The following is a 56,260-nucleotide window of genomic DNA, read 5'->3' on the forward strand; positions in this document are numbered from 1 at the left end:
ACGCGGACGGCGTCCCACCAGCGCCCGCACGGCAAGGTCCGCACGCCCTGCTCCGCCGTGGGCAGCCAGTGCGGTACAGCCATGCTCCGTGTCATCGCGGTCACCCCCGAAACGCCCGGACGCGGGCACCGGAGGCAGAACGGGGCTTCCCGAGCATGCGGTAGCCGTCGGGAATCAGGACGGGGACGGGCGGGGGTACTGCGCGCGCGGTAGTCGCCATGATCGGGCTCTCCAGTGAGCTGTCGTGCACTGACAGTCACCCAGCGTGCCGAGCTGCCCGGGCGGCGAGTTGCACGGAAGTGTGCAACTCCCGATTGTCCGCATGTGTTACCGCGACTGGGCTACGCGACGCCAACCCACGCGGCGAACCGCGCGAGCGGCCCGCCGCGCGACCGCTCCTGGCGTCGCAGCTGAACAACCGTCTCCCGGGTCGTCGGGTGGTACTTCGTCTGCAGGGGGGCTGCGCGCCGGGCCCGCTCAAGGCACTTCAGTGCTTCTGTGCGGCTTCCGGCCCACGCATGAATCCTGGCGACATCCATCCAGTGGTGCCCTGCCCGTGAACGGGACCATCCGCGCGGGATCTTGACGTCCTTCGCCAACCGGATCGCCTCGTCGTACTCCTCCAGCTCCGAGACGATCGCGACGGCGTGGACGCCCACGTTCGGCAGGCCCCAGGTGAGCCCGTAGTCGGGGAGTTCGCCGGTCACTTCAGCGAGGCTCCTGGCTTCTTCCAGGTGGCCGTCGGCCCGACCGCGGTCCTTGGCGCGCCCGGCGATCACGGCAGCGCGGAGATGCAGACTGCCGCGCAGGGCGTCGAGTCCTCGCGGGCGGCGAGAGCCCTGCCCATCGAGGTCCCGCAGCGCGCGATCGACGACGCGCAGCCCGATGTCGTAGCGGCCGTGCGCCAGCACGGTCTGTGCGCGGAGGTACGACTGGACGGCGAGCAGGCCCGGCTCGTCCGCGTGCGGGGCGGCCAGAGCGATGCGGTCCAGGGCCACGGTGGCAAGGTCCAGATAACCGAAGTTCCACGCCACGGTGAAGACGCAACGGAAGGCGCCGGCCAGGCATTCGTAGGCGAACCGCCGGTCCTCACCGGTTGAGGTGTGGACCGCGTGCACGCACTCGTCGATCACGCCGGGAAGGTCGCGGAGCATGGGCGTGTAGTCGGCATGGCGTCGCTGGAGGAGGAGCCGCTGGACATCCTGGCTGATCAGCGAGGGATGCCGAGGGGGCGTCGTCCAGTCGTGCGGCACGTCCCAGTTCTCCATGCCCACGCGGATGGGCTGGATCAGGACGTCCAGACGGTCACGCCGCAGCTCCTCGGAGTACGGCTGGCCGAGCAGCTCCGACACGGGAAGGCCGAGGCCGCGAGCACACGCGGCGATGAAGGCGGACGACGCGGGCCGTTGACCGCACTCGACTTTGGACAGCAGCGACTTGGAGACATTGGCGCGCATGGCGAGTCCGGTCTGCGTCAGGCCGCGCTGGGTGCGCAGCTCCGCGATGCGCACGCCGATGTGCGTGTCAGTGCTATCGGGCATGCGGACTCCCGTTGTTTGCTCAGCTCGACACCTGAACGGTAGCTCCCGGCATTGCCCGGCGAACAGCGAACGGCCCCGCCCGAGTGAGGGCGGGGCCGTTGCGTCGGAAGGCGCAAGGGTCCATCGCCATGGGCATCGAGTGGGCGAACTGAGCCAACGCTGGCGCGGCTACCGCGAGCGCCGTGGCTGCGATCGCGGTGACCACTGCGGCGTTCAGCGAGAACTCGACCGCCGGGAAGCTGGCCACCGCCGAAAACGGCCGTCGGCACAACGAATTGTTTTCTGAGTTCACCGTCGCTGCGCACAAGCGTGGGCCCGCAGTCAAGCGGACGGTCCTGCAGGTCACCCTCGACAGCCGAACGTGCTTCAGCGTCTCGACTCGGTGACTCTGGCGGTCCGCGACCTCTGCTGGGCGCGTGGCAGCTAGGCTGCAGCACCACGGCGAGAACAACTGAACAAAACCGGCCGACCGACCGGACAAAGCAGCAGGTGAACAAGCGTGGTCCCCGCGAGCGCGGGGATGGTCCGTGCGGCTTGGTGCCGAGGTAGAACCTCACGCCGTGGTCCCCGCGAGCGCGGGGATGGTCCGTCCCTGTCCATCACCGACCGGGCCCGTATCGGGTGGTCCCCGCGAGCGCGGGGATGGTCCGGCGCTGGACTCCCGGCGTGGCAAGGCAACCAGGTGGTCCCCGCGAGCGCGGGGATGGTCCGCTGGTCGAGGCCAAGGACGCGGCGGTCCGCGTGTGGTCCCCGCGAGCGCGGGGATGGTCCGCCCCGGGCTGGCCGGAGCCGGGTACCTACGCCGTGGTCCCCGCGAGCGCGGGGATGGTCCTCCACACCCGGTACCGGATGCCAGGTACCGTCCGCCGACCACAGCCGGTGGAGCGTTCGTAGACGGTCTTTCGAAATCCGAGCCAATCCGGCAGGTCACGCCAGTGCGCACCGGTCCGCACCCGGTGCAGAATCCCGTCGATCACCTGACGATGGTCACGCCACCGCCCACACCCACCATTGCTCACCGGCAGGAACGGCCGCAGCCGCTCCCATTCGGCATCCGGCAACGCACCCCGCCGGTCCCCGCCCTTACCCAGAACAAGGACCCAATGGACAGCAAGTCACATGATCGGCCGGACAGCTGCTAGCCGCGAATGATCGCGGGGAAGGGCGCCGTCGTGTCGACGTAGTACTTGCGGACCAGCGGGCCGAATCCGTCCTGCGAGTTGCCGAGGATCATGGCCTTGATGACCTGGGTGCACTTCGCGTCAGTGAACGCCGACACCTTCGCAACGGTGCCGCTGCCGCCGAGGGCGAACGGGATCCACGTATTCCGGGACTCCGTCGTGGCGCTGACGTCCGGATCGAAACCCAGGAAGAAGTGGCGTCCGCCGTGCTCCTGCCCGGTGGCCAGGAGCACGATCACGTGGAAACCGGTGCCGTCCGTGTTGTTGAACGTGCTCTTGGCTCCGCCCACGTGCCCTGTCGGACCCTTGATGGTCACGGCGCGGTCGCTGTGCAAGATGTCGCTGATCCCTGTCCACTTGGCCGCGATGTCCAACGCCGCCGACAGATCCGCGGGGTTGTACAGTCCCCCTGTGCCGGGGCTCAATCGGTCGCCCACGTTCTTGGCGCGCTCCTCGCAGAGCTTGTCCAGCATTCCTGTGAAGAAGGTGGAATCAGTCGGCATCTGCAACCAGACCTTGAGGCGGTCGAGAACGGTGGCCGCCACCGTGTTGTCTATCGCCTGCGAGATCCGGGCCCGCAGTGTCGCGATCGCCGGGGTGGTCACGTCCCCGGCTTGAATGTACGCCTGCTCGATCATGAAAGCTCCCCCCAGTCAACTCCCTTGTCCTCACTATGGCGTACGGAACCCGCCGCCGGTGGTGCAACCAAGGAAAAGAGCAATCCCGCACGCCCTGCTCACGCTCCCCGCCTCGATGAGGGTGCCAGAGCCGGCGCCACCGCGTCGCGCCCGTCGACGCCGCAGGGCGGGATGCCCGGGCGACGACGACCAGTCATGGTCTGTATCCGGGACCACGGTCAGACACCGGGCCGTACCCGGCGGAACGTCGTGCTTCCGCACGAAGCCCAGCACGTCGGTGCAGAAGCGCAGGGCTTTGTCCCTGGTCGTCGACGAAGACGCCGGTGAGGTGGATCTTCATGGGTGTACTCCGGGGTCCGGTGCTCAGGCAGTGGCACTTGTGGTGGCCCTCGCGCCGTGAAACGACCAGACCCGCCGATTCCCGTACGGCCAGATGCCGGCTGTTCGCCTGGCGGGACACAGCCCCAGGCCGTGCTTGGCCACCAGCCGTGCGCAGATTTCGAACAGACTGCGGCCCCTCGTTCCGCCCTCTCATCAAGGATGCGCCGACGAGTGGGGTCAGCCAAGGCTCAGAAGACATCCTCCGCCACCACGACCGGCTCCTCCGAGGTTTCGCTTCCCCGCCGGACTTGTTGGAACTGGAAGCACGCCCGGTTGCGAAGAAGGCAGAAGGGCGTATCGGGTAGCGGGAGAGAGGTCAGGCGGGCGTGGTGTGCGCCGTGGTGCGGGGCGTTGCCCGCATCCGTAGTTCCCGGGGCCTCAGGACCGTGCCCGCGGTGGGGCGGCTCTGGTGGCCGGGCTGGTGTTCCAGGCACCAGCGGGCGGTGATGGTCGCGAGGGCGAGGGTGGCCTCGGTTATCGCGAAGGTGTCACCGATGCACTTGCGGGCACCCGCCGCGAAGGGGATGACCGCATGGCGGGGCGGTTGGGGGCGCTTGGGGTCCCAGCGGTCGGGGTCGAAGATCTCGGGATCGTCGTAGAGGTCGGGCCGATGATGGATGAGGTAGGGGCTGTAGACGACCGCGGTCCCGGCCGGCAGCGGGTGCTCACCCAGGGGGTTTTCGGCGGTGACCGTGCGGGTGATGAACCAGCCGGGAGGGTACAGCCGGAGGGTTTCCGTGATGACGCGTCCGGCCAGTTCGAGATGGGGCAGGTCGGCGTGGGTGGCCGGGCCGCCGTCCAGGACGGTGTCGACCTCGGCGTGGAGCCGCCTCTCGATCTCCGGATGCCGGGCCAGCAGGTCCAGCGTCCAGGCCAGGGCACTGGCGGTGGTCTCGGTCCCGGCCAGGAAGAAGGTGACGACCGTGTCGGTGATTTCCTCGTCGGTCATGCGACGGCCGCCGTCTTCGGGGTCGCGGGCGGTGATCAGGGCCGAGAGGAGGTCGCCGTGGTCGGTGCCGTCGGCGCGGCGCTGGGCGATGATCCGGTTGCAGGTGTCTCGCATGCGGCTGCTGGCACGCTCATAGGCGCGGTTGCCCGGGGTGGGGAGCCGGTCCAGCGGCGGGACGAGAAACATGCGCCGGTAGACGCCCTTGAAGACGGTGGTGATGTCATCGAGGATCTGTCCGAGCTCGGCGGGGGGCAGCGTGCCGGAGAACAGGGTGGCGGCCAGGACCCCGGAGGTGATCGTCATCATCTCGGTGGGCACGTCCAGGACTTGGCCGGGCTGCCAGGAGCCGGTCGCCTCGTCGACGGAGGCGGTCATGGCCTGCGCGTAGCCGGGGAGCCGGGCGGGGTGGAAGGCGGGTTGGGACAGCCGTCGCAGGCGGCGATGGTCGCTGTGCGGGCAGGTGCCGATGCCGTTGCCCATCACTTCCCGCATGCGGTCGAAGATCGGGCCGCCTTTGTCGAAGACGCGGTCGTCGACCAGGGCTTGCCGGGTCAGCTCCGGATCGCAGATCACCACCATGCTGAGGGGACCCAACCGGATGCGGACCAAGTCCCCATGAGCGGGTAGAGAGTTCATGAACGCCAGGGGGTCCCGCAACAGCGGCACCAGATGACCGATCAGGGGCAGTGCGTCGGGGGCGATCGGGATGGAACGCAGGTCCTTCATCGTTGCTCCGAGGCTGTCCGTTGATCTCGGCGGCGGAGTCGGCCAGGTGAGCGGCGCACCTTGTGCGGTTGTGCTGGATACTGCCCGGTGGGGCCGTGCGACACGGGTACGTTCCAGGACAACTTCCCACGCTGGGGCGCCGCTGCCCGACAGCCCCTTCCTGTGGCCGGTGCGGCCCGTGGGTCCTGGCAGGCGTGAACGATGCACAAAAGACGGGCACGTCACAGTGAACGTGCCCCAAATCCCATGGCCGATTCGGCGCCGCGTCTGCGCGCCGACGCCGCGGACGCCGGGTCGCCGCCGACCCGGCGCTGTGAGCCGGAGTGCCCGTCCGCCGGTCGCGGGCGGGGCCGCCCCGGGTCAGGCGGGTCGGCGGAACTCCGCGTCGGTGATCTCCCTGACCGCCGCGCCCTCCCGGGCCAGGGCGTCGGTGTTGAAGTACACGCTCATCCGGTGCCGGGCGTCGCGCGTGGAGACCGAGAGGACCTCGATCCCGTAGCCGCCGCCGCGCTGCCCCCACAGCTCCAGCCCGCAGGAGGTGGTGATACGGGTGAGGCCGAGGCCGTGGTCGTCGGTGCCGTCGGACACGGTGGTCATCATCGTCCGCAGCTGTGCCTCGGGCAGCAGCCGCCCGCCGAGCAGGGCGCCGTAGAAGCGGTTGAGGTCGTCGGCCGTGCTGATGAGTTCGCCGCCGGCGCGCAGCGCCGAGGGGTTGAACTCCGTGACGTCGACGCCCGGTGGGGGCAGTTCGGCTTGCTCGGTGGAGTAGGCCCGGCCGGACGGCTGCGGCAGCGTCTTCCGGGTGCCGGGGGAGACGGTGCCCCGCAGCCGCAGCGGCTCGATGATGCGGCGGTGCAGCCCGTGCTCGTAGGAGGTGCCGGTGATCCGCTCCACGATCAGCGCGGCCAGCAGGTAGTTGGTGTTGGAGTACACATACCTCTCGCCGGGGGCGGCGGGAGGCGGCTGCGACATCGCGACGGCCAGCAGCTCCTTCGGCCTCCAGGTTCTGTGCCGGTGCATCAGCCAGGCCGGGCCGTACTGGTGGAGGGCGGGGTCGTTGAGGTAGTTGTACACGCCGCTGGTGTGGTTGAGCAGTTGCCGGATCGTGATGCGGCGGCCGTCGTGGCCGTTGCCGCGGACCACGCCCGGCAGCCATTGCTCCACGGTGTCGTCGATGCTGAGCCGCCCCTCGGCCTCCAGTCGCAGAACGAGGGTGGCCGTGAACGTCTTGGTGATGCTGCCCACCCGGAAGTGGTCCGCCGGACGTGGCGGGCGGTTCGTCCTCCGGTCCGCGACGCCCGCCGTCGCCACCCAGCGGTCCTCGCCGTCGACAACGCTGACGAGCACCCCGGGCGCACCGCGCCGCACGGCCTCCTCCATCGCCGCGCGCGTCTCCGCCCGCGGCCGCGCGTTCTCGCCGCCGCCCCGCGCGGCGGAGGCCGACGGGACGGACAGGAGCGCGGTCAGGAGCGCGGCGCCCGCGGCGGTGAGGGCGGCGCGGGCCCTTCCAGTGACCATGCGCATCGGCCGGGCTCACCTTCGACGACGGGGGATCCTGCCCCTCAGCCGATCAGATCCGCCCCCGCCCCGCGCGCGGACACCGGGACGCCGGGGTGGGCGGGCGGGGCGGCGGGGACGGCCGTATCCGGCTGCCCGGCCTGCGGATGCGCGCCGGCGCGCGGCGGGCCAGGCTCGGCCCGCCGGGCCTTGTGTCACACGTTCGGCCGCCACCCGGCCGGAGCAGCGACGGCCCTCGGCCGCGGCCGAGGCGGCACGGCGGGCGCGGTGCGGCCAGCACCGGCCTGGGCCCTTCGCCGGAGCCGCGAAGGGTGAACCGCAGTGAGGCGGCCATCCGGTCGGCCAGTTGCGCCATCCCCGGGCCGACGGAGTCGGTGACCCAGGTGGCGTTGAGCAGGAGAATCTGTATCCGGGTACTCGTCGGCGAGCACGTAGTGGCGGACGGAATCCACCCCCCGTTGCTCGCCGCGGTAGCCGGTGTCCGAGAGAGTGGACTCGAAGATCCGGCAGGCCGGACCAGCCGGCAGCTCCACGGTCGTGATCTCCGGCCCCCGTGTGTAGGTCAGCCCCGGGATCGGCTGAGGCTTGGACATGTTCTCCACGAGCGTGTCTTGGCCGGTGGGCGCAGGGGGATGCGGAACCACTCCGTGGGCGTGATCAGGTGGTAGCGCGATGGTCGGCGTAACTCCCGCTTGCCCGCCGCCCTGTCCGTTGTCTGCTGTTCCGGTTGGCTCACGCGGTGGTTCCCTGCTGAACCGAAGGCCTGACAGTGCCGATGGTGCTGGTGAAGGGCGCGACACCCCGGGGTCGCAGGGACAGAGACTGGTCACACAATAGCGTGATCCCACTACGCTGTGGTGCTGCCGTCGGCCGACTCCCGCGTGCCGTGTGGCGATTCGGGCTCACTCGAACGGGTTAGCCCCTATGATCGCGCCGTGCGAAGCGACCTCTTCAAAACCGAGTACCAGGCCCAGGCGCCCACCGCGTCCGGGATGTCCCTCCAGCACTCCAAGGCCATCCGGTACGTCGTCAACGGCGAGTGCCACGCCCGGCAGGGCTCGATGGTGGCCTACCGCGGCAATCTGCAGTTCGAGGTGAAGTCCCAGGGGGTGGGGAACTTCCTCAAGCGGGCCGTCACCGGTGAGGGGCTGTCCCTGATGGCGGTGCGCGGGCAGGGTGAGGTGTGGTTCGCGCACAACGCCCAGAGCTGCTTCGTCATCGAGCTGGAGCCGCAGGACGCCCTCACCATCAACGGGCGCAACGTGCTGTGCTTCGACCCGACGCTCAGCTACGACATCAAGATGGTGAGCGGCGCCGGGATGGCGGGCGGGGGCCTGTTCAACTGCCAGTTCTCCGGCAGCGGCCGGATCGGTCTCATCTCCGATGGCGACCCGATCGTGATACCGGTCACCTCCCAGGCTCCCGTCTACGTCGACACCGACGCCGTGGTCGGCTGGACGAGCCACCTGCGGACCTCCCTCCACCGCGGCCAGAGCATCAAGTCGATGCTGCGCGGCGGCTCCGGGGAGGCGTTCCAGCTCATGCTCCAGGGCGACGGTTTCGTCGTGGTCCAGCCGAGCGAGGTGCAGCCGCCCCCGGAGAAGTGAGTTTTCCGGCCGTCCGCCGCGGTCACCGTCTGGGAGAGGGCGGAACGCTCCGCCCCGGACCTCCGGGAGGCTCCGTGAAACTCGACCCCGACGCACAGGCCGCGGCCGACCTGCTCGCCCGCCTCCTGCCGCGCCCGCTGCACCAGCTCGGTGTCGCGGGCGCGCGCGAGTGGACCCGGCGGCACCTGTCCCGCAACCCGCCGCCGCCCGTCCACGAGGTGACCGACCATCTCGTCCCCGGCGCGGACCCGGGTGTGGAGATCCCGGTGCGGGTCTACCGTCCTGGCCCCGGCAGCGGGCTGCCGGTGCTGCTCTACCTCCACGGCGGCGGCTGGACCCTCGGCGGCGTCGACCGGGTCGACCCGCTGTGCCGGACCCTGGCGAACCGGACCGGCTGCCTGGTGGCGTCGGTGGAGTACCGCCTCGCCCCGGAGCACAAGTTCCCCGCGCCGCTTCAGGACTGCCACGCCGCCCTGGCCTGGGTCACCGCCCACGCGGCCCGCCTGGGCGCCGACCCCGCCCGCACGGCGATAGGCGGCGACAGCGCCGGCGCCAACCTCGCCACCGCCGTCTGCCTCCTCGCCCGCGACCGGGGCGAACCGCTCCCCGTCTTCCAGCTGCTCGTCTACCCGGCCATGGAGTACGCCGAGCCGCGCCCCTCCTGGATCGAGTACGCCGACGGCCCGCTGCTCACCGTGGGCGACGTCCTCTGGTTCTGGGACCTGTATCTGCGGGACGAGGCCGACCGCGCGAATCCGCTCGCCGTGCCCGCCACCGCGCCCAGCCTGCGCGGGCTGCCGCCCGCGTTCGTCGTCACCGCCGAGTGCGACCCGATCCGCGACGACGGCGAGCACTTCGCGCGACGGCTGCGCGACGACGGTGTCGAGGCGGCCGTCAAGCGCTACCCGGGTGTCTTCCACGGCTTCTTCCCGCAGGTCGGCGTCTACGCGCGGACGGCGGAGGCGATCGACGACGCCGCCCGCCACCTGGTCCGCGCCTTCGCCGCGGTGCGGGCGGGGACCTGACCGGCCGACAGCCGCCCGCCGCCCGCCGCCGGCCGTCACCCGTCCGCCAGGAAGTCGAAGCGGCGCACGATGGTGAGGGCGGCCTCGGTCACCTGGCGGGCCTCGGTCTCGTCGTCGCTGGTGGCGACCTCCCACATGGCCTCGCCGATCAGCCCGCTCATCACGGTGACGGTGAGGCGGCTGAGGGGGTCGTCGCCCGCGCCGAGCAGCGCGGCGTTCTGCCGGACCCAGCCGCGCGCGCGGGCGCGGCGGGTCAGCTCGAAGCCGGGCGGGGTGTCGCCGTGCAGGAACAGCCGCACCAGGTCGCGCTGGCGCCAGGCGTTCTCCAGGAAGGTGCGCGAGCCCACGGCGAACAGCTCCAGCGGGTCGGTGACCCCGGCCGCCCTGGCCTCCGCGACGCTGGCGGCGGCGGCCTCCTCCTGCGCGTCCTGGAAGCTCTCCCACACCGCGATGAACAGCTCGGTCTTGCCCCCGAAGTGGTGGTAGAGGCTGCCGACGCTGGACCCGGCCCGCTCGATGACCTGCGAGATGCTGGCCTCCGCGAAGCCGTGCTCGGTGAACACCTCCCGGGCGGCCCGGAGCATGGTCTGCCGGGTCTGCGCGGTGCGGCTCCACTCCCAGGAACCGCGCCGTCCGGCCGGCGGTTTGCGTGCCATCGCGCTCCCTCCTTCCCGACGGCTCCCCGGCCGTCCGGCCCTCCCGGGCCCTCCTGCCCTCCCGGGCCGTCCCGGCCGTCCCGGAGGGATCCTAGCCCCAGCAATTCCAGAAATGTGTTCCAGAAGTGTCCCCGCTTCTCTTGACACGCGGTGCGGCCCGGCGGAAGCTGACCGCAATTACTGGAAACCTGTTCTAGAAACCTGATCCGGAAGGCAGGCCCTGGACATGGACTTCTCGCTCTCCCCGGAGGAGCGGCAGATCCGCGACACCGTGCGGTCCTTCATCGAGAAGGAGGTCATGCCACTGGAGCCCGAGGTGCTGCGCAACGAGCGCGAGGGCCGCCCCGGCCTCGACCCCGAGGTGCTGCGGGACCTGCGCGCCAAGGGCCGGCGCAGTGGCCTGTGGGGGATCAACACCCCCGAGGAGTACGGCGGCGCCGCCCTCGGCGCCGTGATGAACGCGATCGTGGCGATGGAACTGGGCCGCACCTTCGTGCCGTTCCGCTTCGGCGGCTCGGCCGACAACATCCTCTTCGCCGCCGACGAGGAGCAGAAGCGGCGCTACCTGATCCCCACCATCGAGGGCGAGCGGCAGTCCTGCTTCGCCATCACCGAGCCCGGCGCCGGCTCCGACGCCCGCAACATCCGCACCCGGGCGGTCCGGGACGGCGGCGACTGGATCATCAACGGCGAGAAGACGTTCATCACCAACGGCAACGACGCCGACTTCGTCATGGTCTTCGCCGTCACCGACCCCGACAAGGGCGCGGACGGCGGCGTCACCTGCTTCCTCGTCGACCGCGCCATGGGCTGGACGTCCGAGCCCATCGCGACCATGGGGGAGTGGGGCCCGGCCGCGCTCGTCTTCCAGGACGTCCGCGTGCCGCACGAGAACGTCCTCGGCGAGGTCGGCGGCGGCTTCGCGCTCGCCATGCAGTGGATCGGGCAGGGCCGCTTCATGATCCCCGCCCGGGCCGTCGGCTCCGCCGAGCGGCTGCTCCAGATGGCCATCGACTACGCCGGGATCCGGCAGTCCATGGGCCGCCCCATCGCGGACTACCAGGCGATCCAGTGGATGATCGCGGACTCCGCCATCGAGATCGAGTCCGCCAAGTGGCTCACCCTGCACGCCGCCTGGCGCGTCCAGCAGGGCAAGGACGCCCGCCACGCCTCGTCCATCGCGAAGATCCACGGCGCGCTCATGGCCAACGAGGTGGTCGACCGGGTCCTGCAGATCCACGGCGGCATGGGCTACACCAAGGAACTGCCCATCGAGCGCTGGTACCGCGAACTGCGCCTGCTGCGCATCTACGAGGGCACCGACGAGATCCAGCGCCGCACCATCGCGCGCAACCTCCTCAAGGGCCACGCGCGTCTGGGCACCATCGGGGAGTGACCCGGCGCGGCCCGCGGGCCGCATCCCGGGCCCCTGACCCGCTCCCGCGCCCCGCCGGGCCCGGAAGAGCCCGGGGGGCGGGCGGCGTTCAGCGCGCGTCCGCGGCTCCCACCGGGACGGACTCCCATATCCGCCGCGACGCGGCCACCGGGTCGGACACCACCGACACCGGCAGGTCCCAGACGCGGGCGAGCGCCTCGCCCTCCCGGTACTCGGGCCAGCCCGGGTCGCCCGTGGTGGCGAACGCGACCCACGCCTTGCGGATCTCCTTCGACAGCGTCTCCGCCTCGGCCGGGACCGGGTCGCCCAGCAGCAGCTCGCCCAGCGGCCGGCCGGCCGGGTTGCCGAAGACCAGCGGTACGTCGAGGGCGTGGCACGCCCGCAGGATCCCGCCCAGCGCCGGTGTCGCCCAGGCCAGCTCGTAGCACCAGGCCCGGCCCGGGTGGTTCCGCGCGCTCCACAGCGTCGGGACGCGGAAGACGCCGTCCGACATGATCAGCACGTACAGGTCCCGGTCGGACAGCCCCGGGTGGGCCGCCCGGTACTCCGCGAGCGCGGACTCCGGCAGCGCCATCGCCTTCGCGGCGGACGCCGGGGTCTGCCGCTCCGGCGGCTCCAGCAGCGCGAACAGCTCGTACTCGTCGCGGTTGAACCCGGCGATCAGGTCCACCTCGGCCCGCAGCCGGTTCCACGGCAGGTCGGGCACCAGGTCGTCGCCGCCGACGAGCGGGCCGTACGGGGTGATCTGACCGCGAGCGGCCTGCACCGCGTGGATCGCCTCCGAGGGGAGCCGGCCGAAGTCCGCCACCGTCGCGGGCACTCCGAGGGCGCCGGCGATCCGCTCGGCCGTCCGCCGGGCCCGCGCCTCGGTCTGGAAGCCGTTCGCGATGCTCTGCCCGATCGCCCGCCGGAACAGCCCCCGCCCGGCGTCGGCCGCGGTCAGCGCGGCGACGGAGGCGGCGCCGGCCGACTCACCGAAGATCGTCACATTGTCCGGGTCCCCGCCGAACGCCGCGATGTTCTCCCGCACCCAGCGCAGCGCGGCGAGCTGGTCCAGGAAGGCGCGGTTCCGCGGCGCGTCCGGCAGCCAGCCGAACCCCTCGAAGCCCACCCGGTAGTTGAGCGTGACCACGACCACGCCGCCGCGGGCGAGGGTGGCCCCGTCGTAGTCCGAGGCACGGGAGGAGCCCAGGATGTACGCGCCGCCGTAGATCCAGACCATCACCGGCAGCCCGCCGGCGCCCGGGTCGGGCGTCCAGACGTTGACGCTCAGGCAGTCCGGGGAGTCGCCGGGGCTCCACGAGGAGGCCCCGTCCGGGAAGAGGCTCACCTGCGGGACGTCGGCGGTGAAGCGATCCGCCTCCCTGACCCCGTCCCACCGCTCGGGCTCGGCCGGTGCCTCGAACCGCGCGGGCCCGGCCAGCGGCGCCGCGTAGGGAATGCCTTTGAAGGACACGACACCGTCGCCGGCCCTGCCGCGCACCGCTCCGTGCGCCGTCTGTGCTAGGGGATCCACGACCCATGCCTACCACAGCTATATGCCGCTCCGGACCGGGGCGGTGACGAGGGACCGGTCACACGGGCGGCGGGAGAACCGCCGGGGCGCGGGTGGCACGCGGCTCCGGACCGGCGCCCCGAGGAAGTCGGGCTCACGTGACCCAGGGCATTGCTTTTTTCTTACCAAACGGTAAGCCTACTGAGCAGTCGGGTCGGGCCGCCGCCAGCAAGGGAGCTGACATGTACGCTCGGGTACTCAGGGACATGCGGGAAGCCAAGAAGCGCGAGGACCTGGCCGTCCGTGTCAGACCCGAGGTGATCCGGGAGAACGGGGTGGTCCGCGAGGTGCGGGTGCCGCCGCTGGTGGCTCCGCCGACGTCGGGCAGTATCGCCGACATCCCGTTCACCAACGCGGCGGAGGCGCCGGGCGCGGTGGTGATCCGGCGCAAGGTGGGTGACCGGTATGTGCCGGTGACGGCCTCGGCGTTCGCCCGTGAGGTGACGGACGTGGCCAAGGGCCTGATCGCGGCCGGGCTGGTGCCCGGCGGGCGGGTGGCCGTGATGGCGCGGACCTGTTACGAGTGGGCGGTGCTGGACTTCGCGATCTGGGCGGCGGGCGGTCAGACCGTGCCGATCTACGCGACGTCCTCGGCCGAGCAGATCGAGTGGATCCTGCGCGACTCGGGCACGGCGTTCATCGTGGTCGAGACCGCCGACCACGCCGCCACCGCCGACGCCGCACTCGCCGCCCTCCCGGCGGACCTGCCCCGGCCCCGGCTCTGGCAGCTCGACGACGGCGCGCTGGCGCGGCTCACCGCGCTGGGCCGGGACGTGGCCGACACGGAGGTGACCGAACGGCGCACCGGGCTCAGCCCGGAGACCATCGCCACCCTCGTCTACACCTCCGGCACGACCGGCCGTCCCAAGGGCTGCGTCCTCACCCACGCCAACCTCCACGCCGGAGCTGTCAACGTCGTCGAGCTGCTGAAGCCCGTCTTCGAAGAGGTCACCCGGCAGACGCCCTCGACGCTGCTGTTCCTGCCGCTGGCGCACATCCTGGGCCGGACCATCCAGATCGCCTGCCTGTCCGGGCGGATCGAGATCGGCCACTGCCCCAGCATCAAGCCGGACGAACTCCGCCCCGAACTCGCCGCGTTCAAGCCCACCTTCCTCGTCGGCGTCCCCTACCTCTTCGAGAAGATCCACGACACCGGGCGGGCCACGGCCGAGAAGATCGGCCGCGGCTCGTCGTTCGAACGCGCCGACCGCATCGCCGTCAAGTACGGCGAGGCCGCCCTGGCCAAGTACCTCGGCACCGGCCCCGGCCCCGGCCTCGGGCTCTCCGCCGCCAGGCTCCTGTACGACCTGCTCGTCTACCGCCGCATCCGCGCGGCCCTCGGCGGCCGGATGAGCTACGCCATCAGCGGCGGCTCCCCGCTCGACACCCGCCTGAATCTGTTCTTCTACGCCTGCGGCATCATCATCTACGAGGGCTACGGCCTGACGGAGACGACCGCGGCCGTCACCCTCATCCCCCCGCTCACCCCGCGCCCCGGCACGGTCGGCCAGCCGGTCCCGGGCGCGTCGATCCGCATCGCGGACGACGGCGAGGTCCTGGTCAAGGGCGGCACGGTCTTCGGCGCCTACTGGAACAACCCGGCCGCCACGGCGGAGACGCTGAGGGGCGAGTGGTTCGCCACGGGCGACCTGGGCACCCTGGACGACGACGGCTACCTGAAGATCACCGGCCGGAAGAAGGACATCATCATCACCAACGGGGGCAAGAACGTCTCCCCCGCCGTGCTGGAGGACCGGCTGCGCAGCCGCCCCCCGATCGGGCAGTGCGTCGTCGTCGGGGACCAGCGCCCCTACATCGGCGCCCTCATCACCCTCGAACCGGACGCGCTGGAGCACTGGCTGAGCGTCCGCAAGCGGCCCCGGGACACCCCGTTCGCGGAGCTGAAGCACGACAAGGACCTGCTGGCCGACGTGCAGCGGGCGGTGGACTACGCCAACGAGGCCGTCTCGCGCGCCGAGTCCATCCGCAAGTTCATCCTCGTGGAAGGCGACTTCACCGAGGAGAACGGCCTGCTGACCCCGTCGCTGAAGGTCAAGCGCAAAGCGGTGACCGAGGCGTACGCCAAGGAGATCGAGGAGCTGTACGGCGGCTGAACGCGGCACGCCCGCCGTCCGGATGACGGCGGGCGCGGGGCCGGTCCCGCCCGGGGTCAGGAGCCGGGGCAGGAGCCGCGGTACCCGGGGATCACGCTGCGGGGCGCGGGCCTCGGCTCAGCCGAGGTGGTCGGCGAGGAAGCCGAGGGCGAGGGGAAGGCCGTCGATCCAGTACTGCCACTCGTGGATGCCCTCGCGGGCCATGAACCGGTGGGGCACGTTCTTGCGGGTGAGGGCGAGGTGGAGGTCCGCGTTGGCCTCGAAGAATTCGTCGTAGGAGCCGCAGTCGAGGTACCAGGCGGTGCGGGTGAGGTCGGCGGTCGCGGCCCGGTCGAGGGTGTCGCTGAGGTTCCAGTAGCGGTAGCGCTCGTTGAGCCGTGCCTCACCGGCGAGGTCGAAGCCGTAGGAGCGGCCGAAGCGCCAGTTGTATCCGGCCATGTCCAGGGCGACGTGCTGCGCGTCGGTGCGGTGTCCGGCGCTGAGGCCGAAGGCGGCGGCGAACGTGCCGGGGTGGCGCAGGGCGAAGGACATGGCGCCGAAGCCGCCCATGGACAGGCCGCCGATGCCGCGGCGGGTGGCCGCGCCGCCGGCGCGGTGTTCGGCCTCCACGGCGGGGACGAACTCCTGGGTGAACATGTCGGCCCAGCGGAAGGTGCCGTCGGCGGAGTTCATGTAGTAGCCCAGGGGCTGTTCGATGGAGGGCTTGGTGATGTCGGGGCGGGCGTCGGGCATGACGACGACCAGGGGCGGGATGCGGCGGCGGGCGATGGCCAGGTCGAGGATCTGCTGGGCGTTGCCGGTGTCCAGCCATTCGGTGTTCTGGCCGGTGGCGCCGTGCAGGAGGTAGAGCACGGGGTGGGTGCGGGTGCCGGTCCGGCTGTAGCCGGGGGGCAGGTAGAGGGAGTAGAGGGTGTCGGTGCCCAGGACGCGGCTGGCCATCCGCACGTTCCTCCGCACCCGGCCGCCGGGGCCGGTGGCCCGGACGGAGCCGGTGGCGGTGGCGGTGAGGGCGGTGGCCGAGGCGGCGGTGCCCGCCGTCAGCAGGGTGCGGCGCTTCATGGGGAGATCTCCGTTGATGTCCGTTGACGAGGGGGTGCTGAGGTGTCGGAGAAGGGGAGGAGGGCAGGAGCCCCGGTCGCGTGTCCCGACGCCGGGGAGCAGCGTGGGCTCCCCGCTCGCGCGGTCCCGGATTCCGGGCCGCGTTCGGCCCGGCCCGCCAGGACCAGGTGCTCCGGGTGACGGCGGGCGGTGATACGGGCCGGCCCCGGTGGCGGTGACGCCGCGGCGGTCCGCCTCCCGCAGGACCCGGGAGGCCGCGGCCATGGCTCAACGACCAGCCTCCTCGACGCGTCACGGCCGATCAGGCAGGAGCTCGTCATCGGCCCCCGCGGCCCCGGCACGGGCGGACTCGCCGCCGCCACCGCGCTGCTCCGAACGGGAGGGGTGACCGTCGACGCGTACCAACAGGCGCCCGCGCCCCGCGAGTCGGACGTCGGCATGCACCGCGGCCCCAACGGCGCCCGCTTCCTGCGCCGCTGGGGCCTGGAGCCGAGGGTGCGCCGGACGGCGGGCCGCCCGGAGGCCCTGGAGGTTCGCGGCAGCCGGGACGGCACCGCTGCGCCCGCACCCCGATGGGCGACGGGTGGGAGGGGGAGTACGGCGCGCCCCGCCCGACCGTGGAAGGCGCCGGCCTGCACGCCGTGCTCGCCGCCGAGGTCCCGCGCGGCCGGATCACCCACGGGGCCCGGCTCGTGCCCTTCGACGAGACGCCGGCGGGGTTCGGATGGCGTCGCCACCGGCCGGCCGAGTCGTTCGGCCGGTTCGGGAAAGGGGTGCGCCGAACGCGCTCAACGGCCGGCCGCCGCCCGGCTACCCGCACCACACGGTCCGCGAACCGGCCACCACCCGGCCGGGGAAGGACATCACGAGCCTCGACGCCCACTTCCCGTGCGGGCGCACGGTCCAGTCGGTGGCGGGCGACGGCCGGGCCGTGGGCCGGGGTGGGGCATCCGTCAGTCCGCTGCCGGTGTCCGGCCCACGTGGAGCGTGCCGCCGTCCTCGGTCTCGGGAGTCAGCTCGACCTGGATGCGGTGCGTGGCGTCCCGCGATATGCCGCCGCCGGCGTCCGCGGTGAGCACGCCGATGCGCAGGCCGGCCCGGGCGTCGCCGCCCCGGTGCACCTGGACGGCGAACTCCAGCTGCACGCGTTCCACGGAGAAACGGACGGTCTCGCCGTGACCGTCCCGCCAAGCCTCCGTCAGTTCCCGCCGCACCTGCCCGATCACCTCGGCCAGCCCGGCGAAGTCCTCGCCCGCCCCGTACATTCCGGCTCCCTCCCGTCCCCGCAGGCCCACTGCCCTGATATGCGCGAAAGTCTACGGTCCGTCAGATTCCGCGAGTATGCTGCGGAGGCATGGGGGCCGAGGCGGCGGGGGATTGGCTGGTCCGTATCCGGCGGGTGTCGCGGGGGCCGGTGCTCGGAGCAGGGGTGCTGCTCGACACGGAACACGTGCTGACGTGCGCGCACGTGCTGCCGGGCGCGGAGGTGCCGGTGGCCGTCGAGCCGGCGCGGGCCGGGCCCGTGGGCGCACGGGTGGCCGTGGACGGCTGGGTGCCGGAGCGGGACGACGGCGCCTGGGGGCCGGTCGGCGACCTGGCCCTGCTGCGGCTGGACCGCCCGCAGCCCGCCGAGCACTGCGCCCGCCTGCACCGTCTGTCCCCGTCCCTGCGCCGCCCGGTCCGGATGTACGGCTTCCCGCACGGTGCGGACCAGGGGATCGTGCTCTTCGGCCGGCTCGACGACAGGATCGCGGACGGCCGCGTGCAGATATCCGCCGACCCGGGCAGCGCGGCGGTCGTGCCCGGGTTCAGCGGCGGCGGAGTGGTGGACGAGCGAACCGGCCACGTCATCGGCATCGTGGTCAGCGCCTACCAGCGGGGCCGCATCAGCCTGTCGTTCATGATCCCCACCGAGACCGTCGTCCAGCACCTGCCCCAGGTCCGCCAGTGGTCGGTGGGCCCCTCCGCCGTCGACCTCAGCCTGGTCCCGCGGAGCGATGAGCCGTCCGAGGACGTCGAGGACGCGGAGTTCGCGACCTGGCTGGCCGGCTGGCTCGGCGGCGGAGCGTCCGCGGCCCCGGTCGCGTCGGTGCTCGTCGCCCCCGGCGACCGGGCCCGCGCGCCAGCGCTGTGGCGGGCCATGTCCCTCGCCGACCGGGAGCTGTCCGCGACGGACCGCGCGGAGCGGCGGGCGAGTGCCCCGCCCGGCGCCGTTCCGCCGGTCGGCTCCCTTGACCTGGCCCTCGACGTCACCGGTCAGAGCCCGGAACAGGTCGCCGAACGGGTGTGCCGGCGGATGGGCATCGGCGCCGCCGCCGGGCGGACGTTCACCGCGCGGCTGCGGTCCGCGCGGCTGCCGCTGACCGTCGTGGTCGACGGGATCGACCGGGCCCCCGACCCCGACGGCCTGATGGACGTGCTCGGCGCCGTCGCCGAGCAGGGCGGCCGGGTGCTGCTGATCTTCCACGAGGCCGGTGACGCGGTGCGGGACGCGGCGACGGCCGCCCTGACGTTCCGTTCCCGGCGGGGGGCCGTGGACCGGGAGCTGCGGGAGTGCGCCGAGACGGGCCGACGCGAGCTGGACGCGCGGCGGCGCGTCGTGCGGGCGAACGCCGAGCCCGCCAGGTCCGCCGTCGACCGCGCCAGATCGGTGCTGGTGAGAATCCCGGCGCAGCGCCGTCGGCTCGCCCTGCTCGACGCGCACGGCGCGATCGGGCCGGACCGTCCGGACCAGGCGCTGGCCGAGTCCGCGCGCCTCGCCGCCGCGGCGCGGGAGCGGGTCGCGGAGGCGGTCGCCCGGCTCGACACGCTGATCGGCCACCGTGACGAACTGCGGGGGCGGCTGCTGGCGACGGCTCTGCTGGCGGGGGATCTCGACTCGGGGACGGCGGCCGATGTGGCCCTGGCCGATCTCTACCGGACTGCCCGCTTCCTGCTGTCGCGCGGGCCGTGCGACGTGCCGGCCGCAGATGCGGCGGTGACGCGGTTCATGGACGCGGTGCGCGGACGGCTGAACGGCAGAGCCCACGGGGCCGGCGCGGACAGCGGCGGCTGACGGCGGCGCGGAGCGAGCGCGGAGGGAAGGGAAGTGGAGGGACGTGGAGAGAAGTGGTCACGGTATGACGTCCTGCAACCGGGCCCCCTGCCAGGGGACTGTGGCACGCACCGGATACTGCGACACCTGCGGCAGGCGCCCGCTGCCCTCCCCGCGCGCCGCTCCCCCGTCGCGACCGGCGGCGCCGGGCGCGGTGGCCGGGGCGCCCGCCGCGCCGCAGGCGGGGGAGCGGGAGTCCGCGGCGCCGCCGCCCGCGCCGCCGGCCTCCTCCTCCAGTTCGGGCGACGGGGAGATGGTCCTGCCGCCCGTCTCCGTCCCCGACCCGTCCGGGCTGGTCATCGAAGACCCGCGCCCGCCCACGGGCGGGCGCCGCTGCGCCAAGGACGGCTGCCCGGAGGTGGTCGGCGCCCGCCGCGGCGGCCGGCCCCCCGTGCCCACCGGCCACTGCCCGCGGTGCGGCCACCCGTACTCCCTCGAACCGCAACTGCACCCGGGCGACCTCCTCAACGGCCAGTACGAGGTGGTCGGGTGCATCGCCAGTGGCGGCCTCGGCTGGGTCTACCTGGCCCGGGACCGCAATCTGGAGGGCAAGCCCGTCGCCCTCAAGGGCGTGATCAACGCCAACGACGCCACCGCGCTGCGCGTCGCCGAGGCCGAGCGGCGCTACCTGATCGCCCTCGGCCACGCCTCCATCGTCCGCATCATCAACTTCGTGAGCCGGCACGACACCGGCTACATCGTCATGGAGTTCGTCAGCGGGCACCCGCTCAGCGAGCTGCTGACCCGCGAGGGCCAGCAGCGGGTGCTCGGCGGGCCTCTGCGCCTGGAGCACGTGGCGGTCTACGGCTACCGGATCCTGGAGGCGCTGGAGTACCTGCACGACCGCGGGCTGCTCTACTGCGACATGAAGCCGGACAACGTCATCCACCACGGACACCGGATCACGGTCATCGACCTGGGCGGCGTTCGCCGGATCGACGACCACACCTCGCCCGTGATCCACACTCCGCGGTACCTGCCGGAGGAGGAGCTGTTCACCGGGCCGCCCGGCGGCGACGGGCCGGCGACCGGCGGAACGGGCCGGAACCGGAGACGGGCGCCCCGCGCCACCAGGCTGACCGACCTGTTCACCGTGGCGCGGACCCTGCGCGACCTGGTGACCGCCGCCGCCTGGACGCCCGGCGGCGCCAAGGACTCCTTCGACGCGCTGATCAGCCGGGCCACATCCCCGCACCGCGCCGCGCGGTTCGCCACGGCCACCGAGATGGCAGAGCAGCTCCGGGGTGTATGGCGCGAGTTGCGTGCCGAGGCGGGGGAGCAGCAGCCCGCGCAGTCCACCGTGTTCGCGCCCGGCACCGGCCTGCTGGACGGCGGGCTGGGCGCGCCGCCGCCGCTCGCGCACTGGCTGCGGCGGCCCCCCGTGCTCGGCCCGGCGCCCCCCGTTCCCGGCGCGCCGCCGCCGCGGGCCGCCACGGCCGCCCTGCCCGTGCCGGTGCCCCATCCCGCATCGCCCGAGGCGGCCCGGGAGTTGGCGGAGTGCGGCGCCGCCCTGGCGGCCGGCGAGCACGCCCGCGCCCGCGCCGCGCTGGCTGCCGCCTGGCAGGCTCTCCCCCCGGCCGCGGCGCCGCACGACTGGCGCCTGGCCTGGTACCGCGGCCTTCTGCTGCTGGCCGACGGCGGCCCGGCGGCCCCCGGTGAGCCGGACAGCACGCACGGCCCGGCCGGCCCGCCCCGCGCCCCCGTGTTTCCCGCCGAGTGGGACAGCGCCGCGTCCTGCTTCGACCACGTCCGCCGCGCCCTGCCGGGCGAGCCCGCGCCCAAGCTGGCCCTGGGCTACTGCGCCGAGCTCGGCGCGCGAACCGGGGAGGCCGAGGCGTTCTACCGCGCGGTGTGGTGGCGCGACCACGCGGACGCCGCCGCCACGTTCGGCCTGGCCCGCGTGCGCCTCGCCCGCGGCGAACGGGCCGCCGCCGTCGACGTGCTGGACCAGGTCCCGGCCCACGCGCCGCATCACCGGGCGGCCCGCGTCGCCGCGGTCCGCGCGCTCGGCGCCTGGCTCGGCGACGCGCCGCCCGCCGCCCACGACTGGGGCGAGGCACAGCGTCGGGAGGCGGAGCTGGAGCTGGACGCCGACGAACGTCTCCGCCTGGGCGTCGAGTTGCGCGAGTCGGCACTCCGCTGGACGACGGGCGGCGGGGCCCCGCCGCCCGGCGGGCGGGTGTTCGGCGACCCGTCCGGCGAGAAGGCCCTGCGGGAGCTGCTGGAGGACTCCCTCAAGGAGCTGGCGCGGCGGGCGAGCAGCACCCCCGACGAGCACGGCACGCTCGTCGACCTGGCCAATCACCTCCGCCCGAAAACCCTGCTGTGAGACCGTGCCCGGCTTGAGGGCCCGCACGAGGCGATGCGAAGGAGCGCGCCATGACCGACAGAAGGCACCAGGACCCCGCCCCCGCCGCCCCCGCCATCACGCTGGTGGCCAGCCCGGTGCAGGAGCTGGCCGTGGACGCGGTGGGCGACGGCGTGCACGTCCTCCTCGACGTCCGCACCCGGGGCGTCGACCGGGCCGCGCTCGGCGCCGGACCGGCCGTCGCGGAGGTGATCATCGTGGACTGCTCCGGCTCCATGGGGCTGCCCGGCACCAAGATCGCCGCCGCCCAGGACGCCGCGGACGCCGCGGTCGACGCGCTGCGCGAGGGCACCGCGTTCGCCGTCGTCCAGGGAACGCACCGCGCCGAGATGATCTACCCGGCGGAGGAGCGGCTGGCGACCGCCGACCACGACACCCGCGCCCAGGCCAAGTCCAGGATCAGGCACCTGTTCCCGGGCGGCGGCACCACCATCGGCACCTGGCTCGCCCTCGCCCGCCGCCTCCTCACGGACACCGACGCCGATGTCCGGCACGCCGTGCTGCTCACCGACGGGCGGAACGTGGCCGATGCCGAGCTACTGGAGGCCGAACTCGACGCCTGCGAGGGCCTTTTCATGTGTGACACGCGCGGCGTCGGCGAGGACTGGGACGCCAGGGAGCTGAAGCAGATCGCTGACCGGCTGCACGGCACCGCGTCCGCCGTGCTCGACGACTCCGACCTGCCCGCCGCGTTCGAGGCCATGGTCCGCCGATCGATGGCGCGGACGCTGGCCGGGCTCGTGCTGCGGATCACGCTGGTGCCCGGCAGCCGTATCCGCTACTTCAAGCAGGTGCACCCGGTGCAGCGGGATCTCACCGGCGAGGCACGGCCGGCGGGCGGGCGGTCCGTGGAGTTCCCGACGCCGGCCTGGGCGGGCGACGAGGTCCGCCAGTACCACCTGTGCCTGGACACCGACCCGCCGGAGGGCGAAGTGCCGGGGGAGGAGGTCCAGCTCGCCTACGCGGAGGTGGTCCCGGGTACCGCCCGGGTGCCCGCGCCCCCTCCGGTGCCGGTCCTCGTGGTCTGGCGCCCCGGCGACCGGCCACCGACCGAACCGAACCCGGTCAGCACGTGGTCCCTGCGCTACGACGACCTGGCCGAGGCCCTCGCCGAGGCGTACGAGGCGTTCCGGACGGGCGATCCGGTCGCCGCCGAGGCGCGGCTGGGGGACGCCGCGCGGGCCGCGCACGAGCTGGGCGACGAGAGGTGGCTGCGCCGCCTGGCCGCCGTCGTCACGATCCTCGACGCCGCCGCCGGACGGGTCGCGCTGCGGCAGCCGCTGGACCCCCGCGAGATGGGCATCCTGCTGATGGACAGCGACGTCACCAGCGTGGCGACCGGCTTGGAGCCCGGCGACCGGGCCGACCCGGTCGATCCGCACCGGGCCGGCCCGGAGCCGGACGGGGCGGAGGACCGCGGGACAGTCCCGCCCGCCCGGCGTCGCCCGCGCCGCGGCACGGACTCCGGCACGCCCGGCGCCCCCGGCGACGCCGCGGCGGCACCCGCATGAGCGGCACCCGCCGTTCCCTCGTCCGGCGCACCGGGGCGCTGGTCGGGCTCACCGTCGCCACGGTCGCCGCCCTGCTCGCCGCCTACACCGGGGTGCACGGCGGGGCGGGCCCGCTGCGCGACGAGACCGCGCCCGCGATCCTCGACGTGACGGCGGCGCAGAACGCGCTCCGCCAGGCGGGCGCCGCCACCCGCGACGCCCCCGGCGGCTACCGGGTGCAGATCGCGGTGGCCAACCAGAGCCTGGCCCGTGCCGCCGAGGCCGGAGTGCTGGGTGAGTCCGGGCTGAGCACCCTGGAGACCGTCACCGGGCTGATCGTCTCCTACGGCGGCTGGCTGGAACAGGCCGACCGGCTGCCCGAAGACTCCCCGCTGCGCGAGGCGTACCTGTACTACGCCGAGCGGATGCTGACCGGCGACGGCACCGGCACCGGCATCCTGGAACGGCTGGAGACCCTCCAGACCGGGCGGCCGGCTCCCGGCGGCGGTGCCGGGCAGGCCGACGTGCTGGCCGACCAGGCGGCGTTCGGCTGGTCCCTGCGGCTGGCGTGGGGCGCGGCGTTGCTGTGCGCCGCCGTCCTCGTCGCCGCGCTGCTGGAGACCCAGCTCTTTCTGCTCCGCCGTTTCCGGCGCCGGGTCAACCCGGCGCTGCTGGCCGCGACCCTGACGGTCGTGCTCGGTGTCGCCGCGCTGATCGTCCTCACCGTCCAGACCCAGAACGCCAAGGCGGCGTCGCGGGACGACCTGACGGCCATCCTGTCCGCCGCCGACGACGCCTCCGGCGCCGGACAGGCCCCGGAGCTGGTCTCGCACACCATCCGCACCACCGCAGAGGAGGTCGGTTCCCACATGACCAACACCGACTGGCGGGCGGGCCTGACCGGTGCGATACCGGTCCTGGGGCTGCTGCTCGCCGCCGAGGTGACGCTCGGCATCCGCCCGCGCCTCGCCGAGTACCGGTTCCGGTCGCGATGAGCCGCCGCACCGTCGTCGCCGTGCTGGGGCTGACGCTGGCCCTGCTCGCCGGGTCCACCGTCTGGCTGGTCCGCTCCGCCGCCTCCGGGGGCAGCATCACCGTGCTGGCCACCTGGTCCGGCGGTGACGCGGCGGCCTTCGCCCGGCTCACGGACGCCTTCACGGAGGAGACCGGCATCGAGGTGGACTACCAGGGCACGACCGCCATGCGCGAAGTCCTGCTCTCCCAGGTCCAGTCCGGCTCGCCCCCGGACGTCGCGATCCTGTCCAGCACGGGCGAGCTGGCCGAATTCGTGGAGCGCGGCGAGGCGTTCCCGCTGGACGACGCGTTCGGCGACCGGGCGCAGGCCCTGCGGGAGACGTACGGCGCGCCCTGGCTGTCCCCGCCGGACCTGGGTGACGGGCGGAGCGTCTACTGGTTCCCCGTCAAGGCCGACCTCAAGAGCCTGGTCTGGTACGACCGTTCGGAGCTTCCTGATCCGGACGCCGCGCTGCCCGCGCTGATGGCGGACGGCGACACATGGTGCCTGGGCATGGGCTCCGACGCCACCTCGGGCTGGCCCGGAACGGACTGGGTGGAGGACCTGCTGCTCCAGCGGCCCGGTGGCACCGCCGTCTACGAGGAGTGGGCCACCGGCACGCACAGCCGCTGGACGTCGGAGGAGATGCGGGACGCCTGGCTGGCGTTCGGCCGGCTGGTCACCGCCGGTGGGTCGGAGCGGGCGGTCGAGTCCCTCACCACCGACTACGGCGTCGCCTCCCGCGGGCTCTCCCCGGAGGCCGGCGAGGACGTGCGGGACTGCGCCCTGGACCACCGGGAGTCCAACGCCCGCGGCGCGTACGGCCCGGCGGACGCGGCGTTCATGCCGTCCGCGCGGGTCTTCCCGGACACGGCCGGCGAGCCCGGAGCCTGGGAGGTGGGCGGGGACTTCGCGGCCATGTTCCGGCAGAGCGACGAGGCGGAGGCGTTGATGCGGTTCCTCGCCTCGGCCGGGGCGCAGGACCTGTGGGTCCCGGACTCCTCCGGCGAGACGTCGACGCCGCTGTCCGCGAACCGCGACACGACGGCGTTCTCGTCCGGCGACGACCCGCTGACGACCGAGCTGACCGCCCTGCTCCGCGACGAGGGGGCGGTGCGCTGCCTGGACGCGTCCGACACCATGCCCCCGGTCCTGCGCGACGCGTTCCACCGCGCCGTGCTGACGTTCCTTTCCTCCGTCGGCACCTATCTCGAACGGCCCGGCGAACTGGACGCGTTGCTGGGCGAGTTGCGCGAAGTGAGCGAGCAGGCCGAGGCGTCGGGCGGCGTCTGGCTCTCCACCGTCTGCGGCTGACCGGCCGCGCCGCGTCGCCCGTCGTGACCGCCGAGGAGGCGGCCCGCGGTCACTCCAGGCCGTACCGGCGCGCCGATTCCTCCTCCTGCGCGAGGTGGTGCAGGGCCCGGAGCACGGGCTCGAAGAGCAGCGCGGCGGCGACCACGGTCTCGGCCTTCTCCGCCTCGGACGGATAGGTCTCCAGGAAGTCGTGGTCCCGGACGGCCACCCGGTGCATCAGCTCGGCGTACGGCGCCAGGCGTTCGGCGTCCCCGGGGTAGCCCAGCCGGATCAGGGTGGCCACCGCGACCACCAGGGCCCGGTGGGAGGGGGAGAGGGCGCCCAGCTCGCGGGCGGTCGTCCAGCCCAGGGCCTCCAGCAGCCGGTCGACCTCGCGGCGGGCGGTCTCGACGGCCTCGTCGGCGGGGTCGGGCTCCGGGGCCTGGGGCAGGGCCCACAGGGCCGCGCCCAGCCGCATGGTGCGGCCGAGGGAGTCGTCGTCGACGTGCCGGAGCACCTCCTGGACGGTCGCGACGGGAACGCGGCCGACCTGGATCAGCGCGCGGATCAGCCGCAGCCGGCGGAGGTGGCCGTCGTCGTAGTCGGCCGTGGTGGTGCCGACGCGGCGGCCCGGCGGGAGCATCCCCGAGCGCAGGTAGTACTTGATCGAGGCGGTGGAGACACCGCTCCGTCTGCTCAGTTCCGCCAGCCGCACGCTCTTGTCGCCCTCCTCGAAGAGTGCCATCATCTCAGCCCAGTAACTCGGATAATGCCATTATCCGACTGAGATGGATACGGAGGCGCGTCATGCCCGCCACACCCATACCCGGACGCACCACCGCGGCTCTGGAAGGCGACGCGGTGGTCCTGCTGATCGGCATGCGCATCAACCACTTCTGGGCGGTGCACCAATGGCTGCCGGTCTTCCTGGCGATGCCGCGCATGCTCCGCGAACTGGCGAAGGACCCCGCCCGCGGCCTGCTCGGCCGCGTCCTGCTCACCGCCTCGCCCCGCACCTACTACGTGGTCCAGTACTGGGACTCCAAGGAGAGCCTCTACGCCTACGCCGCCGCGCCCGACGGGTACCACCACCGCATGTGGTCGCTCCTCAACCGCAAGGAGCGCGCGGGCAAGGCCCGTCAGCACGTGGGCCTGTGGCACGAGACGTACATCGCGCCGCAGGGCGGGCACGAGTCGATCTACTTCGACATGCCCCCCTTCGGCCTCGCGGCGGCCACCGGCGTCCTCCCCGTGGAACGCCGGGGCCGCACGGCCGCCGCCCGCCTGGCCCACCGCCCGGCGGACACCGCCCCCGCGGACACCCCCGGCACCTGACGGGAGGCCAGGCGCCGGGTCACCGCTCCGCGGCGGCCTTCTCCACCAGATCGGCCGCCCGGCCCCCGGCGTCCTCCTCGGCCAGGAGGGCGCCGAGGCGCCGTGCGCGGCGCCGGACGTCCGGGGCGAGCACCGACGCCGCCGCACGCAGCAGGGTGCGCTCGGTCAGTTCCGTGAAACGCAGGGTCCGGCCCACCCCGAGCCGCTCCACCTGCCGCCCCCAGAACGGCTGGTCGAACGCGACCGAGCACACGACGGTCGGCAGCCCCGCCGCGATCGACGCGGCCGTCGTCCCCGCGCCGCCGTGGTGCACGGCGAACCGGCAGCGCGGCAGGACGGCGTCGTGGTCGACGGCGCCGACCACGCGGACCCGGGCCGGGTCGGTGATCCCGGCGGCGACGTCGAACGCGCTCCACCCCGCGCCGACCAGGGCGCGCACCCCGAGCGCACGGCTGACGTTCTCGATCACCGCGAGCGTCGCGGGCACGTCCTGGACCGGCATGCTGCCGAAGCCGAAGAAGGCGGGCGGCTCGCCCGCCGCGAGCCACGCCGCCAGCTCCGGGTCCACACCGTCCTCGCCGAGGAGACGCCGCTGCTCCCGGGAGAGCCCGGGGTAGCCGACGAGCGGACGCCGCGGATCCCAGTCGGCGAGCTCGGGAACGAGGTGGCGGCTGTACGCCTGGAGTTCGGGCGCGGCGGACCGCTCCAGCCGGACGGGCGTGGGCTCCCGCGTCGGCGGCAGGCCGAGCCGGGCGCGGAACCGGTTGACGTATCCGCCGGTCATCCGCCACTCGGCGTGGACCGCCAGCGTGTGCGTCAGGCGGTTGACGCCCCCCGGATACCGGTGCTGGGGGACGAACACCGAGGGGAACGCGCGGTTCGAGCGCCGGGGCGCGTGGTGCAGACACACCAGCGGGATGCCGCGCGCCTCGGCGAGGCAGGCCGTCTCGTCCTCGGTGATCAGCCCCGACACGATGACGTCGGCGTCCCGCGCCAGCGCGGTCAGGACGGCCTGCGGCCCCTCCGCGACCTTCAGCTTGTACGCCAGCAGCCCTTTGACGTACTTGCCGCTCCTCCCGTCCGCGAGGAAACGCCGGCCCTCCTCCGACTCCAGGAAGTCCTTCGCCCTGACTCCGACGGAGACCGTGGTGAGGCCCAGGCGCGTCCCGAAGTCCACGAGGTCCGCGGGCAGTGCCACCGACACCTCGTGGCCGCGCGCCGCGAGTCCGGCCGCGAGGACCACGGTGGGCTGGACGTCCCCCCTGCTGCCCAGTCCGGCGATGGCTACGCGCACGGCCGCGGCTCCCCGGTGCGGGCCTCGACGATCCGCACCCGGTCGGCGCCCGGCGCGCCGACGCCCGGGATGCCGCCGCGGAAATCGACGGGCCGGTGGAGCGTGGCCGTGGCGAAGCCCGCCGCGCGCAGCGCCGCCTCGGCGTCGGACGCGCGGCCGTGGTGGAAGTACAGACGCCCGCGCACCACCGCGGCGAGCAGCTTCTTCGTCGCGGACTCCAGCGGCCCGCTGTTCTCCTGCCCCAGGTGCAGGTCCGACAGGTAGAGGCCGTGCGGGAACCGGCCCGTCAGCCCGGCGATCCGCTCCCACAGCCCGGTCAGGCCGGCGGGCGGCAGATAGCTCAGCAGGCCCTCGGTGATCACCGCCAGCCCCCGCTCCGGATCGAGCCGTCCGGCCGCGGCCGACAGGCTCAGCGGACCGCTCTCCGCCAGCACGTCCACGGACTCCACCCGGTGCGGACCGGCCGACGGACCCATGCGGGCCAGCGCCCGGCGCTTGCGCTCGGCCATGCCGGGCAGATCGGCCTCGACGTAGGTGATCCGGTCCCCGAAGCGCGTGACGAACGACCGCCCGCGCGGCGACATCCCGGCGGCGAGTTCCAGCACCTGCCCCACCCGGCCGGAGGTGATCGCCTCGGTCAGCAGGTGGTCGATCACCCGGTGCCGGGCCAGCAGCAGCCCTTCGAGCGTGGGCCCGCCGAACGCCCGGCTGGCGGCCATCAGGGGGCGCAGCCCGTACCAGGCCAGGCGGCCCTGCCGGGTGGCGAACTCCCGCGCACCGAGGCCGTGGCGAGCCCACACGTACCCCGTGTAGTGGGCGGTGGGACTGATCCGGGCGGAATCGCCGGGTGAGGTCATGGGCGCGTCCTGGTGTCGCGGCGGGTGCCGCGGACCGGACGGGCCACCGCCCGATCGCCGGACTCCGCGCCGCCCGCGGGCCGAAAGAGCCGGGGCGCCGAAGCGGGGACCGCCGCGGCGGCCCCACCTCGCGCGGCCTCATCCTACGGGCGCCCCCCGCGCGCCGACTCCCCCTGGCACGCGCCGACTTCGAAGGTCCGTCCTACGACCACCACGAGCCGTGGTGGTCGCGGTACCACCGCACCGTGTCGGCCAGCCCGGCGGCGAAGTCGTGCCGGGGGGTGTATCCCAGCTCGCGGTGGATCTTCGACCAGTCCACCGCGTAGCGCCGGTCGTGGCCCTTGCGGTCGGCGACCCGCGTCACGGAGTCCCAGCCCGCGCCGCAGGCGTCCAGCAGCGCCGCCGTGAGCTGCTTGTTGGTCAGCTCCGTGCCGCCGCCGATGTTGTAGACCTCGCCGGGCCTTCCGGCGGTCAGGACGGCGAGGAGCCCCTGGCAGTGGTCGTCCACGTGGAGCCAGTCGCGGACGTGCTCGCCGTCCCCGTACAGCGGCACCGGCCGGCCGCGCAGAAGGTTCGTGACGAAGAGCGGGATCACCTTCTCGGTGCCCTGGTACGGGCCGTAGTTGTTGGAGCAGCGGGTGACGCGGACGTCGAGGCCGTGCGTCCGGTGGTAGGACAGGGCGAGCAGGTCACCGGCCGCCTTCGAGGCCGCGTACGGGGAGCTGGGGCGCAGCGGGGCGTCCTCGGCGAAGCTGCCGACCGGCACCGAGCCGTACACCTCGTCCGTGGACACCTGGAGGAACGGGACCGTGCCGTGCCGGAGCGCGGCGTCCAGCAGCGTCTGCGTGCCGAGCACGTTGGTCCGCACGAAGACGTCCGCGGCCTCGATCGAGCGGTCCACGTGGCTCTCGGCGGCGAAGTGCGCCACGGCGTCGTGGCCGGGCAGCAGCCGGTCCACGAGGGCGGCGTCCGTGATGTCGCCGTGGACGAAGCGGAATCCCGGGTGGTGGCGCACCGGGTCGAGGTTCTCCGGCCTGCCCGCGTAGGTGAGGCTGTCCAGGACGGTCACCCGGACGCCGTCGCCCAGCGGCCGGTCCGGACCGAGCACCTTCCTGACGAAGTGGGACCCGATGAAGCCCGCCGCACCGGTCACGAGGAGCCTCATGAGGGGATCCGCGCTTCGCCTCCGCCGGGGCCGCCGGCCGTCCCCCCGCCGCGCGGGGAGCCCCGCTCCGCCACCGACCCGTTCACTTCGACCCTTTCCGGCCCGTTGGTCCCTCCGAATCCGGTCATCCTAAGCGCCCCTCCGCCCACCCGGCACGGGCAGGAGCGGCCTCGGCCGCTTCCCGCGCCTCGGGAAGCAGGCGCAGGCCCTCCTCCGCGCGGGCCGGCAGATCGGCGGTCGAGGCGATGCCGAGTCCGGCGACGACGCGGTCGCGGTAGGCGATGACCCCCGGGGAAGCTGTGCCCGGTGCCGACGTGCGGGAGGGACGGGAGGGACGGGAGGGAGAGGGGAAGTGGCGCGGGGGCGAACGCCTCCGGCGGCGGGTCCGGACGCGACAGGGCGTACGCGCTGCCGCCGGCGGTCCCGCCGGTCAGGCCAGTCCCCTCTCCGCCAGCGCCGCGCAGAGCGCCGCCGCGGAATCCGCCACGCTCTGCCGGTGTGCCTCGATGCGCACGTCCGGGGCGGTGGGCGGCTCGTACGGGTCGTCCACTCCGGTCAGCCCGGATATCTCCCGCGCGGCCTGCCTGGCGAACAGGCCCTTCACGTCGCGCGCGGCGCAGACCTCCACCGGCGTGGCCACGTAGACCTCCAGGTACGGGGTGCCCGAGGCGCGGTGGCGCGCCCGCACCGCCTCGCGGCTGTCCGCGCAGGGAGCGATCACCGGCACCAGCACGATGATCCCGTTGCGGGCGAGGATCTCCGCCATCACGCCGATCCGCTGCACGTTGCGGTGCCGGTCCTCGCGGGAGAAGCCCAGCCCGGCCGACAGGCCCGCCCGGATCTGGTCGCCGTCCAGCACCTCCACCCGGCGCCGGTCGCGGCGCAGCCGCTCCGCGGTGACGTTCGCGATGGTGGTCTTGCCCGCGCTGGGCAGGCCGGTCAGCCAGACGGTCGAGCCCGGGCGGCACGTGCAGTAGGGCGGGCTGCTCATCGTGCCTCCCCGGCGGGACGCCCGGCGGCGATCCACTCGCGTACGGCGTCGGTCGGGACGGCCTGGGCCAGGCGGAACCCCGCGGCGTCGACGTGCTCGTGGAGGGTGCGGCCGGGCTCGGCGTCGCCGGGGCCGCAGGAGGCCGTCGGGACTCCGCTCCAGGTGGTGGCCAGGGTGTTCATGTCGCTGCTGCCCTTCTTGAGGAGGATGCGCGGGGTCGTCCCGGCGGTCCGGAAGACCTTTACCAGCTCGCTGGAACGCGGGGTCGACACACCGGGGGGCCCGCGGGACGTCCAGCCGCACGGGCTCGGCGACCGGCTTCCGCAGTGCGGCGAGCGGCTCCTCCACGCCGAGCCCGGGCGGCACGCGCACGTCCACGACGGCCTCTCCCCCTGGACGTCCCCCTGATCGCGGGCCTCGATGCCGAGGACGGCGGTCAGGGCGTCGGGATTCAGCCGCGCGACCTCCGCGCGGACCGGTGACGGACGTAAAGCCGAAAGTCGGAATTCCACATTTGTGCCCCATTCATCCGCCCGGTCCATATTCGCCGGGTCGCTCCTTATCGGCGGAAACCGGGGTATACGGTTCGCGTCGCGGGAGGCGGGGCCGTGTGGCGTCCCCACCGGTGCCGCCGTAACATACATACATGCATGTACGAATGCGGGACGCGGCGGATACCGGGGGCCGGGACCGTCCCACCCAGGCCGACCGGAGCGCGCGCACGCGCACCGCGCTGCTCGAATCGGCCGCCCGCGGGCTCTCCCGCTACGGCTACGGCCGCCTGAGGCTGGAGCAGGTGGCACGCGACGCCGGGTACACGCGCGGCGCGCTCTACCACCAGTTCAAGGACAAGCAGGACCTGACGCTGGCGGCGATCGCCTGGGTCGTCGAGACCTGGCTGCGCGAGGTCGGCCGCTCGGTCGAGCGGGAAGCCGACCCCGTGGCGGCGCTGCTCACCCTCGCGCGCGGCCACGCCGTCTACTGCCGGCGCGACGTGGCGCGGATGCCGGTCGCGCTGCGGCTGGAGTTCAGCGGACAGGACCATCCCGTCGGCCGCGAGGTCGAGCGCGGCTACGCGGCGCTCGTCAGCCGCTGCGACCACCTCATCGCCGCCGGTCGCGCCACCGGGGCGATCCCGCCCGGCCCGCCGACCGGAATCCTCGCGCTCGCCGTCGTCGGCGCGCTGGAGGGCACGGTGATCGCCCTGGCCGGACAAGCCCCCCACGACGAACAGCTCGCGGCCCGCGCCGTCGCCGGCGTCCTCGGACTCGGCTCCCTCGCCGTGCCCCACCCCACCGACCCCCCGGAGGCCCACGCATGAAACTCCCGAACACCGCACACACCTCCCCGCCCTGGCGGATCCACGAGATCACGCCCGACTTCCGCCTCTACGACGTGTGGGCGCTGCCGACGCCGGGAGGCCCCGGCGACTTCCCGCGCCTGGTGCGGCAGACCGCCTCGGGCGATACGGCGGACAACCCGTCACGGGCCGCCCGCGCGCTCTTCGCGATCCGCTGGAAGCTCGGCGAACTGCTCGGCTGGGACACCCGGGACTCCGGCGTCGGCTCCCGGGTGCCGACGCTGCGCGACCGGCTGCCCGCCGACCTGCGTGACGGACCGTCGGGACCGGAGTTCGACCGCCTGCCCTTCAGCTCGGTCTACCTGACGGACGACGAGTGGGCGTCGGAGATGGCCAACCGGACCGTGCACGCGGTCATGCACCTCGCCTGGGTCCCGGACGACACCGGCGGCCACCGGGGGCAGATGGCCGTCCTGGTGAAGCCGAACGGCCTGTTCGGGAAGGTCTACATGGCCGCGATCGCCCCGTTCCGGCACCTGGTCGTGTACCCGCCGCTGATGCGGCGCATCGCACAGACATGGCAGGCCGGCAGCCCCGCGGCCTGAAACGCGTCGCAGAACCGCCGGGCGGCCGTCGATCCCCTTCCGGGACGCCGCCGAGAACAGGGCGGCGGCCACGCCTCATCGGCACACGAGGGCTGGGTGTCGCCTCCCGGCTTCTGCGAGGCGTCCCGCCCGCCCTTTACTTCTCCTGTCGTTCCTGGTCAACTTGTGGGCAGTGTCACGTTGTTGTGTGAGCGCGGTGTATCTCGCTCGCCTGTCCACGGGGGGCGTATGGCGCTGGAGGAGTTCGCCGCGCTGCGGGACGGGATCCTCGCCGAGTTCGCGGAGTTCGCGGCCGGGGGACCGCGTTCGGCGGCGGCGCTCGCGGCGGCGCGCGAACGGCTGGAGAACGCCCGGCTGACCGTCGCCTTCACGGGCGAGTTCAAGTCCGGCAAGTCGAGCCTGATCAACGCGCTCCTCGGCGAGGTCGACCCGCCGCGGCTGCTGCCGGAGGCCGAGGAGATCGCCACCGGCGTCGTCACCGCCGTCTCCCACGCCGACCCCGAGCGCGTCACCGTCGTCCTGCGCGCGGCGGACGGCACGGCCGGGGAGCGCCTGACCGTCTCTCGGGCGGAGCTGCCCCGCTACGTCACCGAGACCGGGAACCCGGAAGGAGTCCGGGACGTCCTGCTGGTCTCCGTGGGGACCCCGAGCCCGCTGCTCGCCCCCGGCCTCCAACTGGTCGACACGCCCGGCACCGGCGGCCCCCACCTCCGCCACAGCGCCGACGCCATGGCCTTCCTGCCCAGCGCCCACGCCGTGGTCTGCGTGCTGGACTCCGGGCAGGCCCTGCTGGCCGGTCACGTGCGCGCGGTGCGGCAGGCGGCCGAGGCGGTGGAGGCCACCGGCAGCCGCGGGGCCCTGCTGTTCGCGCTGACGAAGACCGACACCGGCGGCTACGGCGAGGTCCTCACCGACGCCGTCGCCAAGATCGCGACCGCACTCGACCGGCCGGCCGAGGACGTCGTCGTGGTCCCCGTGTCCGCCCGCGCCCACCGCGACTATCTCGCGTACGGCGAGCCGGAGGACCTGGAGCTGGGCAACGTGCCGGCGCTGGAACGTGCCCTGGAGACGGCGCTGGCGGCGCGGGGGATCCCCGCGGTGCTCGGCGACGCGCTGCGCGCCCTCCGGGAGGGGCTCGACGCGCGGCTCGGCCCGCTGCGCGCGGAGCGCCGGGCGCTGGGCGACGCGACGGCCGAGGCGGGCCGGGCGAGCAGGGAGGCGGCCGAACGGCGCGGGCGGCGCCTCGACGAGCTGCGCGGGAAGCGAGCGGCGTGGCGCGGTGACCTCCACGAGCGCGCCACCGCCCTGCAGGCGGAGCTCGCCGCCTACGGGGAGGACCGCCTGGCGGCCGTGTGGGACCACTGCGAGGCGTCGTACCTCTACGACCCGGCCTACCTGTACGCCCCGGACAAGCTCGTGGAGCGGCTGACGGCCGACGCGGCCCTCGTGGTCGGCTCGGTCAACGAGCGGGCGAGGGACGCCGCCGCGCGGATGCTGGAGGATTTCACCCGGACGTCCGGACTCGACCTGGGCACGGCGTCCCTCGCCGAGCAGCAGGGACCGCCGCCACCGGAGGCCGAGGTCACCGGCACGCTCGGTCAGGAACTGCGCGGCAGCCCGCTGAAACGCAAGCTGCGCGACCTCTCGTTCGGCGGCGGCATCGGCTCCACGGTGGGCGGATTCCTCGGGAGTCTCGTCCTGCCCGGCCTCGGCACCGCCATCGGCGTGGCCGCGGGCGGCCTGGTCGGCATGGCCGCGGGCTGGGACAGCGCCGGCCGGGACGTCCGCAACGAGGACATCAAGCAGCGACGGCAGAGCCTGGCCACGGAGCTGAAGCCGGTGCGCCGGGAGCAGCGCGGGCACGTCCTGCGGGCGGCGCGGGACATCGGCCAGGAGTTCGGCGCGTGGGCGGAGGCCGAGCTGGACCGGCGGATCGCCGTGGAGCGGGAGACCAACGAGCGGCTGATCGAGGGGCTCAGCCGGGTCCGGCGGCTCACCGAGGAGCAGGCCGCCGCCCGCATCGCGGAACTCGACGCCGAACTGGCCCCGCTGGTGCGGCGCGAGGCCAGGTTCGCCACCCTCGCGGCGCGGGCCGAACGGCTGGCCGCGACCGGCCGCGCCACCCCACCCCCGCCGCCCGGCGAGCCGGGTGCGGACGACATCTCCTGGGCGGAGCAGTGATGCTGGGCGACTTCGACTTCACCGACGACCACGACCCCGACCCCGGAATCAACACCGACACCGGCACCGCCGACGACGAAGCCGTCGCGGCGGACGCGCCGGAGCCCGCGGCGACGGAGCCGGAGCCCGCCGGATACGACCCGGGAGCCGCGGTCGTCGGCGACCCGGAGACCTCCGCGACCTACTGGCACCGGCAGGACGCCGACTTTTCCTGCGCCGTCGCCGCCCAGGAGTTCGTGCTGGACGAGGTGACCGGCACCGACCGGACGGAGGCCGAGCTGGCGGTGCTGGCCGAGGAGCGGGGCTGGTACCAGCCGGGCGCCGGCACCCCCCTGGCGGACATGGCCAACCTGCTGGAGCACCACGGGATCCCCGTGCGGCGCGAGGAGGGCGCGAACCTGGACGACGTCCGCTTCGCCCTCGCCGACGGCGACAAGCTGCTCGTCCCCGTCGACGCCGACGAGATCGCCGCGCCGTTCCACACCCCCGCGTCGCCGCTGGCGGACTACCCGACCATCCCCGGCCAGGGGCCCGACCACGCCGTCCAGGTCACCGGCCTCGACTACACCGACCCGGCGGGCACCTGGGTGATCCTCAACGACCCCGGCCGCCCCGACGGCGCCGGCTACCGGGTGCCCGTCGAGGCGTTCTGGGCGGCCTGGGAGGACTCCGGCCGGTATCTCGTCCGGGCGGAGGGAGAACGGACCGTTGAATAACCCGGCGCGTGACCCCGCGCGTGGCCCCGGCCCGCCCCGCACGCCCCGCGGCCCCGGATTCCGGGCCTCGGACGCGTACACCAGCAGCGCCACCGGCCGCCTGATGCGCGACCTGCGCCGCATGCCGCTGTTCCGGCAGCTCGTCCCGATGGAGGCGTTCCTCGCCTGGCCCGCGCCGCTGCGGCGGCCCGGGCCCCGCGACCGGCCCGCCGTGCTGCTCCGCTTCCCCCTGTTCGGGGGACGCCGCGCCCCCGGCGGCACCGGACTGCTGCTCCACCCGCCCTTCGCCACGCTGACGGTCGACCGCCGCACGCGCCGGATCACCGAATACACCGACCTGCGGTACACCCGGCCCCGGCCCTGGCCGATGCCCGGCACACCGGGCCCCGTCGGTACCTTCCCCCGGCCGGACGCGCCGTGGACCACCGTGGGCGACTACCTGGCCGACGTGGAGCGCCTGCTGCTGGGGTACGACGCCCTGCTGCACGCCCTCGACGAGGGCCGCGCGCTGCCGGAGCCGGACGCGGCCACGTTCGCGGGGCTCCTCGGCCGCCTCGTGGAGCCGGGGCTGGCCCCCTACCTCCGCGCGCTGGCCCCCGCCTTCTTCTCCCGGTTCCTCGGCCCGGAACCGGACCCGGCCCAGCGCCCCGGGCAGGATCCGTGACGGGGACCGGCCCCCGGGACCGGGCCGCCGCCGCCTTCGACGCGGCCGGGGCCGCCGTGGCCGGCATCCCGGCCCTCGCACCCCTGGCCCGCGCCCTCGCCACCCACCGGGAGCGGCTGGCCGATCCGCCGCGCGTCGCCCTCGTGGGCCGCGTCAGCTCCGGCAAGTCCACCCTCGTCAACGCCCTGCTCGGCGAGGACCTCGCGCCCACCGGCGTCACCGAACTCACCTTCAACGTCACCTGGCTCACCAGCGGCCCCGCCCGCACCGTCACCGCCCACTTCCGCGACGGCGGACCGCCGCGCCGCTACCGGCCCGAGGACCTCGCCGCCCTCGCCGGCGCGGCGCGGACCGGCGACGCCGACCAACTCGCGCTGCTCCGCGCCGTCGACCACCTCGTCGTCACCGACCCCAACCCCGTGCTGCGCTCCTTCGACCTCATCGACACCCCCGGCCTCGACTCCGTCCTCTCCGGCGAGTCGGCCCGCACCCTGCGGCTGCTCGGCCGGGACGGCGACGCCGTGCACGCCGCCTCGTCGGCCGCCGCGAACCAGGCCGACGCCCTCCTCGTCGTCACCCCCTGGCACGGCCTCGCCGACTCGCTGCGCGGCCTCCTCACCCAGGTCACCGGCGCCGGTTTCGCCACCCAGGGCCCCATCGGCACCGTGGGCGCCCTCACCAAGATCGAGCTGCTGTGGCCCGACGCCGCCGACCCGCTGCGCCGCGCCCACGAGCTGGCCGAGCGGCTGATGCGCGCCCCGGGCACGGCCCGCGTGCTGTACACCCTCGCACCGGTGGCCGGGCGGCTCGCCGCCGGAGCCGCGGCGCTCACCGCCGCCCAGGTCGCCGATCTGTCCGCACTGGCCCCCCTCACCGCCCGGCCCGCCCCGGGCGGCAGCCGCCCGGGCGGCGACCCGCGCGCCCCGGGCGACGCGCTGGCCCGGCACCTGTGCCGCGGCCCGCTGTTCGAGAGCCGCGAGTACCCCGACCTGCCGGTGCCCCCCGCCCGCCGGGCCGCGCTGGTCCGCCTCCTCAGCCCCTACGGGGTCCACCTCGCCTGCCGCCTGCTCCACGAGCGGCAGGCGACCGGACTGCCCGCCCTGCGCGCCGCCCTCGTCGAGCAGAGCGGCGTCACCGGACTGCGGCGGCTCCTCACCGAGCACTTCGGCAACCGGGCCGACCTGATCCGGACGCGCGGCCTGCTCGACCGCACCTACCTGGTCCGCGACGGCCTGACGCCCCGGCTGACCGGCCCGCGCGAGCGGCTCGCCCTCACCGACGCCATGGCGCCGCTGCTCGCCCTCGACCACGACGAGCACGGCTTCGCGGAACTCCGCACGCTGCGCGACCTCTACGACGGCAAGCTCCACCTCACGCCCGCCGACACCGAGGAACTGCTGTGCGTCACCGGCGAGTACGGCACGACCCCCGCCGCCCGGCTCGGGCTGCCCGAGACCGCGGACCACGACGCCCTGCTCGCGCGGGCCCACCGCCACCGCGCCCGCTGGGCCGCGCACGCCGTCGACCCCGCGTACGGCGGCCGGACCCGGCAGGCCGCGTTCACCCTGCGGCGCAGCTACGAACGGCTCATCGCCCGGCTCGGCCGGACCGGCGACGCCGCCGGCCGCGCCCGGCCCACCCCCTGAGACCCCGCGACCCCACCGAGCACAAGGAGCGGCGCCTTGCCCACGGAACCCACCCTGGTGGTGGACTTCGGAACCTGCACCTCCTCCGCGGCCCTGGTGGCGGGCGGAGAGGTGACGCTGCTGCGCGAGCCGGTCAGCGGGTCGTGGTCCTGGCCCTCGGCGGTGGCCCTGGACGGCGGGACGCTGCTGGTCGGCACCGCCGCCGACAGCCGCCGCCGCATCGACCCGGCGGCCTACCGGCACGAGTTCAAACGGGAACTGGGGCAGAGCGATCCGCTCTGGCTGGGCGAGCGGCGCCACCACGTGACCGACCTGGTCGCCGCCGTGCTGCGGGCGTTCCGCGCGGCGGCCGAGCCGTTCACCGCCGCGCCCGTCGACCGGCTCGTCCTGACCGTCCCGGCCACCTACGCCGTGGGCGACCCGCGCCGCGACCGCATGCTGGCGGCCGGGACGGACGCCGGGTTCGCCGAGGTCGAGCTGCTGCCCGAGCCGGTCGCCGCCGCCCTGGCCCCGCTGGCCGGCGGCCCCCTCGCCCCCGGCACCACCGCCCTGGTCTACGACTTCGGCGGCGGCACGTTCGACGCGGCGCTGGTCCGCACCGGGCCGGACGGCGACATCACCGTCCTGGGCCGCCCCGCCGCCCTGGACGACCACGGCGGCCGGGACATCGACGACCTGATCGCCGCCCACATCCGCCGCTCGGGCGCCGCGGTCTTCCCCGGTTCCGCCGGTTCCCCCGGTTCGTCCGGCGCGCCCGACGAGAGGACGGCCCTCCAGACCAACCTCGCTCTCGCGGACTTCGCCCGGCAGATCAAGCACCACCTCACCGGCGACACCGAGGCCAGGGACGTCATCGCCCCCGGCGCCCCCGAGTACCGCCTCAGCCGGGAGCGGCTGGCCGAGCTGATCACCCCGCTGGTCGCCGGGACCGTGGCCTGCTGCCGGGACCTCGCCACCGCCTGCGGCGTGCGCCCGGCCGACATCGACGCCGTCGTCCTCGTCGGCGGCACCGCCCAGATGCCGGTGGTCACCGACGCCGTCACCCGTCAGCTGGGCCGGCCGCTGCGCCGCGCCATGGACCCCGCCCTGGCCGTCGTCCAGGGCGCCGCCGCCTGGGCCAGGGAAAGGGACCGCCGCGTGCAGCCCACGACCGCCACCTCCACCGCCGTCCCCCTGTCCTGGACACTGCCGGACGGCTCCGCGACCGTGGTCCGGTGGCTCGTCGAACCCGGCGGGCACTACCGGCCGGACGCCCCGCTGCTCGTCGTGCGCACCGCCGACACCACGCTGCGGCACCTCCACGCCCCCGCCCTCGCCGGCGGCGTCCTGCGCGCCCGGCACGCCGCGCCCGGTGCCCGCGTGATGTCGGGCGACTGGCTCGCCACCGTCGCACCGCCGCCCGCACCGGTCCCGGCGCTTGCCGTGCGACCGCTGGACGAGCCGAAGCTGATCCAGGTGCACAACCTGTCCAGCCGTGTGCTGCGGGTGATGTTCGGACAGGGCCTCAACCCGCTGGCCGCCGCGCCGGAGTCCGGCCCCGTGCGGCTGTACGACGCCGTCACCGCGACGTTCGATCGCGTGGTCACCCCGCCGGGGACGGCGCGCACCGTCGCCCTCAGCGCGGACGGGCGCTGGCTCGCCACCGCCGGTGACGACGGGGTCGTGCGGCTCCACGACCCGGCGGCCGAGTACCGGGTACGGCACTCCCTGCCCCATCCCGCCCCCGTCTGGGTGATGCGGTTCAGCCCCGACGGCGAGCTGCTGATGACCATGGGCGACGACAACGCGGTGCGGATCATCCGGACCGAGACCGGCACCACGGAACGCGTCCTGGACTTCCCCGGGCCGCTGTGGGCGCTGGACCTCAGCCGCGACGGGTGGCTGCTGGGCACGGCGTCCCAGGACCGCGCCGTCCGGTTCCACCATCTGGTCACCGGCCGCGAGTGGGAGTTCCGCCTGGACTGGAATGCCTACCGGCTGGCGCTCGCCCCCGACGCGACGACCGTGGCCGTGGACACGTCCGTGGCGTCGCCCGCGGGCGGCGCCGACGAGCCCGCGAAGCCCGGGAAGTGGCTGCACAAGCTCGCCGACGCCACCTCGGCCAGCAGATTCCGGCTGGAGATCCGCGACTGCGCGAGCGGTCGGACCCTGGCCAGCCACCTCCACGAGCGGGAGTTCTTCCGCCTCGACTTCAGCCCCGACGGCCGCTACCTGGCCGCCGCCACCGCCCAGACCGTCCGGGTCCTCGACACCGCGCGGGGCACCTGGCGCACGCTGACCCAGGCCGCTCCCGTCCGCTACGCCGCGTTCAGCCCCGACGGCCGCTACCTGGCCACCGGCACCGGCACCTCGGACGGCAGGGGCGACGTGTGCGTGTGGTCGTTCGCCGAGTTCGCCTGACCGCGCGCCGCCTGACCAACGCGCCGCCGCGCCGGGCCGGTCAGGGGCCGGCCGGTCGCCCCGCGCCGGGCGGCGGGTGGAGGGTGAGCGTCCCGTCGGGCCCGTGCTCGACGCGGCAGCCGAAGTCCCGGCTGACGCCGTCGAGGCAGCGGCGCAGCCAGGCGGCGTCCTCGCGGGAGGCGTGCGCCAGCCGCATGCGGCGGGCCCGGAAGGGCACCATCCGCAGCCCGGCCAGGGCGCCGGTGTCCTGTTCCACCGTGACGAGGTACAGCAGCCGCAGGTCGTCCCGGAACTGCTCGTAGCCGCCGATGCCCTCGTAGTCGTTGACGAAGTCGCCGCAGCCGTGGAGGACGAGCTTTCCCCGGTACACCTCCAGCGGGCGGGGGTGGTGCGAGGAGTGGCCGTGCACCAGGTCCACGCCGCCGTCGACGAGCGCGTGGGCGAAGCGGACGTCGTCGGCGGTCACGTCGTAGCCCCAGTTCGGTCCCCAGTGGACCGAGACGACCGCGATGTCGCCCGGTCGCTTCGCCTGCCGCACGCGCCGCGTGATCCCCGCCGCGGCGGCCTCGCCCGGCCCGGCGACGACGTGCACCCCGGCGCGCTCGCCGGTAGCGGCCCACGCGTGCGGGACGCCGCTGGACGGCATCCCGCACGCGAAGACCAGCACCCGGCCGCCGCCGTCGACCGGGACGACGGCCGGCCGCCCGGCCCCGGCCGCGTCCCGGCCCGCGCCCGCCGTGGCCAGGCCCGCCCCGGCCAGGGTGGCGAGCGTTTCCCGGAGTCCGGCCGTCCCGAAGTCCAGCACATGGTTGTTGGCCAGGACGCAGACGTCGGGGCGGGCGGCGGCCAGGGCCGGCAGGTTGGCCGGGTGCATCCGGTAGTGGATCTCCTTGCCGGGCGCGAACCGGCCGTCCGCCGTGACGCTGGTCTCCAGATTGACGATCCGGACGTCGGGGGCGGCCTCGTCGAGGACGGGGAGCGCCTCGCCCCAGGGCCAGGAGAAGCCGGCCGGCCGCGGGATCGGCCCGTTGGCCGCCTCGGCCAGCTCGACGTAGGCACGGGCGTCACGGACGTACGCCTCCCGCAGCGCCGGGTCACCGGGGTGCGGCAGGATCTGGTCGACGCCCCGGCCCAGCATCACGTCACCGCAGAGGGACAGGGTGACCAGGCCGCCGGGCATGACCCCAGACTAAGCGGCGGGGGCGGCGTCCAGCCCGATGACCGCCGCGCACAGGGTGAGCAGGTCCGCGCTGCCGGCCGTGTCCAGGCCGGTGAGGGCGCTGATCCGGCCGAGCCGGTAGTCGACCGTGTTGGGGTGCACGCCCAGCCGGGTGGCGGTGCGGCGGCGGTTGAGGTCGCTGTCCAGGAAGACCCGCAGGGTGTGGAGGAGGTCGGGGCGCTCGCGAACGGGCTCCAGCAGCGCGACCAGGTGGTCCAGGGCCGGTCCCGGACGGCTGAGCTGGTACTCCAGCGCCAGGTCCGCGAGCCGGTAGACGCCGCCCGGCCTTCGACAGGTCAGCGCCACGTCGCGCAGCTCCCGGGCGAGGCGCGCCGCGGCCGGGACACCGGAAGGCGCGCAGGGCTGGACGCCGGCCACGATCCCGGCCCCGGAGGCACCGGCCAGACCCGTGACGAGGCCGGTCAGCCAGTCCCAGTCGTCCGGGCCGAACGCGTGGTGCGGGGTCCGGTGGGGGACCAGCGCCAGGCCCTCGTCGGCGGTCAGCCGCAGGAGCGCGCCCCGGCCGACACGCCGGTCCAGCTCCTCCCGCAGCCGCCGGACCTTGCGGCGGGCGGCGATCGAGGCGTCGACGCCCCGGGTCCGCTCGTCGGGGTGCGGGCCGACGGCGACGGCCAGGACGAGGTAGGTGACGGGGAGCACGATCCCGGCGCGAGCCGCGTGGGCGTCCGGATCGGTCCCGTCCAGCAGCGCGGCCAGCAGCGCGTGGCGGGCGGCGCTGTGTTCGTCCTGCTCGGCGTCGTGCTCGTCCAGGTAGCCGGCCGAGACCGCGGCCGCGATGTGGCCGAGGTGGTCGAGCATCAGCCGCTGCACCGCGAACGCCTCCCGCGCGTCCGTGGTCCCCGCGGCCGGGAACAGCGCGTCGAGGCAGGCCCGCGCGCCGACGTGGTAGGCGCTGATCACCGCCTCGATGGGCATGCCCTCCTCGGCGCGCTTCGCCGCGGAGGCGCGGATCCGCGCCAGGTAGTCCGGGGAGGGGGGTTCGCCGGTGCGCAGCGCCTCGGCGAGCGCCCGGAGGGTGGCCTCGACGACGCGCCGCACGTCTCCGTCGATCTGCTCCGCGGGCAGCCGGGCGTAGGCGGGGAGCGCGGCGGTCACCTGCCCGGTCACCTCGGACGTGAGCCGCGAAAGATCGGCGATCAGCCTGCGCGGCAGGGCCGCCCCGCCGGTGCGGGGCGCGGCATCGCTGTCGCTCGTCACCGTTCGCTCCTTCCGGGATCCGATCCGGTCTCCGGCCGCGCCGCTGCCCGGGCGGGTCCCCGGCACGGTACCGGACCGGCGCGGCCCGGACGAGGCACCGGCGGGCGCGCACCACGAGCCGCTTTGTCACCCGCCACAACACGACCGCCCGCGATTCGGCCAGAAGGCCAAACGGCGGCGGGCCGCCGCGACGGCAGCATGTGGAACGCACACGAGGCGGAACACGGAACTGACGGAGGCCCCATGCGACGGAGCAGGACCACCCCGGCCATCCCGGTCATCACGGCGGCGGCGCTGACGGCCGCCCTGAGCTGGGCGGCGGCCCCGGTGCACGCCGACGACGGCCCGCGGTACGTGGCGCTGGGCGACTCGGCCGCCGCCGGACCCCTCATACCGGCACAGACCGACGCCGGCTGTCTCCGCTCCGACCACAACTACCCCGCCGTGGCCGCCGAGGCGCTCGGCGCCGAGCTCACCGACGTCTCCTGCTCCGGCGCCACCCTGGAGGACTTCGACAGCGGCGGCGCACCCCAGTACGACGCCCTCGACGCCGCGACGGACCTCGTCACCGTCACCATCGGCGGCAACGACAGCAACCTCGTCGGCACGAGCCTGGGCTGCGTCAACCTCCTCCCCCCGCCGCTGGGCCTGTCCTGCGCCGACCGCCTCACGGCCGGCGGCACCGACCGGGTCGCCGCGTCGATCGAGGCGTGGGCACCCGCGTTCGGCCGCGCCCTGGACGAGATCCACCGGCGCGCCCCCAACGCGCGGGTCCTCGTGGTCGGTTACGGCACCTACATCCGCGACGGCGGCTGCTGGCCCACCCAGCCGGTCTGGGGCAAGGACGCCGACTACCTCCAGGGATCGGTCGACACGCTCAACGACGTGCTGCGCGAGCAGGCCCGGCTGCACGGGGCGACGTACGTCGACATCGCCGCCGTCAGCGCCGGGCACGACACCTGCGCCCCGGCCGGCGAGCGCTACCTGGAGGGCCTCGTCCCCACCAGCCCCGCCGCCCCGCTGCACCCCAACGCCCGCGGCATGGCCGCCTTCGGCGCCGCCGTCGCCGACGCCGCCCGCGGCTGACCCCGCGCGCGATCCCGGAACCGAGCGGACCGGGCGCGCCGAGCGCACCCGGCGGAATCAAGGAGAACGCCCCCCATGGGACAGCACAGGATGAACCGCAGGCACCTGCTGAAGGCCGGAGCGGCCGGCGTGGTCGTGACGGCCGCCACGGCCGCGGCGGCGTCGGGCGCGACCGGTCCGGCCACCCAGCGGCAGAGCCTCTCCGCCACCGACCCCACCGCCGCCTGGGACGCCCGCGGCCCCCACCGGGTGGCCACCAGGAAGACGGCCGTCACCACCTACTACCACCCGGAGGCGCCCGCCACCACGGGGACGACGTTCCCGGTGGTCCTCTGGGGGAACGGCACCTTCGCCGTTCCCGGCGTCTACCAGGCGCTGCTCGGCCACTGGGCGAGCCACGGGTTCATCGTCGCCGCGGCCAACACCCCCTTCGCGAACAGCGGCGCGGAGATGCTCGCCGGCCTGGACGACCTGACCGCCGAGAACGCCCGGAAGGGCGGCGCGTTCCACGGCGCGGTGGACCTGGCCCACGTCGCCACGACCGGGCACTCCCAGGGCGGCGCCGGAGCGCTCAACGCGGCCTTCGACGCGCGCGTCACCTCGGTGCTGCCGCTCCAGCCCGGGCCCCTGGCCTCCGCGACGGACCTGCACTGCCCGATGCTGCTGCTCACCGGCGCGGCGGACCGGATCGTGCCGCCCGACACGGTGGTGTCGGGCTTCTACGAGAAGGCCCGGGTGCCCACCGTCTACGCGTCGCTGCGGGACGCGGACCACTTCGCGCCCACGTTCACCCAGGACGGCGGAGGCTTCCGCGGCCTCACGACCGCGTGGCTCCTGGCCACGCTCAGGGCGGACGCCGCGGCGCGCCGCGTCTTCGGCGCCGCGTTCCCGCTGGCCGGGCACCCCGAGTACGCCGACGTCCGGCGCAACCAGGCGGCCCGGGACACGTTCGCCGGCTGGTAGAAACGCGGCGACGGACCCGGCGCGAAGCGAGGAGCGCACACGGATGACAAGCTGGCAGATGAGGGCGGTGTCGGTGCTGCTGCGCCGCACCCGGAAGCCGCTGTGGGTCAGCGCCGAGCGCATGCGCGCGCACCTTGGGCGGCCGAAGAAGAGCTGGCGGCCCCCGGCGTCCCTGGCCGCGCGCCATGACGTCGGCAGCCGGTCGGTGCGGGACACCCCGTGCTGCACCGTCCGGCCGCGTGGTCACCGGAACGGCTCCGTGGTGATCTACCTGCACGGCGGCGGCTACGTCAACGAGATCGTCAAGCAGCACTGGGCCCTGGTCTCCCGGCTGGCGGACGCGGGAGCCCGCGTCGAGGTCCCCCTGTACGGCCTCGCGCCGCGGCACACCTACCGCGAGGCGTATCCGTTCCTCACCGACGTCTACCGGCAGGTGCTCACCGACGTCGAGGCCGACCGCGTCACGTTCGTGGGCGACTCCGCCGGCGGCGGCCTGGCCCTGGGGTTCGCCCAGACCCTCGCCGCCGCCGGCCTGCCGCAGCCGCGCCGCCTGGTGCTGCTGTCCCCCTGGCTGGACGTGACCGTGAGCAATCCCGCCGTGATCGCCCTGGAGGACAAGGACCCCTGGCTGGGCCGCTCCGGCGCCCTGGAGGCGGGCCGGGCGTGGGCGGGCGGCGACGACCCCGCCGACCCGCGGCTGAGCCCGATCAACGGGCCGGTGAAGGGGCTGGCCCCCATCACGGCCTACGTCGGCACCCACGAGATGATCTATCCCGACGTGCTCGCGCTCCGCGACCGCTGCGCGGCCGAGGGGGTGCCGTTCGACCTGACGGTGTGCGAAGGCGCCGTCCACGTCTACCCGTTGATCCCCGTCCCGGAGGGCCGCAGGGCCGCCACCGACATCGCCCGCCGGGCCACGGCCCGTTCCTGACCCCCGCCCCCGGCCGCGCGGCGGGCGGGTGGTCGGGAACCGGCGGGGAATGGCGTAGAGTTGGGATCACCGCCGCGGGGTGGAGCAGCTCGGTAGCTCGCTGGGCTCATAACCCAGAGGTCGCAGGTTCAAATCCTGTCCCCGCTACGACAGAAGGCCCGGCGTTCCCCGCCGGGCCTTCGTGCGTGCGGCGGGAACGCCCCGGTCAGCGCTCCCCGAGGCGCCGCTCCTGGTAGACGATGGCGGCCGCGCAACGGAAGCCCACCGAGGCGCTCTTGTAGTCGATGGCGGCCGGGAGCTGCATCGACACCGCGCCGTACGCGGCCACCGGATCGTGCCACGCGCCGCCGCATACCGCCCGCATGTCCGCGTCGCGGCCCTGGGCGTGCGCCTCGCGGCTGTGGGAGACCCACTCGCTGACGTTGCCCGCCATGTCCGCCACCCCGAACGGCGACCGGCCGTCGGACTCGCCCTCGGTGAAGGCGTGGACCGGGCTGGTCGTCGGATAGCGGCTGAGGGGGAACGCGGCGTGGTTGCAGCGCCGTTCCTCGAAGGTGTCCCCCCACGGATACGTCCGGTTGTCCCGGTCGCCCCGCGCCGCCTTCTCCCACTCCAGGGGGTGGGCCAGCCGCTTCCGCGACCACAGCGCGTAGCACAGCGCGTCCCGCCAGGTGACGTGCGTCACCGGGTGGTCCGGCCTCAGGTTGCAGGCGTCCAGCAGGCCCTCCGGGGCCGGGTAGTTGGTGGCGTCCACGAAGTCCTTGAAGGCCAGGTTGGTGACCGGCGCGACATCGATGTCGAAGCCGGGGACGAACACCTCGCGCGGGGGATCGTCCGGCGGGGCGAGCCGTTCCAGGTTGCGGGGGTCGGGGGTCATCCCGGCCGCCATGAGGGCCTGCCGCGCCTGGTTCTGCGTCAGCCCGTGCGTGAAGACACCGGGCGGCACCCGCACCATGCCCGGGCGGGGCGGCGCCGCGTACCGCTCGTACATCGCCTCCCCGCAGATCGCGCAGTCGGCCGCGCGCGTCCCGGCCGCCGCGACGAAGCCGCAGCCCCGGCAGAACGGCTGCTCGACCTCGCGCGCGGCCACGTCGGCGCGGAGCTCCGGGGCGCCGAGCACCGCGGCCATCTCGGCGGCGGCCGGGCGCTGTTCGGGGCGGGAGTCGAGGGCGCCGCACACCAGGTCGAGGACGGGCGCGGGCGCGAACGGGTGGGCACGGGCCAGCACCGCGCGCAGCTGCGGCGGATCGGCCGACTCGCGCGGGTAGCCGCCGGTCAGGCACTCGTAGAGGATGGTCCCCAGGGCGAACACGTCGTCGGCCGGGTGGTCCAGCCGGGGGTCGACGCGACGCTCCGGTGACTGGTAGTCCCGCACGCCGGCGGTCAGGCCCGCCACGTCGTGGGCCCGGGAGAGCCCCCAGTCGATGAGCCGGATCTCGTTGTCCCCGGTGAGCAGGACGTTGCTGGGCTTCAGGTCCCGGTGGCGGATGTCGCGCTCGTGGGCGAAGGCGATCGCGGCGGCGATCTGGCCGCCCATCCGGACCGTCTGGCTCAGCGACTGACGGCGGCCCCGGATCAGCGACCGCAGCGTCGGCCCGTCCACGTACGACACGAACAGCACCGGGCCCAGCTCGTCCAGACTCCGCAGCGCCAGCAGGGCCCGCGCGACGTACGGCGCCTCGCGCAGCTTCGAGACGACGATCCGGCACTCGCGGAAGAACGCCTCGGCCACCTCCTCGCCGCCGGCCTGGAGCACCTCCGCCTTCAGGCGCTTGATCACCTTCCTGCCCTCGAAGTCGTCCTCCAGCACGCCCACTTCGGCGAATCCTCCGTGCCGCACCTCGACCACCGTCTCCCCGGTGGACAGCACCATGCCGGTCTTCAGTGTCACGACGCCTGCTCCTTCCAGCGGCGGATCTTGTTGACGATTCCTTCGAAGCCGCCCCCGAAGAGCACCATGGAGCCCCAGGCGACGACGAAGACGGCGAGCAACAGCCAGCGCAGCAGCCGCTCGTGCAGCGGCTCCGGGCCCTCCGCGACATCCATCCGGACCTCCTGCCGTGCGGTGGTGCCGTTGGCGTCCGTCACCTTCACGGTGAAGTCGCTGGTGCCCGCCTCGGGTTCGCCGGTGAGCGTGCCGTCGGCCGAGAGCGTGAGGCCGGACGGCAGGTCGTCGCTCTCCCATTGGTACGGCGCGGCGCCGGAGTCGGTGCGGAACGTGTGGCGGTACGCCTCGCCCTCCGTCGCGTCGTCGAGCAGCATCCGGGGGCTGACGACCCGGGGCGGTGCCTGTCCGGCGTTCTCGGTGCCGGAGGGCTCCACGCGGAAGTCCAGTGCGCGCACCTCCGAGACGTGGCCGCTGCCGTCGGTGACCCGGACCCGCACCCGCGTGGCCTGGGCCCGCTCCGGGGTTCCCGCGACCGTGCCGTCGGGGGAGAGGGACAGACCGTCGGGCAGGTCGCCGCCCGCGCTCTGCCACGCGTAGTCGCCGTCGCCGCCCTCGACGGCGAGGGTGAGCGCGTACGGCTGCCCGGCGATGGCGGCCGGGGCCGCCCGGGTCGTGATCAGGGGCGTGACGTTCCGCGGGGTGCCGCCCGCCTCGTTCTCCGCGCTCCCGCTGAAGGCGCTGACCACGCTGAGGGTGATGGCGAGGAACATCAGGGTCGCGATGACGATCATGAGCAGGTCCACGAAGCGGAGTTCCACGGGCGCCGCGTCGGCCCCCGGCCGGGCCCGCCGCCTGGTGTAGACGGGTGTGGGGGTGATGGTCATGGGGTCAGCTCCGGGGCGGGGAGGGCCGGTACGTCCGGCTGATCACGAGATCCCGGGCCATCTCGCCGTGGATCAACTCCAGCCGGCGGTCGACCGATTGCAGCAGCGGGCCGAGGTGGGCCAGGTCCAGGGCGGAGAGTTTGGTGGCCGAGTCCGCCATCACCCGCCTGGCCTCGCCGACTTCGCGGGCCAGACCGGCCAGGTGACCCGCCAGCTCCGCCGTGGCGGCGCCCGGGGCGGTCGCACCGCCGTCTCCCCGGACGCCCGCGCCGACACCGGTGATGATGTCCAGCGTCACGTCCTCCACCTCCAGCAGCACCCGCTGCTCGCGGGAGTTGGCCCAGGTGAGGAGCGTGTGGCAGGCGACGCTGGCGGCCAGGGCGAACAAGGTGACGGTGAACGCGTGGGCCAGGGCCGGGATGACGCCCGAGGCGAGACCGTCGCGGAGCTGGGTGTAGTCCGACGTGGCCGCCACGCTGCTGCCGAGTCCGTCCACGGCGCGCGCCATCTCCGAGGCGGTGCCCAGGAAGCCGAGCGCGGGCAGCGCCCAGACCAGGGCGCGGGCCGGGCCGTAGGTCACCTCGCTGTGACCGTGGTCGAGTTCGGAGTGAGCGGCCAGGGTGGCGGCGGCCGGGCCGGCCGCCGCCTCGGCCTCCGCCAGTGCCGCGAGGCGCCGGCCCACGAGGGAGTTGTGCAGCGGGAGGCCGTTGAGCCGTGCCCTCACGAAGCGGTGGAACTCACCGATGGACGGCGCGGCGGCCCGGGCGGCCAGGGCGCGCCGGACGTGCGTGAGCAGGACCCGCTCGCGGGAGGCGTGCGCCAGCCGGGCGAGGGCGAACAGCACGGCCCAGAGCGCCGCCCCGAGCACCAAGGTCGCGATCGTCTGCGCCCCGCCGCCGCCGTCGCGCAGTTCACGGACGAGGGGGAACCAGTCGAGCAGCCCCAGCGGCACGGTGACGGCGGTCAGGCAGACGGCCACCACCCCCGCCCCGAAGAAGGCGCGGGGCGCGCGGCGCGTGGGGGGCATCGGGCCGGTGGTGGAGAAGGCCGGGGGTGAGGTGAGCGTGGTCAATGGATCTCTCCTCCTGCGGAGTCCGCGGGACCTGTGGTCGTGGTCGTGGTCGGGACAGTGGTCGGGGTCGGGGCGTGTGCGGTCCGGCCGTTGGCCGAGCGGGTCTCCTGGGGATCGGCGAATTCGATCCGCCAGTGGCGCGGCCGGCCGTCCGTGCGGGGCCGGACCGGGATGTGGACGCGGTCGCCGTCCCTGAGCCGGGTGCGCCGCGCGACGGGCTCGGGTTCGTCGTCGCCCCTCCGGTGGATCAGCGGCCTGTTGTCGCCGCGCGGCACCAGCCACCAGTGGCCGTCGTCGCGCTCCAGGCGGCAGTGGTCGCGGGAGATCCAGCTCAGCGGATCGGTGTCGAGCACGATGTCGGGCGGGGCGGTGCGCGGCGCGGGCCGGCCCAGGGTCACCACGGTCCGGGGGGCGCCCATGTCGTCGTGGAGCCGGTACGTCGACACGCGCCCCTCCGGGTCGGTGAGCCGCAGATACTCCGCGTGCCGGTCCTCGGCGCGCTCGCCGTCGCCCGGCGGCGGGCCGGGGACGGGACCGATCGCCGCGGGCGGCGGCGCCGGAGGGGCGTCCCGGGCGGGCAGCCGCTCCAGGCGCACCGACGCCGCCGCGGCGGTGGGGCCGTGCCGGGTCGCCTCCACCGCGGGCAGCACCGGCCAGCACTCCGCCCACAGTTCCGGGCGGACGGTGACCACCAGGTAGGAGCCGCACTCCGCCAGCCGGGCGGCGTGCCGCAGCAGATCCTCGGCGAAGGCGACTCCCGGGCGGTCGGCCGCCGGGTCGTTCAGGTCGACGACGCCGCCGCTGCGGCGGGCGAGCGGCAGCCCGGAAACGGCCGGGCGGGACCAGTCCTTCACCACGTCCACGACGCCGATCCCGTCGCGGTCCGCCAGGCCGCCGAGCAGCCACAGCGCCGCGCTCCGGCGGTCCCCGGGGTCGCCGGCCACGACCACCAGGTGCCGCTCGCACAGCGGCGCCCGGGCCCGCCGCACCGCGGGGGGCGGCGTGTACCGCCGGGTGGCGGCGGCGAGTTCGGCGGCCGGAACCGGCCGGGTACCGGTCCCGGACGCCGTCGTCACGTGCGCCGCGATGCCGCCGTTGACCACGCCGCCCTGCGTCACGGAGCCGGTGATCCGCCCGTCGATGCGGTTGATGATCGTCGGGCCGCCCGCCGGCGCGTGCGCCGGGCCCGCCGGGTCCGGCGCGGCGTCGGCGGGCCCGGCGAAGCCGGTGCCCAGGATCAGCCCCGAGGGCTTCGGCACGAGGAGCCACGCCTCCTGGTCGAACTGCTTCACCTGCGCCCGCACCGGCGCCAGCTGGCCCGGCCGCAGCAGCGAATAGCCCGCCTCCACCACGTCGTTGACGACCCGCCGGGAGACGACGACGGTCAGGAACGTCACCTCGGGGTCCGTCCGCGCCAGCGCCTCGCGCAGCGGGCGGCAGTCCAGCAGCCGGTGCACCTCCGTCATCGTCGTGCACACCCCGTCGTCCGGCACCGGGCCGAGGTGTACGGCGGCCCGCAACCGGATGCCGCCCACCCGCCGGGGCAGCCGCGCCGACTCCTCCGCCAGGCACTCCTGCAGCGCGGGGAGCAGGCGGTCGAGCAGGCGCGGCGTCCGCTCCGACGGCAGTCCGAAGACGAACCCGTCGCCCGAGACCTGCGGGAACAGCACCTCCTCCCAGTCCAGTCCGGCGCGGCGCGTCGCCTCCCGCAGCGCCGTCAGCTGGGCGTCCCGCAGCACCGGCAGCATGTCGCTCGGCCGGGCGGAGAAACTCTCGATGTCCACCGCGAGGAGGGTGCGGTAGTACGGCAGTTCGGGGCTGGGCGGGCCCGGGCGGGCATCGGTGTCCAGCAGGTCCATGGGCGGTCCTCAGGCGAGCAGGGAGCTGTCGGCGGTCGGCGGACAGCAGTCAGCAGTCAGCAGTGGGGAGTTGGCAGCCGGACGGGGAAGTGTCCGGAGTCGTCACCATGGCCCATGCCGCCGGGGACCGGTGACGAAAAATAGGCAGTGCGAGAGTGAATTACCGGCGGGCCGGTGCGCTGTCGCCGGGAGCACCGTGCCGCGCGTACCGCCGGAGGCCCGGCATGTCGAGAACGGTGATCTCGCGGGGCGCCGTCGCCACGATCCCCTGCCCGCGGAGGGTCTTCAGCGCGCCGCTCATCGAGGCGCGGCATCCGCCGCACATGCGGCCGAGTTCCTCCTGCGACATGCGGAGGTTCACCACCCAGCGGTCGGGTCCGTCCGGGACCGCGTGCGTGAGCAGGGTCCTGCACAGGCGCTGGACGAACGGGAGGGCGACGAGTTCGGCCCGGAACCGTTCGGACTCCTGGAGGCGTTCCCACGAGAACCGGTAGATCAGCGGATGGAGCCCGTGCCGGGTGATGAACCACTGGAAACGCTGGGCCGGTACAACCCGCACGTCGCAGGCGTCGATCGCGACGACCGTGGCGGTGCGCGTGCTGCCGCCGAGAACGGAGATCTCGCCGAGCACCTCGCCCGGATACCGCACCGCGAGCGGCATCCCGAAGCCGTCGGCCACGGAGAGCTGGACCTTCACCCGGCCCCGGCGCAGCACGTGGATGGCCTGCCCCGGGCCGCCCTCCCACATCAGCGTGTGGTCCGGCGGGTAGCGCCTGGTCGTGCCGCAGCCCAGCAGATCGTTCCAGCAGGCGGGCGACAGCAGGGCGCCGAGCCCCGTCAGACCGCGTGTGCCATCGGTCATCGTCGGGCCCCCTCCCCGGCTCAGCGGTCCGGTCCGGCGTCGAGCAGGACGAGATCCTCCGGCGTCAGGCTGCCCGACCCGAACAGGCCGGTCAACACGTTCCGCCCGAGCCGGTTGCAGGATGGCGGGTGGGGGAATCCGGTCCCCGCCGGCCGGTGCCCGACCTCGCCCGGCGCTCCGTCGGAGCACGCCTGGCCGAGGGCGGCCAGGACGAGCCGCCCGCCCGGCTCCGTCACGGACAGCGCCGCGCGGCCCGGGGCGACGAGCACCGGCTCCCCGGAGCGGAACACCCGGCGGTCGCGCGCCGGCCGGAACCGCGCCTCCCCGGTGCCGCGCAGCCGCCAGTGACCGTGGCGGTACGTCAGTTCACCCTGCCTGCGGCTGACCCGTAGGTCCGCCGTGCCGACGTCGCCGTCGACGGAGCAGGCGTGCAGTGTGCCGGCGCCGCTCATCGTCACCCTCCTTGTGGCCGCGGGCGTTCACCGCTGCCAGCATGCCGGTGCCGCCGGGGGACCCCTCCCCATCCGGCTGACGGCAGGTCAGCCCGGGGGAGACCGGGGACGGGGTACGCGGCTTCCGGCGGGTTCGGCACGGGCGGGTTCCGAGGGGCGTGCCCGTTCACGCCGACCGGCGCGTCAGGACCGTACGGTCGCTCAGCCGGTCAGGTAGCCGCCGGAGGCGTCGACGTCGGTGCCGACGACGGGTGCCGCCTCGGGGGAGCCGAGCCACATCATGACCCGGGCCATCTCCTCCGCCCGCACGATGCGCCGGATCGGGTAGTCCTGCGCGATCTGTTCGTACGTCACACCGAACGCCTCGGCGGCGCGCCGCAGCATCGGGGTGTCCACGGCGCCGGGCGCGAAGGCGACCACCCGGATGCCGTCGGCGGCGTACTCCAGCGCCGCCACCTTGGTCAGCGCGGCGACGCCGTGCTTGCTCGCGTTGTACGGGGCGATGGTGGCGAACCCGACCTCCGCCGAGATCGAGGCCGTGTTCACGATGACGCCCCCTCGCCGGGACAGCATGTGCGGGATCTCGTACTTCATGGCGAGGAAGACGCCGCCGACGTTGGTGCGCCAGACGTCCTCCATGTCCGCGCGGGACTGCTCGTGCAGGCGAACCGCGCGCGGGCTCTCGACGCCCGCGTTGTTGAAGGCCACGTCGATCCGGCCGTGGCGCTCGACGCAGGCCGCGACGAACTCCCTGACCTGGCTCTCCTCGCGGACGTCGGCGCGCACATAGGTCGCGTCACCGCCCGCCGCGCGGATCGCGGACTCGACGCGGCGGCCCAGCTCGGCGCGGCGCCCGCAGAAGAAGACCCGGGCGCCCTCTCCGGCCAGCACCCGGGCCGCCGCCTCACCGATCCCGGAGGTGGCACCGGTGATGAGCACCACCTTGTCGCTGAAACGCCCGGCGCCCCCGCCCCCGCCCCCGGCCGCGGTCCCGTCCCCGGCCGCGGCCCGGGCCGAGCCCGCGACCGCGCCGGCCGTCACACCCGCCGCCGCCCCGGCGCGCAGCACCCGGCGGCGGGACGCGTCTCGCGGCGGCTCCTGCCCCCGTCCGCGCATGACGTCACTCCCTTCCGGCGAGCCGGTCCGGCAGCGGAGCCAGCGGGTAGGTCCGCCAGAAGAACGCGTCGGCCGCGTGCTGGTCCCCGGCGAAGTTGACGGCCTCGGCGATCTTCTGGTCCCGGATGCGGAAGGCCAGCGCCCAGGTGATGTCCAGGCCCTCGGGTGCCGTGCTCCACCCCCGGTGCAGGTCGATGACCCAGTCTCCGTCAGCCGCCAGGCACAACGTCTCCGCCCGGAATCCGGCGCGCCCCAGCTCCCGGAAGAAGGCCAGGACTTCCTCGATGCCCTCCTTGGTCCCCGACAGCGGATGGTGGCCGGGAATGGTCCACCGGACATCCGGTGCGAAGAACGGCCGGAGGGCGTCGGGATCGCCCGTGCCGTACGCCTCGTAGTAGCGGCGGATCAGCCGCACATGAGGGTGCTCGCCCGTCCCGGCCGGCGCCGCGCCGGCCGTCTGCGCCCCACCCAGCACCGCGGCGGTCAGACCCACCGCGCCCAGTCCCGCGCCCCGCAGCACGCTGCTCCTGCTCACGGACTCGCTCCCGCCCACCGGCACGCTCCTCCCCATCGGTTCCCCGCCCCCCGCACCTCCACGGAATCAGCCGCGCCGGATGTGGTCCAATGCCTGCGTCCATACGTTTCAGGCATGGAAGCTCCGAGCGCGGGTTCAGGAGGCCGGCCGTGGATGTCGACACCAGGGTTCTGCGCTACTACGTGGCCGTCGCCGAGCACCTGAGCTTCACCCGGGCCGCGCGCGAACTCTTCGTCTCGCAGCCGTCGTTGAGCCGCCAGATCCAGCGGCTGGAGAGCGAGCTGGGGGCCGCGCTGTTCGTCAGGACCGGCAGGCAGGTGCGGCTCACGGCGGCCGGTGAGAGCCTGCTGCCGGTCGCCCGCCGGATGCTGGGCGACTGGCGGCAGGCCGTGCGCGAGGTCCGGACGTCGGAGGCCGCGCGCAAACGGCTGCTGCGCGTCGGGTTCGTGGCGACCGGCGCGGGGTCACTGGGCCGGCGGGCCCGAGCCGTCTTCACCGCCCGCCACCCGGAGATCGTGGTGGAGCCGAAGCGGTTCGACTGGGGCGGCGAGGCGGACGCCCTGCGGCAGGGGCTGGCGGACGTCGCCTTCGTCTGGCTGCCCGCGGACCTCTCCGGGCTGCACGCGCACGTCGTCGCGACCGAGCCGCGGTGGGTGGCCATGGCCGCCACGCATCCGCTGGCCGCCGCCACGGCCGCCGCCTCCGCCACGGCTGCCGACGCCGACGCCGACGCCGTGAGCATCATGGACCTGCGGGACGAGCCCCTGATGTGGACCCGCAAGGCGCCCCGGGAATGGGTCGACTGGTGGGCGGTCAATCCCCGGCCGGACGGATCGGCGCCGCGGTGGGGGCCCGAGAACGACAACGTCGAGGAGATGCTCGAACACGTCGCCGCCGGACACGGCGTCTGCCTCGCCAGCGAGTCGATGGCGGGCTACTACGCCCACCCGGAACTGACCTGGCGCCGCGTCACGGACATCGAGCCGCTCCGCGTCGCGGTCGCCTGGCCCGAGGGCCCGGCCAACCCCCTGGTCCGGGCCTTCGTGGAAACGGTCACCGGCCTCGCCACCGCGTCCCCGGACCGGCCCGAGGGCGCGGTCAGCCACGGTCCCGCGGCCCGTACCGGGCGGCCGGGGCCCGCGTCATCGCCGCCCAGTAGCGGTCCCCGAACGACCAGTGCCACCACTCGGTCGGGTAGTTGACCATCCCGGCCGCGCTCAACGCCCTGATCATCGCCGCCCGGTTCTGCCGGGCGCGCGGGGCGAGCCCGGGAGCCCGGGTGTAGCAGGCGCCACCGCTCTCCTCCGGCGTGGCCGCCTCGGGACAGCCCATGTCCACCTCGGTACCGTCACCGGCGCACACCGTCAGATCGACGGCGGCTCCGGCCACGTGCCCGGCGGTCTCCAGCGGCGCGA

47 protein-coding genes, 1 tRNA gene, 3 pseudogenes and 1 CRISPR repeat array (1 of these 52 cut by a window edge) are annotated in these 56,260 nt (G+C 74.4%); of the genes and pseudogenes, 23 read left to right on the forward strand and 28 right to left on the reverse strand.

Features of this window, described 5'->3' with window-relative positions:
* Positions 1–341: 341 nt before the first annotated feature.
* Positions 342–1,541, reverse strand: coding sequence for a helix-turn-helix domain-containing protein (locus tag ACSNOC_RS03955; RefSeq protein WP_436745804.1), 1,200 nt, complete (start codon positions 1,539–1,541; stop codon positions 342–344).
* A 182-nt stretch (positions 1,542–1,723) separates the two neighbouring features.
* Here ACSNOC_RS03955 and ACSNOC_RS03960 point away from each other — a divergent pair, with 182 nt between their 5' ends.
* Positions 1,724–1,927 carry a hypothetical protein gene (locus tag ACSNOC_RS03960; protein ID WP_436745805.1) on the forward strand — a complete coding sequence of 68 codons (204 nt, stop codon included), beginning with the start codon at positions 1,724–1,726 and terminating at the stop codon, positions 1,925–1,927.
* A 113-nt stretch (positions 1,928–2,040) separates the two neighbouring features.
* A CRISPR array of direct repeats spans positions 2,041–2,373; the repeat unit is 28 nt; unit sequence GTGGTCCCCGCGAGCGCGGGGATGGTCC.
* Between the two features lie 20 nt (positions 2,374–2,393).
* Here ACSNOC_RS03960 and ACSNOC_RS03965 read toward each other — a convergent pair.
* The 6 genes and pseudogenes from ACSNOC_RS03965 to ACSNOC_RS03990 all read right to left on the reverse strand — a co-directional run.
* Positions 2,394–2,632, reverse strand: a pseudogene (locus ACSNOC_RS03965) (transposase); the annotation flags it as partial.
* Positions 2,633–2,679: 47 nt separating this feature from the next.
* Positions 2,680–3,360: a hypothetical protein gene (locus tag ACSNOC_RS03970; RefSeq protein ID WP_436745806.1), complete on the reverse strand. Its 681-nt coding sequence runs from the start codon at positions 3,358–3,360 to the stop codon at positions 2,680–2,682.
* A gap of 159 nt (positions 3,361–3,519) precedes the next feature.
* Positions 3,520–3,700, reverse strand: a pseudogene (locus tag ACSNOC_RS03975) (VOC family protein); the annotation flags it as partial.
* Positions 3,701–3,712: 12 nt separating this feature from the next.
* A pseudogene (locus tag ACSNOC_RS03980) lies at positions 3,713–3,926 on the reverse strand (ArsR/SmtB family transcription factor); the annotation flags it as partial.
* A 131-nt stretch (positions 3,927–4,057) separates the two neighbouring features.
* On the reverse strand, positions 4,058–5,416 hold the full coding sequence (locus ACSNOC_RS03985) for a cytochrome P450 (RefSeq protein WP_436745807.1): 1,359 nt from the start codon (positions 5,414–5,416) through the stop codon (positions 4,058–4,060).
* Positions 5,417–5,776: 360 nt separating this feature from the next.
* Positions 5,777–6,940 carry a serine hydrolase domain-containing protein gene (locus tag ACSNOC_RS03990; protein WP_436745808.1) on the reverse strand — a complete coding sequence of 388 codons (1,164 nt, stop codon included), beginning with the start codon at positions 6,938–6,940 and terminating at the stop codon, positions 5,777–5,779.
* A gap of 929 nt (positions 6,941–7,869) precedes the next feature.
* On the opposite strand from ACSNOC_RS03990, the gene ACSNOC_RS03995 reads away from it, so the two are divergent.
* Positions 7,870–8,541, forward strand: coding sequence for an AIM24 family protein (locus tag ACSNOC_RS03995; protein ID WP_436745809.1), 672 nt, complete (start codon positions 7,870–7,872; stop codon positions 8,539–8,541).
* Between the two features lie 74 nt (positions 8,542–8,615).
* The gene (locus ACSNOC_RS04000; protein ID WP_436745810.1) at positions 8,616–9,566 is read left to right on the forward strand and encodes an alpha/beta hydrolase; all 951 of its coding nucleotides are present in this window, start codon (positions 8,616–8,618) and stop codon (positions 9,564–9,566) included.
* A 35-nt stretch (positions 9,567–9,601) separates the two neighbouring features.
* Here the strand turns inward: ACSNOC_RS04000 and ACSNOC_RS04005 are convergent, their stop codons facing one another.
* Positions 9,602–10,222, reverse strand: a complete 621-nt coding sequence (locus tag ACSNOC_RS04005) for a TetR/AcrR family transcriptional regulator (RefSeq protein ID WP_436745811.1) — start codon at positions 10,220–10,222, stop codon at positions 9,602–9,604.
* A 226-nt stretch (positions 10,223–10,448) separates the two neighbouring features.
* Here ACSNOC_RS04005 and ACSNOC_RS04010 point away from each other — a divergent pair, with 226 nt between their 5' ends.
* Complete coding sequence (locus tag ACSNOC_RS04010) at positions 10,449–11,618, forward strand: acyl-CoA dehydrogenase family protein (RefSeq protein WP_436745812.1); 1,170 nt, start codon at positions 10,449–10,451, stop codon at positions 11,616–11,618.
* Positions 11,619–11,706: 88 nt separating this feature from the next.
* Here the strand turns inward: ACSNOC_RS04010 and ACSNOC_RS04015 are convergent, their stop codons facing one another.
* Positions 11,707–13,134 (reverse strand): carboxylesterase/lipase family protein, encoded by a 1,428-nt coding sequence (locus ACSNOC_RS04015; RefSeq protein ID WP_436745813.1) that lies wholly within the window; start codon positions 13,132–13,134, stop codon positions 11,707–11,709.
* Positions 13,135–13,355: 221 nt separating this feature from the next.
* Between ACSNOC_RS04015 and ACSNOC_RS04020 the strand changes: the two genes are divergently transcribed.
* Positions 13,356–15,287 carry an AMP-dependent synthetase/ligase gene (locus ACSNOC_RS04020; protein ID WP_436745814.1) on the forward strand — a complete coding sequence of 644 codons (1,932 nt, stop codon included), beginning with the start codon at positions 13,356–13,358 and terminating at the stop codon, positions 15,285–15,287.
* 117 nt (positions 15,288–15,404) lie between these two features.
* On the opposite strand, the gene ACSNOC_RS04025 is transcribed toward ACSNOC_RS04020, so the two are convergent.
* Positions 15,405–16,346, reverse strand: a complete 942-nt coding sequence (locus ACSNOC_RS04025) for an alpha/beta hydrolase (protein ID WP_436745815.1) — start codon at positions 16,344–16,346, stop codon at positions 15,405–15,407.
* A gap of 953 nt (positions 16,347–17,299) precedes the next feature.
* Complete coding sequence (locus ACSNOC_RS04030) at positions 17,300–17,611, reverse strand: trypco2 family protein (protein ID WP_436745816.1); 312 nt, start codon at positions 17,609–17,611, stop codon at positions 17,300–17,302.
* 89 nt (positions 17,612–17,700) lie between these two features.
* Between ACSNOC_RS04030 and ACSNOC_RS04035 the strand changes: the two genes are divergently transcribed.
* From ACSNOC_RS04035 to ACSNOC_RS04055, 5 genes are all read left to right on the forward strand, one after another.
* Positions 17,701–19,401: a trypsin-like peptidase domain-containing protein gene (locus ACSNOC_RS04035; RefSeq protein WP_436745817.1), complete on the forward strand. Its 1,701-nt coding sequence runs from the start codon at positions 17,701–17,703 to the stop codon at positions 19,399–19,401.
* Positions 19,402–19,501: 100 nt separating this feature from the next.
* On the forward strand, positions 19,502–21,769 hold the full coding sequence (locus ACSNOC_RS04040) for a tetratricopeptide repeat protein (protein ID WP_436745818.1): 2,268 nt from the start codon (positions 19,502–19,504) through the stop codon (positions 21,767–21,769).
* Between the two features lie 50 nt (positions 21,770–21,819).
* A complete protein-coding gene (locus ACSNOC_RS04045) occupies positions 21,820–23,319 on the forward strand; it encodes a VWA domain-containing protein (protein ID WP_436745819.1) in 1,500 nt (499 codons plus the stop codon).
* Complete coding sequence (locus ACSNOC_RS04050; RefSeq protein ID WP_436745820.1) at positions 23,316–24,293, forward strand: hypothetical protein; 978 nt, start codon at positions 23,316–23,318, stop codon at positions 24,291–24,293. Before ACSNOC_RS04045 ends, ACSNOC_RS04050 begins: the two co-directional genes overlap by 4 nt.
* Positions 24,290–25,627 carry an ABC transporter substrate-binding protein gene (locus ACSNOC_RS04055; RefSeq protein WP_436745821.1) on the forward strand — a complete coding sequence of 446 codons (1,338 nt, stop codon included), beginning with the start codon at positions 24,290–24,292 and terminating at the stop codon, positions 25,625–25,627. The genes ACSNOC_RS04050 and ACSNOC_RS04055 overlap by 4 nt, the downstream gene beginning before the upstream one ends.
* Before the next feature lie 49 nt (positions 25,628–25,676).
* Here ACSNOC_RS04055 and ACSNOC_RS04060 read toward each other — a convergent pair whose 3' ends face one another.
* Positions 25,677–26,321 carry a MerR family transcriptional regulator gene (locus ACSNOC_RS04060; RefSeq protein ID WP_436745858.1) on the reverse strand — a complete coding sequence of 215 codons (645 nt, stop codon included), beginning with the start codon at positions 26,319–26,321 and terminating at the stop codon, positions 25,677–25,679.
* Positions 26,322–26,413: 92 nt separating this feature from the next.
* Here ACSNOC_RS04060 and ACSNOC_RS04065 point away from each other — a divergent pair, with 92 nt between their 5' ends.
* The gene (locus ACSNOC_RS04065; protein ID WP_436745822.1) at positions 26,414–26,941 is read left to right on the forward strand and encodes a DUF4188 domain-containing protein; all 528 of its coding nucleotides are present in this window, start codon (positions 26,414–26,416) and stop codon (positions 26,939–26,941) included.
* Positions 26,942–26,960: 19 nt separating this feature from the next.
* Here the strand turns inward: ACSNOC_RS04065 and ACSNOC_RS04070 are convergent, their stop codons facing one another.
* The 5 genes from ACSNOC_RS04070 to ACSNOC_RS04090 all read right to left on the reverse strand — a co-directional run bounded on the left by ACSNOC_RS04070 (position 26,961) and on the right by ACSNOC_RS04090 (position 31,520).
* Positions 26,961–28,235 carry a glycosyltransferase gene (locus tag ACSNOC_RS04070; RefSeq protein ID WP_436745823.1) on the reverse strand — a complete coding sequence of 425 codons (1,275 nt, stop codon included), beginning with the start codon at positions 28,233–28,235 and terminating at the stop codon, positions 26,961–26,963.
* Positions 28,226–29,092, reverse strand: a complete 867-nt coding sequence (locus ACSNOC_RS04075; protein ID WP_436745824.1) for a class I SAM-dependent methyltransferase — start codon at positions 29,090–29,092, stop codon at positions 28,226–28,228. The genes ACSNOC_RS04070 and ACSNOC_RS04075 overlap by 10 nt, the downstream gene beginning before the upstream one ends.
* Before the next feature lie 202 nt (positions 29,093–29,294).
* Entirely contained in the window at positions 29,295–30,257 is a 963-nt protein-coding gene (gene rfbB, locus ACSNOC_RS04080; RefSeq protein ID WP_436745825.1) for a dTDP-glucose 4,6-dehydratase, read from the reverse strand.
* A 430-nt stretch (positions 30,258–30,687) separates the two neighbouring features.
* Positions 30,688–31,248 (reverse strand): adenylyl-sulfate kinase, encoded by a 561-nt coding sequence (cysC, locus tag ACSNOC_RS04085; RefSeq protein ID WP_436745826.1) that lies wholly within the window; start codon positions 31,246–31,248, stop codon positions 30,688–30,690.
* A complete protein-coding gene (locus tag ACSNOC_RS04090) occupies positions 31,245–31,520 on the reverse strand; it encodes a hypothetical protein (RefSeq protein WP_436745827.1) in 276 nt (91 codons plus the stop codon). The genes cysC and ACSNOC_RS04090 overlap by 4 nt, the downstream gene beginning before the upstream one ends.
* Before the next feature lie 374 nt (positions 31,521–31,894).
* Between ACSNOC_RS04090 and ACSNOC_RS04095 the strand changes: the two genes are divergently transcribed.
* From ACSNOC_RS04095 to ACSNOC_RS04125, 7 genes are all read left to right on the forward strand, one after another.
* Complete coding sequence (locus tag ACSNOC_RS04095; protein WP_436745828.1) at positions 31,895–32,569, forward strand: TetR/AcrR family transcriptional regulator; 675 nt, start codon at positions 31,895–31,897, stop codon at positions 32,567–32,569.
* Positions 32,566–33,153 carry a DUF2867 domain-containing protein gene (locus ACSNOC_RS04100; RefSeq protein ID WP_436745829.1) on the forward strand — a complete coding sequence of 196 codons (588 nt, stop codon included), beginning with the start codon at positions 32,566–32,568 and terminating at the stop codon, positions 33,151–33,153. The genes ACSNOC_RS04095 and ACSNOC_RS04100 overlap by 4 nt, the downstream gene beginning before the upstream one ends.
* A gap of 228 nt (positions 33,154–33,381) precedes the next feature.
* Positions 33,382–35,334, forward strand: coding sequence for a dynamin family protein (locus ACSNOC_RS04105; RefSeq protein WP_436745830.1), 1,953 nt, complete (start codon positions 33,382–33,384; stop codon positions 35,332–35,334).
* Positions 35,334–36,050 (forward strand): hypothetical protein, encoded by a 717-nt coding sequence (locus tag ACSNOC_RS04110; protein WP_436745831.1) that lies wholly within the window; start codon positions 35,334–35,336, stop codon positions 36,048–36,050. Before ACSNOC_RS04105 ends, ACSNOC_RS04110 begins: the two co-directional genes overlap by 1 nt.
* Complete coding sequence (locus ACSNOC_RS04115) at positions 36,043–36,714, forward strand: hypothetical protein (protein WP_436745832.1); 672 nt, start codon at positions 36,043–36,045, stop codon at positions 36,712–36,714. Before ACSNOC_RS04110 ends, ACSNOC_RS04115 begins: the two co-directional genes overlap by 8 nt.
* The gene (locus ACSNOC_RS04120) at positions 36,711–38,360 is read left to right on the forward strand and encodes a dynamin family protein (protein WP_436745833.1); all 1,650 of its coding nucleotides are present in this window, start codon (positions 36,711–36,713) and stop codon (positions 38,358–38,360) included. The genes ACSNOC_RS04115 and ACSNOC_RS04120 overlap by 4 nt, the downstream gene beginning before the upstream one ends.
* A gap of 36 nt (positions 38,361–38,396) precedes the next feature.
* Entirely contained in the window at positions 38,397–40,760 is a 2,364-nt protein-coding gene (locus ACSNOC_RS04125) for an Hsp70 family protein (RefSeq protein WP_436745834.1), read from the forward strand.
* Positions 40,761–40,800: 40 nt separating this feature from the next.
* Here ACSNOC_RS04125 and ACSNOC_RS04130 read toward each other — a convergent pair whose 3' ends face one another.
* On the reverse strand, positions 40,801–41,940 hold the full coding sequence (locus ACSNOC_RS04130; RefSeq protein WP_436745835.1) for a CapA family protein: 1,140 nt from the start codon (positions 41,938–41,940) through the stop codon (positions 40,801–40,803).
* 9 nt (positions 41,941–41,949) lie between these two features.
* On the reverse strand, positions 41,950–43,197 hold the full coding sequence (locus ACSNOC_RS04135) for a PucR family transcriptional regulator (protein ID WP_436745836.1): 1,248 nt from the start codon (positions 43,195–43,197) through the stop codon (positions 41,950–41,952).
* A gap of 243 nt (positions 43,198–43,440) precedes the next feature.
* Here ACSNOC_RS04135 and ACSNOC_RS04140 point away from each other — a divergent pair, with 243 nt between their 5' ends.
* The 4 genes from ACSNOC_RS04140 to ACSNOC_RS04155 all read left to right on the forward strand — a co-directional run bounded on the left by ACSNOC_RS04140 (position 43,441) and on the right by ACSNOC_RS04155 (position 46,324).
* The gene (locus tag ACSNOC_RS04140; protein WP_436745837.1) at positions 43,441–44,283 is read left to right on the forward strand and encodes an SGNH/GDSL hydrolase family protein; all 843 of its coding nucleotides are present in this window, start codon (positions 43,441–43,443) and stop codon (positions 44,281–44,283) included.
* A 75-nt stretch (positions 44,284–44,358) separates the two neighbouring features.
* Positions 44,359–45,246, forward strand: a complete 888-nt coding sequence (locus ACSNOC_RS04145; protein WP_436745838.1) for a poly(ethylene terephthalate) hydrolase family protein — start codon at positions 44,359–44,361, stop codon at positions 45,244–45,246.
* 43 nt (positions 45,247–45,289) lie between these two features.
* Positions 45,290–46,177, forward strand: coding sequence for an alpha/beta hydrolase fold domain-containing protein (locus tag ACSNOC_RS04150; RefSeq protein WP_436745839.1), 888 nt, complete (start codon positions 45,290–45,292; stop codon positions 46,175–46,177).
* 73 nt (positions 46,178–46,250) lie between these two features.
* Positions 46,251–46,324: transfer RNA gene (locus ACSNOC_RS04155), tRNA-Met, on the forward strand.
* Positions 46,325–46,382: 58 nt separating this feature from the next.
* Here the strand turns inward: ACSNOC_RS04155 and ACSNOC_RS04160 are convergent.
* The 8 genes from ACSNOC_RS04160 to ACSNOC_RS04195 all read right to left on the reverse strand — a co-directional run bounded on the left by ACSNOC_RS04160 (position 46,383) and on the right by ACSNOC_RS04195 (position 54,845).
* Positions 46,383–48,068: a bifunctional serine/threonine-protein kinase/formylglycine-generating enzyme family protein gene (locus ACSNOC_RS04160; protein ID WP_436745840.1), complete on the reverse strand. Its 1,686-nt coding sequence runs from the start codon at positions 48,066–48,068 to the stop codon at positions 46,383–46,385.
* Positions 48,065–48,949: an Ig domain-containing protein gene (locus ACSNOC_RS04165; RefSeq protein WP_436745841.1), complete on the reverse strand. Its 885-nt coding sequence runs from the start codon at positions 48,947–48,949 to the stop codon at positions 48,065–48,067. Before ACSNOC_RS04165 ends, ACSNOC_RS04160 begins: the two co-directional genes overlap by 4 nt.
* Positions 48,950–48,953: 4 nt before the next feature.
* The gene (locus ACSNOC_RS04170; protein WP_436745842.1) at positions 48,954–50,021 is read right to left on the reverse strand and encodes a hypothetical protein; all 1,068 of its coding nucleotides are present in this window, start codon (positions 50,019–50,021) and stop codon (positions 48,954–48,956) included.
* Complete coding sequence (locus ACSNOC_RS04175) at positions 50,018–51,880, reverse strand: FHA domain-containing protein (protein WP_436745843.1); 1,863 nt, start codon at positions 51,878–51,880, stop codon at positions 50,018–50,020. Before ACSNOC_RS04175 ends, ACSNOC_RS04170 begins: the two co-directional genes overlap by 4 nt.
* 160 nt (positions 51,881–52,040) lie before the next feature.
* The gene (locus ACSNOC_RS04180; protein ID WP_436745844.1) at positions 52,041–52,742 is read right to left on the reverse strand and encodes a Crp/Fnr family transcriptional regulator; all 702 of its coding nucleotides are present in this window, start codon (positions 52,740–52,742) and stop codon (positions 52,041–52,043) included.
* 20 nt (positions 52,743–52,762) lie between these two features.
* On the reverse strand, positions 52,763–53,194 hold the full coding sequence (locus tag ACSNOC_RS04185) for a hypothetical protein (RefSeq protein WP_436745845.1): 432 nt from the start codon (positions 53,192–53,194) through the stop codon (positions 52,763–52,765).
* 201 nt (positions 53,195–53,395) lie between these two features.
* Positions 53,396–54,310, reverse strand: coding sequence for an SDR family NAD(P)-dependent oxidoreductase (locus ACSNOC_RS04190; protein WP_436745846.1), 915 nt, complete (start codon positions 54,308–54,310; stop codon positions 53,396–53,398).
* Between the two features lie 4 nt (positions 54,311–54,314).
* Positions 54,315–54,845 carry a nuclear transport factor 2 family protein gene (locus ACSNOC_RS04195; protein WP_436745847.1) on the reverse strand — a complete coding sequence of 177 codons (531 nt, stop codon included), beginning with the start codon at positions 54,843–54,845 and terminating at the stop codon, positions 54,315–54,317.
* A gap of 149 nt (positions 54,846–54,994) precedes the next feature.
* Between ACSNOC_RS04195 and ACSNOC_RS04200 the strand changes: the two genes are divergently transcribed.
* Positions 54,995–56,047, forward strand: a complete 1,053-nt coding sequence (locus tag ACSNOC_RS04200; protein ID WP_436745848.1) for a LysR family transcriptional regulator — start codon at positions 54,995–54,997, stop codon at positions 56,045–56,047.
* Here ACSNOC_RS04200 and ACSNOC_RS04205 read toward each other — a convergent pair.
* Positions 55,944–56,260: the final stretch of a M15 family metallopeptidase gene (locus ACSNOC_RS04205; RefSeq protein ID WP_436745849.1), read on the reverse strand. It continues 331 nt past the right edge of the window; 317 of the gene's 648 nt are visible here — the last part of the coding sequence; its start codon lies beyond the right edge, outside the window; it ends in the stop codon at positions 55,944–55,946. The genes ACSNOC_RS04200 and ACSNOC_RS04205 overlap by 104 nt on opposite strands.

Source organism: Streptomyces sp. URMC 129, assembly GCF_051386415.1.
GTDB lineage: Bacteria > Actinomycetota > Actinomycetes > Streptomycetales > Streptomycetaceae > Streptomyces.

Coding starts and splice junctions, on each gene's coding strand:
- ACSNOC_RS04150 (WP_436745839.1), top strand. CDS start 45,290: ATGACAAGCTGGCAGATGAGGGCGGTGTCGGTGCTGCTGCGCCGCACC.
- cysC (WP_436745826.1), bottom strand. CDS start 31,248: ATGAGCAGCCCGCCCTACTGCACGTGCCGCCCGGGCTCGACCGTCTGG.
- ACSNOC_RS04185 (WP_436745845.1), bottom strand. CDS start 53,194: ATGAGCGGCGCCGGCACACTGCACGCCTGCTCCGTCGACGGCGACGTC.
- ACSNOC_RS04075 (WP_436745824.1), bottom strand. CDS start 29,092: ATGACCTCACCCGGCGATTCCGCCCGGATCAGTCCCACCGCCCACTAC.
- ACSNOC_RS04140 (WP_436745837.1), top strand. CDS start 43,441: ATGCGACGGAGCAGGACCACCCCGGCCATCCCGGTCATCACGGCGGCG.
- ACSNOC_RS04145 (WP_436745838.1), top strand. CDS start 44,359: ATGGGACAGCACAGGATGAACCGCAGGCACCTGCTGAAGGCCGGAGCG.
- ACSNOC_RS04005 (WP_436745811.1), bottom strand. CDS start 10,222: ATGGCACGCAAACCGCCGGCCGGACGGCGCGGTTCCTGGGAGTGGAGC.
- ACSNOC_RS03970 (WP_436745806.1), bottom strand. CDS start 3,360: ATGATCGAGCAGGCGTACATTCAAGCCGGGGACGTGACCACCCCGGCG.
- rfbB (WP_436745825.1), bottom strand. CDS start 30,257: ATGAGGCTCCTCGTGACCGGTGCGGCGGGCTTCATCGGGTCCCACTTC.
- ACSNOC_RS04045 (WP_436745819.1), top strand. CDS start 21,820: ATGACCGACAGAAGGCACCAGGACCCCGCCCCCGCCGCCCCCGCCATC.
- ACSNOC_RS04095 (WP_436745828.1), top strand. CDS start 31,895: ATGCATGTACGAATGCGGGACGCGGCGGATACCGGGGGCCGGGACCGT.
- ACSNOC_RS04110 (WP_436745831.1), top strand. CDS start 35,334: ATGCTGGGCGACTTCGACTTCACCGACGACCACGACCCCGACCCCGGA.
- ACSNOC_RS04100 (WP_436745829.1), top strand. CDS start 32,566: ATGAAACTCCCGAACACCGCACACACCTCCCCGCCCTGGCGGATCCAC.
- ACSNOC_RS04175 (WP_436745843.1), bottom strand. CDS start 51,880: ATGGACCTGCTGGACACCGATGCCCGCCCGGGCCCGCCCAGCCCCGAA.
- ACSNOC_RS04035 (WP_436745817.1), top strand. CDS start 17,701: ATGGGGGCCGAGGCGGCGGGGGATTGGCTGGTCCGTATCCGGCGGGTG.
- ACSNOC_RS04130 (WP_436745835.1), bottom strand. CDS start 41,940: ATGCCCGGCGGCCTGGTCACCCTGTCCCTCTGCGGTGACGTGATGCTG.
- ACSNOC_RS03955 (WP_436745804.1), bottom strand. CDS start 1,541: ATGCCCGATAGCACTGACACGCACATCGGCGTGCGCATCGCGGAGCTG.
- ACSNOC_RS04055 (WP_436745821.1), top strand. CDS start 24,290: ATGAGCCGCCGCACCGTCGTCGCCGTGCTGGGGCTGACGCTGGCCCTG.
- ACSNOC_RS04105 (WP_436745830.1), top strand. CDS start 33,382: ATGGCGCTGGAGGAGTTCGCCGCGCTGCGGGACGGGATCCTCGCCGAG.
- ACSNOC_RS04165 (WP_436745841.1), bottom strand. CDS start 48,949: ATGACCATCACCCCCACACCCGTCTACACCAGGCGGCGGGCCCGGCCG.
- ACSNOC_RS04065 (WP_436745822.1), top strand. CDS start 26,414: ATGCCCGCCACACCCATACCCGGACGCACCACCGCGGCTCTGGAAGGC.
- ACSNOC_RS04010 (WP_436745812.1), top strand. CDS start 10,449: ATGGACTTCTCGCTCTCCCCGGAGGAGCGGCAGATCCGCGACACCGTG.
- ACSNOC_RS04025 (WP_436745815.1), bottom strand. CDS start 16,346: ATGAAGCGCCGCACCCTGCTGACGGCGGGCACCGCCGCCTCGGCCACC.
- ACSNOC_RS04190 (WP_436745846.1), bottom strand. CDS start 54,310: ATGCGCGGACGGGGGCAGGAGCCGCCGCGAGACGCGTCCCGCCGCCGG.
- ACSNOC_RS04050 (WP_436745820.1), top strand. CDS start 23,316: ATGAGCGGCACCCGCCGTTCCCTCGTCCGGCGCACCGGGGCGCTGGTC.
- ACSNOC_RS03990 (WP_436745808.1), bottom strand. CDS start 6,940: ATGCGCATGGTCACTGGAAGGGCCCGCGCCGCCCTCACCGCCGCGGGC.
- ACSNOC_RS04020 (WP_436745814.1), top strand. CDS start 13,356: ATGTACGCTCGGGTACTCAGGGACATGCGGGAAGCCAAGAAGCGCGAG.
- ACSNOC_RS04030 (WP_436745816.1), bottom strand. CDS start 17,611: ATGTACGGGGCGGGCGAGGACTTCGCCGGGCTGGCCGAGGTGATCGGG.
- ACSNOC_RS04180 (WP_436745844.1), bottom strand. CDS start 52,742: ATGACCGATGGCACACGCGGTCTGACGGGGCTCGGCGCCCTGCTGTCG.
- ACSNOC_RS03985 (WP_436745807.1), bottom strand. CDS start 5,416: ATGAAGGACCTGCGTTCCATCCCGATCGCCCCCGACGCACTGCCCCTG.